At 60.8% G+C, this 57,671-nt stretch carries 50 protein-coding genes and 1 pseudogene (2 of these 51 only partly in view); 37 read left to right on the forward strand and 14 right to left on the reverse strand.

Annotated features, from left to right (window positions below; all coding sequences use genetic code 11):
* Positions 1–626: the 3' portion of a DUF4136 domain-containing protein gene (locus tag AC07VH_RS20560; protein ID WP_494787826.1), read on the forward strand. It extends 4 nt beyond the left edge of the window; only the last 626 of its 630 coding nucleotides appear in the window; the start codon falls outside the window, past its left edge; the stop codon is at positions 624–626.
* A 180-nt stretch (positions 627–806) separates the two neighbouring features.
* Here AC07VH_RS20560 and AC07VH_RS20565 read toward each other — a convergent pair whose 3' ends face one another.
* The 4 genes from AC07VH_RS20565 to AC07VH_RS20580 all read right to left on the reverse strand — a co-directional run bounded on the left by AC07VH_RS20565 (position 807) and on the right by AC07VH_RS20580 (position 5,795).
* Positions 807–1,796 carry a quinone oxidoreductase family protein gene (locus tag AC07VH_RS20565; protein ID WP_475417943.1) on the reverse strand — a complete coding sequence of 330 codons (990 nt, stop codon included), beginning with the start codon at positions 1,794–1,796 and terminating at the stop codon, positions 807–809.
* A 23-nt stretch (positions 1,797–1,819) separates the two neighbouring features.
* Complete coding sequence (locus AC07VH_RS20570; protein WP_475417944.1) at positions 1,820–2,209, reverse strand: methylglyoxal synthase; 390 nt, start codon at positions 2,207–2,209, stop codon at positions 1,820–1,822.
* A gap of 29 nt (positions 2,210–2,238) precedes the next feature.
* Positions 2,239–3,159 (reverse strand): DMT family transporter, encoded by a 921-nt coding sequence (locus tag AC07VH_RS20575; protein ID WP_494787827.1) that lies wholly within the window; start codon positions 3,157–3,159, stop codon positions 2,239–2,241.
* Between the two features lie 164 nt (positions 3,160–3,323).
* On the reverse strand, positions 3,324–5,795 hold the full coding sequence (locus AC07VH_RS20580; RefSeq protein WP_494787828.1) for an alkaline phosphatase D family protein: 2,472 nt from the start codon (positions 5,793–5,795) through the stop codon (positions 3,324–3,326).
* 155 nt (positions 5,796–5,950) lie between these two features.
* On the opposite strand from AC07VH_RS20580, the gene AC07VH_RS20585 reads away from it, so the two are divergent.
* From AC07VH_RS20585 to AC07VH_RS20640, 12 genes are all read left to right on the forward strand, one after another.
* Positions 5,951–6,676 carry a YebC/PmpR family DNA-binding transcriptional regulator gene (locus AC07VH_RS20585; RefSeq protein ID WP_152281593.1) on the forward strand — a complete coding sequence of 242 codons (726 nt, stop codon included), beginning with the start codon at positions 5,951–5,953 and terminating at the stop codon, positions 6,674–6,676.
* Positions 6,677–6,736: 60 nt separating this feature from the next.
* On the forward strand, positions 6,737–8,005 hold the full coding sequence (gene purD / locus AC07VH_RS20590; RefSeq protein ID WP_494787829.1) for a phosphoribosylamine--glycine ligase: 1,269 nt from the start codon (positions 6,737–6,739) through the stop codon (positions 8,003–8,005).
* Between the two features lie 125 nt (positions 8,006–8,130).
* Positions 8,131–8,916: a hypothetical protein gene (locus AC07VH_RS20595; RefSeq protein WP_494787830.1), complete on the forward strand. Its 786-nt coding sequence runs from the start codon at positions 8,131–8,133 to the stop codon at positions 8,914–8,916.
* Positions 8,917–8,986: 70 nt separating this feature from the next.
* On the forward strand, positions 8,987–10,537 hold the full coding sequence (locus AC07VH_RS20600) for a class I SAM-dependent methyltransferase (protein ID WP_494787831.1): 1,551 nt from the start codon (positions 8,987–8,989) through the stop codon (positions 10,535–10,537).
* Between the two features lie 130 nt (positions 10,538–10,667).
* Positions 10,668–11,582, forward strand: a complete 915-nt coding sequence (gene hemF, locus AC07VH_RS20605) for an oxygen-dependent coproporphyrinogen oxidase (RefSeq protein WP_494787832.1) — start codon at positions 10,668–10,670, stop codon at positions 11,580–11,582.
* Positions 11,579–12,274 (forward strand): nicotinate (nicotinamide) nucleotide adenylyltransferase, encoded by a 696-nt coding sequence (nadD, locus tag AC07VH_RS20610; RefSeq protein ID WP_494787833.1) that lies wholly within the window; start codon positions 11,579–11,581, stop codon positions 12,272–12,274. The genes hemF and nadD overlap by 4 nt, the downstream gene beginning before the upstream one ends.
* Positions 12,275–12,964, forward strand: a complete 690-nt coding sequence (gene rsfS, locus AC07VH_RS20615; protein WP_494787834.1) for a ribosome silencing factor — start codon at positions 12,275–12,277, stop codon at positions 12,962–12,964.
* A 6-nt stretch (positions 12,965–12,970) separates the two neighbouring features.
* Positions 12,971–13,441: a 23S rRNA (pseudouridine(1915)-N(3))-methyltransferase RlmH gene (gene rlmH, locus AC07VH_RS20620; RefSeq protein WP_034747108.1), complete on the forward strand. Its 471-nt coding sequence runs from the start codon at positions 12,971–12,973 to the stop codon at positions 13,439–13,441.
* Positions 13,442–13,449: 8 nt separating this feature from the next.
* Positions 13,450–14,070, forward strand: coding sequence for a Maf family protein (locus AC07VH_RS20625; protein WP_494787835.1), 621 nt, complete (start codon positions 13,450–13,452; stop codon positions 14,068–14,070).
* A 43-nt stretch (positions 14,071–14,113) separates the two neighbouring features.
* The gene (rng, locus tag AC07VH_RS20630) at positions 14,114–15,577 is read left to right on the forward strand and encodes a ribonuclease G (protein WP_034747098.1); all 1,464 of its coding nucleotides are present in this window, start codon (positions 14,114–14,116) and stop codon (positions 15,575–15,577) included.
* Between the two features lie 2 nt (positions 15,578–15,579).
* Positions 15,580–16,356, forward strand: coding sequence for an AraC family transcriptional regulator (locus AC07VH_RS20635; RefSeq protein ID WP_494787836.1), 777 nt, complete (start codon positions 15,580–15,582; stop codon positions 16,354–16,356).
* A 74-nt stretch (positions 16,357–16,430) separates the two neighbouring features.
* Entirely contained in the window at positions 16,431–17,054 is a 624-nt protein-coding gene (locus AC07VH_RS20640; RefSeq protein WP_494787837.1) for a LysE family translocator, read from the forward strand.
* Here AC07VH_RS20640 and AC07VH_RS20645 read toward each other — a convergent pair.
* The 3 genes from AC07VH_RS20645 to AC07VH_RS20655 all read right to left on the reverse strand — a co-directional run bounded on the left by AC07VH_RS20645 (position 17,030) and on the right by AC07VH_RS20655 (position 19,248).
* Positions 17,030–17,569 carry a hypothetical protein gene (locus AC07VH_RS20645; protein WP_475416635.1) on the reverse strand — a complete coding sequence of 180 codons (540 nt, stop codon included), beginning with the start codon at positions 17,567–17,569 and terminating at the stop codon, positions 17,030–17,032. The two genes, AC07VH_RS20640 and AC07VH_RS20645, sit on opposite strands and share 25 nt — an antisense overlap.
* A gap of 64 nt (positions 17,570–17,633) precedes the next feature.
* Positions 17,634–18,113, reverse strand: a complete 480-nt coding sequence (locus tag AC07VH_RS20650; protein WP_494787838.1) for a hypothetical protein — start codon at positions 18,111–18,113, stop codon at positions 17,634–17,636.
* A 109-nt stretch (positions 18,114–18,222) separates the two neighbouring features.
* Positions 18,223–19,248, reverse strand: a complete 1,026-nt coding sequence (locus tag AC07VH_RS20655) for a LacI family DNA-binding transcriptional regulator (protein ID WP_494787839.1) — start codon at positions 19,246–19,248, stop codon at positions 18,223–18,225.
* Positions 19,249–19,454: 206 nt separating this feature from the next.
* Between AC07VH_RS20655 and AC07VH_RS20660 the strand changes: the two are divergent.
* The 4 genes and pseudogenes from AC07VH_RS20660 to AC07VH_RS20675 all read left to right on the forward strand — a co-directional run.
* Positions 19,455–20,693 (forward strand): annotated as a pseudogene (locus AC07VH_RS20660) (malic enzyme-like NAD(P)-binding protein); the annotation flags it as partial.
* A gap of 253 nt (positions 20,694–20,946) precedes the next feature.
* Positions 20,947–22,158 carry an O-antigen ligase family protein gene (locus AC07VH_RS20665; RefSeq protein WP_494787840.1) on the forward strand — a complete coding sequence of 404 codons (1,212 nt, stop codon included), beginning with the start codon at positions 20,947–20,949 and terminating at the stop codon, positions 22,156–22,158.
* Positions 22,159–22,209: 51 nt separating this feature from the next.
* On the forward strand, positions 22,210–23,943 hold the full coding sequence (gene msbA / locus AC07VH_RS20670) for a lipid A export permease/ATP-binding protein MsbA (RefSeq protein ID WP_475417440.1): 1,734 nt from the start codon (positions 22,210–22,212) through the stop codon (positions 23,941–23,943).
* A gap of 35 nt (positions 23,944–23,978) precedes the next feature.
* The gene (locus tag AC07VH_RS20675; RefSeq protein ID WP_494787841.1) at positions 23,979–25,079 is read left to right on the forward strand and encodes a glycosyltransferase family 9 protein; all 1,101 of its coding nucleotides are present in this window, start codon (positions 23,979–23,981) and stop codon (positions 25,077–25,079) included.
* A gap of 15 nt (positions 25,080–25,094) precedes the next feature.
* Here AC07VH_RS20675 and AC07VH_RS20680 read toward each other — a convergent pair whose 3' ends face one another.
* The 4 genes from AC07VH_RS20680 to AC07VH_RS20695 all read right to left on the reverse strand — a co-directional run bounded on the left by AC07VH_RS20680 (position 25,095) and on the right by AC07VH_RS20695 (position 29,478).
* Entirely contained in the window at positions 25,095–25,706 is a 612-nt protein-coding gene (locus AC07VH_RS20680; protein WP_475417438.1) for a response regulator transcription factor, read from the reverse strand.
* Positions 25,693–27,288, reverse strand: coding sequence for an ATP-binding protein (locus AC07VH_RS20685; RefSeq protein ID WP_494787842.1), 1,596 nt, complete (start codon positions 27,286–27,288; stop codon positions 25,693–25,695). The genes AC07VH_RS20680 and AC07VH_RS20685 overlap by 14 nt, the downstream gene beginning before the upstream one ends.
* A 118-nt stretch (positions 27,289–27,406) precedes the next feature.
* Positions 27,407–28,795: a sensor histidine kinase gene (locus AC07VH_RS20690; protein WP_475417436.1), complete on the reverse strand. Its 1,389-nt coding sequence runs from the start codon at positions 28,793–28,795 to the stop codon at positions 27,407–27,409.
* The gene (locus tag AC07VH_RS20695) at positions 28,792–29,478 is read right to left on the reverse strand and encodes a response regulator (RefSeq protein ID WP_326456241.1); all 687 of its coding nucleotides are present in this window, start codon (positions 29,476–29,478) and stop codon (positions 28,792–28,794) included. The genes AC07VH_RS20690 and AC07VH_RS20695 overlap by 4 nt, the downstream gene beginning before the upstream one ends.
* Before the next feature lie 157 nt (positions 29,479–29,635).
* Between AC07VH_RS20695 and AC07VH_RS20700 the strand changes: the two genes are divergently transcribed.
* From AC07VH_RS20700 to AC07VH_RS20715, 4 genes are all read left to right on the forward strand, one after another.
* Entirely contained in the window at positions 29,636–30,457 is an 822-nt protein-coding gene (locus AC07VH_RS20700) for a MipA/OmpV family protein (protein WP_475417434.1), read from the forward strand.
* Positions 30,458–30,560: 103 nt separating this feature from the next.
* Positions 30,561–31,100, forward strand: a complete 540-nt coding sequence (locus AC07VH_RS20705; protein WP_489629918.1) for a universal stress protein — start codon at positions 30,561–30,563, stop codon at positions 31,098–31,100.
* Positions 31,101–31,146: 46 nt separating this feature from the next.
* Positions 31,147–32,142 (forward strand): VirK/YbjX family protein, encoded by a 996-nt coding sequence (locus AC07VH_RS20710; RefSeq protein ID WP_494787843.1) that lies wholly within the window; start codon positions 31,147–31,149, stop codon positions 32,140–32,142.
* Between the two features lie 118 nt (positions 32,143–32,260).
* A complete protein-coding gene (locus AC07VH_RS20715; RefSeq protein ID WP_131685369.1) occupies positions 32,261–32,491 on the forward strand; it encodes a DUF6139 family protein in 231 nt (76 codons plus the stop codon).
* 64 nt (positions 32,492–32,555) lie between these two features.
* On the opposite strand, the gene dnaE is transcribed toward AC07VH_RS20715, so the two are convergent.
* Positions 32,556–36,104 carry a DNA polymerase III subunit alpha gene (dnaE, locus tag AC07VH_RS20720; protein WP_475417431.1) on the reverse strand — a complete coding sequence of 1,183 codons (3,549 nt, stop codon included), beginning with the start codon at positions 36,102–36,104 and terminating at the stop codon, positions 32,556–32,558.
* Positions 36,105–36,229: 125 nt separating this feature from the next.
* Here dnaE and AC07VH_RS20725 point away from each other — a divergent pair, with 125 nt between their 5' ends.
* The 14 genes from AC07VH_RS20725 (at position 36,230) to AC07VH_RS20790 (ending at position 52,444) form a co-directional block, all read left to right on the forward strand.
* Positions 36,230–37,126, forward strand: coding sequence for a sulfurtransferase (locus AC07VH_RS20725; RefSeq protein ID WP_494787844.1), 897 nt, complete (start codon positions 36,230–36,232; stop codon positions 37,124–37,126).
* Positions 37,127–37,567: 441 nt separating this feature from the next.
* Entirely contained in the window at positions 37,568–39,043 is a 1,476-nt protein-coding gene (locus AC07VH_RS20730; RefSeq protein ID WP_489629916.1) for a flippase, read from the forward strand.
* Entirely contained in the window at positions 39,024–40,235 is a 1,212-nt protein-coding gene (locus AC07VH_RS20735) for an O-antigen ligase family protein (protein WP_494787845.1), read from the forward strand. The genes AC07VH_RS20730 and AC07VH_RS20735 overlap by 20 nt, the downstream gene beginning before the upstream one ends.
* A gap of 18 nt (positions 40,236–40,253) precedes the next feature.
* A complete protein-coding gene (locus AC07VH_RS20740; RefSeq protein ID WP_494787846.1) occupies positions 40,254–41,444 on the forward strand; it encodes a glycosyltransferase family 2 protein in 1,191 nt (396 codons plus the stop codon).
* Positions 41,437–42,258 (forward strand): 2OG-Fe(II) oxygenase, encoded by an 822-nt coding sequence (locus AC07VH_RS20745; RefSeq protein ID WP_475417960.1) that lies wholly within the window; start codon positions 41,437–41,439, stop codon positions 42,256–42,258. The genes AC07VH_RS20740 and AC07VH_RS20745 overlap by 8 nt, the downstream gene beginning before the upstream one ends.
* Positions 42,259–43,281: a glycosyltransferase gene (locus tag AC07VH_RS20750; RefSeq protein ID WP_494787847.1), complete on the forward strand. Its 1,023-nt coding sequence runs from the start codon at positions 42,259–42,261 to the stop codon at positions 43,279–43,281. It begins immediately after the preceding gene.
* The gene (locus AC07VH_RS20755) at positions 43,278–44,513 is read left to right on the forward strand and encodes a glycosyltransferase family 4 protein (protein ID WP_494787848.1); all 1,236 of its coding nucleotides are present in this window, start codon (positions 43,278–43,280) and stop codon (positions 44,511–44,513) included. The genes AC07VH_RS20750 and AC07VH_RS20755 overlap by 4 nt, the downstream gene beginning before the upstream one ends.
* A 25-nt stretch (positions 44,514–44,538) precedes the next feature.
* Complete coding sequence (locus tag AC07VH_RS20760) at positions 44,539–45,393, forward strand: dTDP-4-dehydrorhamnose reductase family protein (RefSeq protein ID WP_489629910.1); 855 nt, start codon at positions 44,539–44,541, stop codon at positions 45,391–45,393.
* A gap of 13 nt (positions 45,394–45,406) precedes the next feature.
* The gene (locus AC07VH_RS20765) at positions 45,407–46,417 is read left to right on the forward strand and encodes a polysaccharide biosynthesis protein (RefSeq protein WP_436493937.1); all 1,011 of its coding nucleotides are present in this window, start codon (positions 45,407–45,409) and stop codon (positions 46,415–46,417) included.
* Positions 46,410–47,534: a non-hydrolyzing UDP-N-acetylglucosamine 2-epimerase gene (gene wecB, locus AC07VH_RS20770; protein WP_494787849.1), complete on the forward strand. Its 1,125-nt coding sequence runs from the start codon at positions 46,410–46,412 to the stop codon at positions 47,532–47,534. The genes AC07VH_RS20765 and wecB overlap by 8 nt, the downstream gene beginning before the upstream one ends.
* A 52-nt stretch (positions 47,535–47,586) precedes the next feature.
* The gene (locus tag AC07VH_RS20775; protein WP_489629908.1) at positions 47,587–48,522 is read left to right on the forward strand and encodes a UDP-glucose 4-epimerase family protein; all 936 of its coding nucleotides are present in this window, start codon (positions 47,587–47,589) and stop codon (positions 48,520–48,522) included.
* Positions 48,523–48,533: 11 nt separating this feature from the next.
* Entirely contained in the window at positions 48,534–49,094 is a 561-nt protein-coding gene (locus AC07VH_RS20780) for a sugar transferase (RefSeq protein WP_489629907.1), read from the forward strand.
* A gap of 93 nt (positions 49,095–49,187) precedes the next feature.
* On the forward strand, positions 49,188–51,143 hold the full coding sequence (locus AC07VH_RS20785) for a polysaccharide biosynthesis protein (RefSeq protein ID WP_489629906.1): 1,956 nt from the start codon (positions 49,188–49,190) through the stop codon (positions 51,141–51,143).
* Between the two features lie 65 nt (positions 51,144–51,208).
* Entirely contained in the window at positions 51,209–52,444 is a 1,236-nt protein-coding gene (locus AC07VH_RS20790) for a GumC domain-containing protein (protein WP_494787850.1), read from the forward strand.
* 375 nt (positions 52,445–52,819) lie between these two features.
* On the opposite strand, the gene AC07VH_RS20795 is transcribed toward AC07VH_RS20790, so the two are convergent.
* The gene (locus AC07VH_RS20795) at positions 52,820–54,361 is read right to left on the reverse strand and encodes a DEAD/DEAH box helicase (protein WP_494787851.1); all 1,542 of its coding nucleotides are present in this window, start codon (positions 54,359–54,361) and stop codon (positions 52,820–52,822) included.
* A gap of 373 nt (positions 54,362–54,734) precedes the next feature.
* Between AC07VH_RS20795 and AC07VH_RS20800 the strand changes: the two genes are divergently transcribed.
* Positions 54,735–54,953: an oxidoreductase-like domain-containing protein gene (locus AC07VH_RS20800; RefSeq protein WP_475416878.1), complete on the forward strand. Its 219-nt coding sequence runs from the start codon at positions 54,735–54,737 to the stop codon at positions 54,951–54,953.
* On the opposite strand, the gene AC07VH_RS20805 is transcribed toward AC07VH_RS20800, so the two are convergent.
* On the reverse strand, positions 54,950–56,623 hold the full coding sequence (locus tag AC07VH_RS20805; protein ID WP_494787852.1) for a methyl-accepting chemotaxis protein: 1,674 nt from the start codon (positions 56,621–56,623) through the stop codon (positions 54,950–54,952). The genes AC07VH_RS20800 and AC07VH_RS20805 overlap by 4 nt on opposite strands.
* Before the next feature lie 544 nt (positions 56,624–57,167).
* Here AC07VH_RS20805 and AC07VH_RS20810 point away from each other — a divergent pair.
* Positions 57,168–57,671, forward strand: partial view of a Crp/Fnr family transcriptional regulator gene (locus AC07VH_RS20810; RefSeq protein WP_035828139.1) — the 5' portion only. It continues 216 nt past the right edge of the window; 504 of the gene's 720 nt are visible here — the first part of the coding sequence; its start codon is at positions 57,168–57,170; its stop codon lies beyond the right edge, outside the window.

The raw sequence follows: 57,671 nt of genomic DNA on the forward strand, positions 1-57,671 counted from the left end.
AACGTTATCTCACCATCATGATGGCCGCATTGACCGTGTTGCTGACCGGATGCGCCACCACCATACGCAGCGATGTCACCGTCTTCCATGAGTGGCCCGCGCAATTGCAGGACAAATCGTATGCGTTTGAAGCGCCAGCGGCGGAAGACGACACGCTGGAATACCGCAGCTACCAGAACCTGGTGCGCGCGGAACTGGCCAAGCACGGCTTCGGCGAAGCTTCCGGCCCCGCGGCGGCCAATTTGCGCGTGGCAATGAATTTTTCCACCGTCGACTATCCTGAACGCGTGCTGCAGGCCACCGACCCGTTCTGGTATGGTCCCGGCTACTGGCCTGGCCGCTACGGCTACCGCTACGGCGCATGGCCAGGCTATGGCCGCTTCGGCTACAACCCCTATTGGTATGGCCCGCTGGAAATGGAAGAGAGCGTACGCCATAAGTACGAACGCGAATTGCGCGTGACGATCAATGACCGCAGCGGCAAGAAACTGTACGACGTGACCGTGCAATCGACCAGCAACAAGCGCGCCACGTCGCAAGTGATGCCCGCCATGGTGGCGAGCGCCTTTGCCGACTTCCCTGGACAGAGTGGAGTTCCCCGCAAGGTGGAAGTCAAAGTGGAATAAGTCACTGACGCTCAAAAAAACCGGCTGGTGCAGCGATGCGCCAGCCGGTTTTTTCATGTCTGTTTTATGCCTATGAGTAATATGCCTCGGCGGCAAAGGTGAGCGCGCCGATCAGGGCCACGGCCAATAACAGCACGAGCAGCAGGCGGCCGAACTTCGGCGCGCCGTCATGTGGGCCGCTCATGGCACGATGATGGTCGAACCAGTCGTCTTGCGCCCTTCCAGGTCCGTGTGCGCCTGGGCGATATTGGCCAGGCTGTAGCGCTGGTTGATCTCGATCTGCACTTCGCCGCTGCTGACGACGCCGAACAGCGAGGCCGCCATCTCTTCCAGGTTGGCACGGTTCGAGGCATAGCTGAACAGGGCCGGGCGCGTGATGAAGAGCGAGCCGCGCGAGGCCAGTTCGCTCAGCGTAAAGGCCGGCACGGGACCGGAAGCGTTGCCGAAGCTGACCATCATGCCCAACGGCGCCAGGCAGTCGAGCGAGCCCGTAAACGTGTCCTTGCCGATGGAATCGTAGACCACGGAGACGCCCTTGCCGCCCGTGATCTCGCGCACGCGCTCGACGAAGTTTTCCGTGTTGTAGTTGATGACGTGGGCCGCGCCGTGCGCCTTGGCCAGCGCCGCCTTTTCATCGGAACCGGCCGTGCCGATCAGGTTCACGCCCAGCACCTTGGCCCACTGGCAGGCGATCAGGCCCACACCGCCAGCGGCCGCGTGGAACAGGATGGTATCGCCCGCCTTCAGCGCCACCGTGCGGTGGAACAGGTATTGCACCGTCAAGCCTTGCAGCATCATGGCGGCGGCCGTATCGAAACCGATGCGCTCGGGCAGCACCAGCAGCAGGGCCGCCGGCAGGTTGCGCTGCTGCGCATAGGCGCCATTGATACGCGCCGCGTAGGCCACGCGGTCGCCGACCTTCACTTCCGTGACGCCCTCGCCCACCGCCTCGACGATGCCCGCGCCTTCCACGCCGAGGCCATTGGGCAGCGGCTGCGGATACAAGCCCGTGCGGAAATACACGTCGATGAAATTGAGGCCGATCGCCTCATGCTTGACGCGCGCCTCGCCGGGCCCCGGCGGCGGCAGTTCCACGTCCACGTATTCCATCACTTCCGGGCCGCCCACGCGCTGTACGCGGATGGCCTTGGTGGTAATCGTTGCGCTCATGCTCATCTCCTTGTCTGGGTGAATCAGGCGGCAGCAACGGCCCGCGCCTGCAGCTGCGACAGCACCAGGTGCGCCGACGACAGATTCGTCGCGCACGCCACGTTGTGCACGTCGCAGGCGCGCACCAGGGCATTGATGTCCGGCTCGTGCGGCTGCGGCGTCATCGGGTCGCGCAGGAAGATCACGCAATCGATCAAGCCTTCCACCAGCAGCGAGCCGATCTGCAAGTCGCCGCCGAACGGGCCGGAATGCTTGCGTTCGACGGCCAGGCCCAGCTCATTGATCAGGCGGCCGCCCGTGGTGCCCGTGGCCGACAGTTCGCAGCCCTGCAAAAAGTCCAGGTATTCGCCCGCCAGGGTAATCATGTCATCTTTTTTCTTGTCGTGGGCAATCAGGGCGATGCGTGTTTTCATGGTAAGGGCGTTTTCAGTGGGTGGAGGAATTATTTCTTTTTCGACAGCAAGTAAATACCGGCCAATACCAGGCTGGTGCCAGCCAGTTGCCAGTTGGTGATCGGTTCATTGAGGATCATGGCGCCCAGGAACAGGGTCGAGACGGGGCCGATCATGCCCGCCTGCGAAGCGACGGGCGCGCCGATGCGTTCGACGGCGATCATCGTCATAAAGACGGGCATCACCGTGCAAAAGATGCCATTAAGCAATGACAAGCCATACACGGGCATGGGCTGGATCAGCAATTCGACGGGGCGCAGGATGAAAAACTGGGCGATGCAGGCAAAGCTGGCCACGCACATCGCATAGCTGACCAGGCGCATGGAGCCGATGCGTTTCACCAGCTCGCCCGAACCCAGCAGATACACGGCATACGAACAGGCCGAGCCCAGCACGAGGGTGGAACCGAGGGCCACATTGCTGGCGCCGCCCTGCAAATCGTGCACGAATACCAGCACGATGCCGCAGTACGAGGTCAGCAAGGCCAGCCACTGCAGGCGGCTGATGCGCTGCTTGAAGTACACGGTGGTAATCAAGAGCACGAAGGTCGGCGTGAGAAACAGGATCAGCCGTTCCAGCCCCACGGAAATATATTGCAGGCCCAGGAAGTCCAGATAGCTGGACAGGTAATAGCCGACGAGACCCAGACCGACCAGGCGCCAGCGGTCGCTGGTCGACAGCGGCGGCTCCGTGCGCATCTTCCACCAGGCGATGACGGCGAACACGGGCAGCGAAAAGATCATCCTGAAGGCGATCAGGGTGACGGCATCGATCTGGTAGCGGTACAGCAGCTTGGCGACGATGGCCTTGGTGGAAAACAGCACCGCACCGCCCACGGCGATGGCCAGGCCACCGAGGTAGACGGAACGGGGAATAGATGGAGGATTTGCTTGCGGGGAACTGGAGCTCATGCCCAGATTGTAATGGCAAAAGCCAAAGACGGCGTGGATGGGGCGTAGGTCGGGTTAGCCCAAAGGGCGTAACCCGACACCACCGCAACGTAACCCGCCCCCCATCCCCGCCAACCATGTTGTCGGATTACGCGCGGCATGGCCGCGCTAATCCGACCTACCCTTTACGCCACCACCACCGCCGCCGCGCCCGCCGTGACCGTGGCCGTCGTCACGCGCGCAATCACGTTCGAAGGCGCCGCCGTGCCGATCAGTTTATTCACCTGCTTGAACTGCGCCACCAGCTTGCCAGGCGTCAAGGTGACCACCGTGTAGCCCTGCGCATCCGTGTTCAGGTGCTTGATCCACGGGTTGTTGCCCAGGCCGGACAATTGCTGCGCCAGGCCCAGCAAGGTCGCGCTGAAGTCAGTGCTCGCTTTCAAGCCAGCCTGCACGGCAGCGACCGTCGCGTCCAGTTGCGCCTCCGGCACGCCCTTGGCGGCCAGCGCGCCGCGCAACTGCACGCGCAATTGTTCCAGCAGGCTGTCAACGGTGGGCGCGGCCTTGCCCATGGTGTAGTCGAGCAGGTTGACGTCGAGGTTGACCGTGCCCAGGCCCGTCACGGGAATGGCCAGCGGGTAGCTGACGAGGGTGCCGATGTCGCCCATGGCGCCGGCGGCCGACTTCAGGTAGCTGAAGAAGGAATCCGAGCTGACGCCGGCCGACACGAGGTCCACCATGACGGGCGTGCCGCCGCCGGCCGCGTCGAAGTCGTCGCTGACCGTGCCGGCGAAGAACGAGTGGATATCACCCGTGATGGCCACCACGTTGCCGATGGCATTGTTTTTCAGGTGCGCCATCAGGTTCTTGCGCTCGCTGTTGTAGCCGTCCCACTGGTCGCAATTGAGCAGGAAGCGCGTGAAGAACGGCGCCAGCGCCGCTTGCTGGCCCGACGCGGCGACGAAACTTGAGGCGGCGCCCTTGGCCTGCACGTCGGGCTTGATCCAGCCGAAGGCGATCACCTGTGCGGCGGCGGCCGGCGAGCCGCTGTTGTAGGCGGCTACCGTGATACCGGCCTGGGCCGCGCTCAAACCGGCGCCCACGGCAGCGGCGCCCTGCGCGCTGGCGTTGGCGGCCGCGCCGGCGATCGCCATGGCCGCTGCCTGCGCCACGGCCTGCGATGCACCGGCCGTCGAAGCGGCCACGATGGCGCAGGCCAGCGGCACGCTGCCGCCCACCAGCGGCAGGGTGCTGGCGATGGCCTGGCCCACTTTCGACATGGCGCTCAGCGCCAGCAGGGTGGCAATCGCATCCGTGCCATTCAAGCCCATGCGCAGCAGGGACACTTCATTGCCCCACAGCTTCCAGGTGGACGTGGCCGCCTTCATCTTGCTTTTCCACCAGTCGCGCTGGGTCGTGCCCAGCATGGCAACAAAGGCCAGCGGGTCGGCGCCGGCCTTGGTGGCGGCCGCCATTTTCTGCCCTTCCACGCTGTCGAACAGCGCTTGCGGCACCAGGTAGCGGCTGCCGATGCTGCCCAGCGGCTTGCCCGTGGCGGGATTGATGGTCGACTCGGCGACCGCATGGTCGGCGCGGTACAGGCGCTCGTCCGTCATCACCAGCTGCATCAGTTTGCCGAACTGGAAATCGCGGTAGATCTGGATGTTCTGGAACGTTGTCGCGGCGGCATCGAACGTGACGTCGGCCGGCATGTATTCGAACCATGCCTGGTTGGCGCTGCGGCGGCGGGCCGGCTGGTGCAGATCGCTGCCATCCGTCGCCACGATGCCTTCGTAGGTGGAGGCATCCTGCCAGGCGTCGTCCGTGAATTCGTGGTCGTCCCAGATGGCGATGAAGGCGAAGCGCTCGTGCACGGCTTGCAGGCGCGTATCGGTGCGGTATTTCTTGTACAGGTAGCGGTAATCGGCCACGGTCGTCGCGTATTTCGCGCCGGAGGTGCCGCTTTTATACGTGCCATCTGGCAATTTCAACTGGTCGTGGCGGCTTTCCACGGCGCCGCTCTGGAACGCTTCACCCACCGTTTCATAGATGTAGTCGCCCAGGTGGACGATGAAATCGAGCGATTCGTTGGCGGCGATGTGCGACAGCGCGCCCCAGTGGTTGATGCTCCAGTCCTGGCACGTCAGGTAGGCGAACTGCAGCTGCGACACGTCGCTGGTCGCAGCCGGCGCCGTCTTGAAGCGGCCCACGTTCGAGCGCACGTCGCCGGCGATGAACTGGTAAAAATACACCTGGCCCGGCTGCAGGCCCGTCACCTTGTGGCGCAGCGTGTTGTCGAAATCGGCTTTCAGGGGCAGCTTGGCATCCACGATGGGCGTGCCGGCCAAGGCCGTATTACCGCCCAGGCCGGCCGTATTGTCGGCGGCGCTGACGATCAGGCGCACGGCGACGTCCGATTTACCGGCCACGGCGGGCGCGACGGCGTCGAAACTGGCGGGCACGACGCGCGTCCACAGCATGGCGCTGTCGGCGCGCGGGTCGCCCGAAGCCACGCTTTGCGGGAATTTCCAGTCGCTGCCCGAGGCCAGCGGCACGCCAGGATCGCTGTGATCGCTGCTGCCGCAGGCCGTGAGCCCGGCGGTGGCCACGGAAACCGTAATGAAGCCGCCCAATTTCAGAAATTGCCGTCTATCCATTTGACTTGCCATGATGTCGCGCCCTCGATATGGTGAAAGCGCGTCACTTTAGCAACAGATTGTGTCATCCTGATGACGGGGCCATGCCGCTTCGCAGGGGGCCGATATGCTAAAATGTCGGCCACAATTGAACACCCGTCTAAGGAAGATTCGACATGGCAGGACATAGCAAATGGGCCAATATCAAGCATAAAAAGGCTGCCACCGATGCCAAGCGCGGCAAAATCTGGACGCGCCTGATCAAGGAAATCACGGTCGCGGCCCGCATGGGCGGCGCCGATATCGCGGCCAATCCGCGCCTGCGCCTGGCCGTCGACAAGGCGGCTGACGCCAATATGCCGAAAGACAACGTCCAGCGCGCGATCAACCGCGGCAGCGGCGGCGTCGACGGCGCCAACTACGAGGAAGTGCGCTACGAAGGCTACGGCGTGGGCGGCGCGGCCGTCATCGTCGAATGCATGACCGACAACCGCGTGCGCACGGTGGCCGAAGTGCGCAACGCCTTCAACAAGAATGGCGGCAACATGGGCAACGAAGGCTCCGTCGCCTTCATGTTCCAGCACTGCGGCCAGCTGCTGTTCGCGCCGGGCACCGACGAAGACAAGCTGATGGAAGCGGCCCTGGAAGCGGGCGCCGAAGACGTCATCGCCGACGAGGAAGGCGGCTTCGAAGTGCTGACCCCCGTACACGATTTCGCCGCCGTCAAGGAAGCGCTGGAAGCGGCCGGCTTCAAGGCCGAAGTGGCCGAAGTCATCATGAAGCCGGCGACGGAAACCGTGTATGCGGGCGACGACGCCATCAAGATGCAAAAGCTGATCGATGCGCTGGAACTGCTGGACGACGTCCAGGAAGTGTTCACCAACGCCCTCATTGAGAATTAATCACTCTGCACACAAGGGCGGCACCGCCGCCCTGCAACCCACACTGAACGAACGGTCCCTATGAAAATTCTGGTAGTCGGCTCTGGCGGCCGCGAACACGCCCTGGCCTGGAAACTGGCCCAGTCCGAACGCATACAGATGGTGTATGTCGCTCCGGGCAACGGCGGCACCGCGCGCGATGCGCGCCTGGTCAATCTCGACATCAGCGACCCGCAATTGCTGGCCGACTTCGTTCAGCAGGAACACATCGGCCTGACCGTCGTCGGCCCGGAAGTGCCGCTGGCGGCCGGTATCGTCAACCTGTTCCGCTCGCGCGGCCTGAAGATCTTCGGCCCGACCAAGGAAGCGGCGCAGCTGGAATCGTCGAAGGACTTCGCCAAGGCCTTCATGCAGCGCCACGGCATCCCGACGGCCGCCTACCAGACCTTCTCCGACATCGCTCCCGCGCACGCCTACATCGACGCCATGGGCGCGCCGATCGTCATCAAGGCCGACGGCCTGGCCGCCGGCAAGGGCGTGGTCGTTGCCATGAGCCTGGAAGAAGCGCACCAGGCGGTCGACATGATGCTGTCCGATAACCAGTTCGGCGACGCCGGCGCGCGCATCGTCATCGAGGAATTCCTCGCCGGCGAAGAAGCGAGCTTCATCGTCATGTGCGACGGCAAGAACATCCTGCCGCTGGCCACCAGCCAGGACCACAAGCGCCTGAAGGACCACGACCAGGGCCCGAACACGGGCGGCATGGGCGCGTATTCGCCGGCCCCCATCGTCACGCCGGCCATGCATGCGCGCGTCATGCGCGAAATCATCGTGCCGACCATCCAGGGCATGGCCAAGGACGGCATCACGTTCACGGGCTTCCTGTACGCAGGCCTGATGATCGACGACAAGGGCACGCCGAAGACGCTGGAATTCAACTGCCGCATGGGCGACCCGGAAACGCAGCCCATCATGGCGCGCCTGAAGACCGACCTGGTCACCGTCATGGAACACGCTGTCAACGGCACGCTCGACGCCGTGGAACTGGAATGGGACCGCCGCACGGCCGTCGGCGTCGTCATGGCCGCCGCCGGCTACCCGGACGATCCCGTCAAGGGCACGCCGATCGGCGACATCCCGGCCGAAACGGCGGACTCCGTCACCTTCCATGCGGGCACCCGCATCGACGGCGAACGCCTGGTCACCAACGGCGGGCGCGTGCTGTGCGTGGTGGGCCTGGGCGACAGCATCAAGATGGCGCAGAAGCAGGCGTATGAGACCGTGGAAAAAATCCATTTCGACGGCGCGCAGTACCGCCGCGACATCGGCTGGCGCGGTTTGAAGCACTAAGCACGCCCCTGGCGGCGAACGGCGGGGCCGGCGCGGAGATTATCCGTCCCGGCCCCGTGTGCATAGGCGCGCCGGGAAACCGGCATCTGCGCTAAGATTTTGCCTTCCTGACAAAATTACAGCCCATGACCACACGCTCCCATCCCTCCCTCGCCGAACTGCGCCGGCTCGGCATGATCACGCCCCAGGAACTCGGCGAGGCGATGGACGAACTGGACATCCTCGCCCAGCCCGACGAGGACGATGTCGACATGCCACGACTGGCCGCCGGCGCAGGTCTCGCCGACACCCTGGCATGGCTGCTGCGCACCGACCTGCTGCCGCAGGACGACTTCCTGCGGCGCGTGCGCGACCTGCCGCGCCAGCATGACGGCGCGGCCCTGCTCGAGCGTCAGCAACTGGCCGCCGACACGCTAACGCTGGTCAACCGCCAGGCCATCGACACCCTGTACGACGAAGACCTGCTCGACCAGTGGCAACGCGATGCCGCGCACGCCAGCTTGCCGGCGGACCGCCTGCTCGCCTCGCCGGTCGCCGCCCTGCGCGACATGCTCCGGCAAGGCACCCTGACGGCGCAACAATTCGAGGCGCTGCGCCTGCGCACACGCCAGCGCGGCTCGGAACTGGCCTGTCTCATCGTCGACGCCGCCGCGCGGCAGGCCCGCCCCGCCTATGCCCGCCCGGGCACGTGGGTGATGGCCGCGCTGCTACTGCTGGTGCTGGCCTTTGCGGTCCGCACCATCGTCTCGAGGCAGCCGTCCGCCCCCGCCGTCCCCGTCGCCGGGCAAGGCACCGAGCGGCCCGATCTGCAGCAGCGCGCCGCGCAGGCCGTGGAGAGTGCGCGCGTGCCCGGCGGGCCGGACCTGTCCATCACTGTGGTGCAGGAGAACGCTGCGCCGCCGGCACGCTAATGCACGGCGCACTTCCCGCGCCGGCGGCCATGATGGCATACTGCCGTTTTGCCACCAATGCGGGGAAGCCATGGCCTGGAATGAAGGATACGTGTCGGATATCGAGTACACCAACGGTTTTTACAGCGACCTGAGTCCGCATCACCTCAATTTCAGCTGCATCCTCAACGGCATCGAACCAGTGCCCCTGGATCAACCCTACACCTACTTTGAACTGGGCTTCGGGCGCGGCCAGACGCTCAACGTACTGGCCGCAGCCAACCCCAACGGCCAGTTCTACGGCAACGATTTCAATCCGGCCCATGTCGCCGGCGCACGCGCCCTGGCGGCAAAGGCACAGTTGGGCAATCTGACCCTGCTGGAAAACAGCTTTGAAGAATTGGCCCAGGGCCGCGTGCCCGATCTGCCGCAGTTCGACTTCATTACCTTGCACGGCATCTACACTTGGGTCAACCGGGAGAACCGCCAGCATATCGTCGACTTCATTGCACGCTATCTGAAACCGGGCGGTATCGTTTCACTCAGCTATAACGCCATGCCTGGATGGAGTTCCGCCCTGCCCCTGCAACGCCTGCTGCTGGAGTTTGCCGCCAGCTTCCCCGGCCGCAGCGACTTGCAGATGCAGGCTGGCATCGCCTATGTGCAGCAGTTGCAGAACCTGCAGGCCGGCTACATCACGGCCAATCCCGCACTCGCGCCGCGCCTCAATGCGCTCATCAACAGCGATCCCCATTACAGCGTGCATGAATACCTGAACCAGAACTGGGAACCGCTGTACCACGCCGACGTGATGCGCGATGTGGCGCGCGCCAAGCTCGATTTTGCCGGCTCGTCCGACCTGCCTTTTGCCTTTCCCGAGCTGTATCTGAACGCCGGCCAGCAAGCCACCATCGACTTGCTGCCCGACGCGGCCATGCGCGAAACGATGAAGGATTATTTTCTCGACACCAGCTTCCGCAAGGATGTGCTGGTACGCGGCGCGCGGCGCATGGGGACGGTGCGCCAGGCCGAATGTTACGCCGACGTACACCTGGCCATGCTGGTGCCGCGCGCAAAAATGACTTTTACCTTCCAGACCAAGGCCGGCGTCGTGACAGGCAACGAGCAGGTCTACGGCGCCGTCTGCGACGCGCTGGCGAACGGCCCGCATAGCCTGGCCGAATTGGCCGCACTGCCTTCCTTGCCCGGACAGAGCGTGCAAAGCCTGGCGGAGGTGGCGGCCATGCTGGTCACCGGCAGCCAGGTCGTGATGTATTTTCCAAATGAGGCGCAGGGCGACAATGGCGACGCGGCCGCGCACCGCCTGAACCGGGCCACCGGCGCGCAGCTGCGCTACGGCGACGACTACCGCATCCTGTGCTCGCCATTGACAGGCAGCGGTATCGACACGGAATTCATCGACCGGCTGCTGTTTTCGCTGCTGAGCCAGGAGCGCGAGCAGCCGGACCTGGTCACCCTGCAGGCGCAGGCGGCCACCGCCATGGCGCAGTGCGGGCGCCGCCTGCTCAAGGATGGCGCTGCATGCGCAGACGAGGCCGCGCATCAGCAGCTGCTCAACGCCGCCATCGAGGAATTCATGCGGGACGCACTGCCTGTGCTGCAGCAATTGCGCGTGCTGTAGAAGGTGCTGGCCGCGGACGGTGCGCGCGGCCAGCCGCAAAACCACAGCGCCAGCGCCGCCCTATCACAAAAACGCGTAACAGGGTACAATCCGTCCTTACTTTTTTATTTCGGCCTCGTCGGCCCACGCGATGTCGTCAACTCCCTCTCCTTCGGCCGTCAAGGCTTATTTGCTCGATTTGCAAAGCCGTATCGTGCACGCGCTCGAAGCGCAGGACGGCAAGCCCTTCCTGACCGATGCCTGGCAGCGCCCCGAGGGCGGCGGCGGCATTTCGCGGCTGATCGAGGAAGGCAATGTGTTCGAGCGGGGCGGCGTGAATTTTTCGCACGTCACCGGCGCAGCACTGCCGCCATCGGCCGCGGCCGCGCGCCCTGAACTGGGCGGCAAGGCATGGGAAGCAATGGGCGTGTCGCTGGTGCTGCATCCGCGCAATCCCTACGCGCCCACGGTGCACATGAACGTGCGCTTTTTCAGCACCGTGAATACCGATGGCGAAGCCGTATGGTGGTTCGGCGGCGGCATGGACTTGACGCCGTATTACGGCGACGCGGGCGACGTGAAGCACTTCCATCAGGTGTGCCATGATGCGCTGGCGCCGTTTGGCGCGGAACTGCATCCGAAGTTCAAGCAGTGGTGCGACGATTACTTCTACCTGAAGCACCGGCGCGAAGCGCGCGGCGCCGGCGGGATCTTCTTCGACGACTTCAATGCCCTGGGTTTTGACGACAGCTTTGCCATGCTGCGCAGCGCGGGCGACGCTTTCATCGACGCCTACGTGCCGATCCTGGCGCGGCGCAAAGACACGCCCTACGGCGAACGCGAACGCGATTTCCAGTGCTACCGGCGCGGACGCTATGTCGAGTTCAATCTGGTCTTCGACCGCGGTACCCTGTTCGGCCTGCAGTCGGGCGGACGCACAGAGGCGATCCTGATGTCGATGCCGCCCGTGGTCAAGTGGCGCTACGACTGGCACCCGGAAGCGGGCAGTCCCGAAGCGGCGTTGTATACTGACTTCCTCGTGCATCGCGACTGGCTGCAGGCGTGACGGAAGTTGGCACGGCGGGTAGTACTGCGACCAGTACGGCATGCGTGACGCTGCTGGGCGGCAGCTACGATCCGGTGCACATGGGCCACGTCGCGCTGGGCACGCATTTTTCCAGCCTGCTGCACGCCGATGAACTGCGCGTGATTCCGGCCGGCGCGCCCTGGCAAAAGGGTAAGCTGGGCGCCAGCGGCGCGCAGCGCGCCGAGATGGCCAGCCTGGCCTTCGCCGGCCTGCCCCTGCCCGTGGTGATCGACCGCCAGGAAATCGAGCGCAGCGAACATGGCCAGGCCAGCTACACCATCGATACCTTGCGCCAGGTACGCGCCGAGCTGGGACCGCGCGCTTCCATCGTTTTCCTGATGGGCGCCGACCAGCTGCAGCGGCTCGCGACATGGCGCGAATGGCAGCATTTATTTGAATACGCGCATATCTGCGTCGCGGCCCGCCCCGGCTTCGCGCTGAATGACACAGCAGTACCGCAAGTGGTCGCCGATGCATTTTCGCGCCGCCTGGGGTCTCTGGAAAGCATCCGCAACACGCCGCACGGTCTGACTTATCTGGCACAGGACTTCGCGGTGGATATCTCCGCCACCGAAATACGTGCGGCATTACAACGGGGGAATCGGGCAAACCCGCTTGTTTCCCCGCTAGTGCTAGACTATATTGAACAACATAATTTATACAAAAGCTAAATGGACATCAAAAAACTGCAAACCCTCGTCGTTGACGCCCTTGAAGACGTCAAAGGCCAAGACATCGCCGTCTTCGAAACGAGCCACCTGACCAGCCTGTTCGACCGCATCGCGATCGTCTCCGGCACCTCGAACCGTCAAACCAAGGCGCTGGCCGCCTCGGTGCGCGACAAGGTCAAGGACGCCGGCGGCCAAATCATCGGCATGGAAGGCGAGGACACGGGTGAATGGGTGCTGGTCGATCTGGGCGACATGATCGTCCACATCATGCAAGCGCCTATCCGCGCCTACTACCGCCTGGAAGAAATCTGGGGCGACACTCCGGTCAAGCTGGGCGCCGCCAAGCGCGCGCCGAAAAAAGCGGCCGGCGACGAGCCGAAAAAGGTCAGCGGCCATCTGGCGGCAAGCAAGGCCAATGTGGAAGCTGCGCCCGTGATTGAAAAGAAAGCGCCAGCGAAGAAAGCCACGGCTGCCACCGCCGCCAAGAAACCGCCGGCGAAAAAAGCCGCCGTTTCCAAAGCCGTCGGCAAGACCGTGAAAGTCGCGCCTACCAAGACCGAAGCGGCCGCTGTGAAAGCGCTGAAAGCGCTGCCGGAGAAAAAAGTACGCGCCCCGCGCGCGGCCAAGCCGGCAGCCGATGCAGCACCGGCAAAAACCGTGATCAAGCGTATCAAAAAAGTCGAAGCGTAAGCGTCGATGCAGCTCATCATCGCTGCGGTCGGCCATAAAATGCCGGCCTGGATAGAGACGGGCTTCGCGGAATACGCGAAGCGCATGCCGCCGGAATTACGCATCGTGCTGAAAGAAATCAAGCCGGTGGAGCGTTCCGGCAGCAAGACCGCCGCCACGGCGATGGCGCTGGAACGCGAGCGCATCGAAGCCGTCCTGCCCAAGGGCGTGCGCATCATCGCCCTCGACGAACGCGGCAAGGACCTGACCAGCGTCGGCCTGTCGCAGCAATTGATGGCGTGGCAGCAGGATGGCCGCGACACGGCTTTCCTGATCGGCGGCGCCGACGGCCTCGATCCGCAACTCAAGGCGCGTGCCGAAGGCATGCTGCGCATCTCCAGCATGACCCTGCCGCACGGCGTGGTGCGCGTGATCCTCGCCGAGCAGCTCTATCGCGCCTGGTCGATCACGCAAAACCACCCCTACCACCGCGTCTGAACTCCCCCATGAAAACGGCTGATCACAAGATCTACCTCGCATCCAAAAGCCCGCGCCGGCGCGAACTGCTGCGCCAGATCGGCGTCGATTTCGAATTGCTGCTGCTGCGCAGCGACGGCCCGCGCGGCGCCGACGTCACCGAGGAAGTGCTTCCCGGCGAATCGGCGCTCGACTATGTCGCCCGCGTGTCGAATGAAAAAGCCGCCTTCGCCTGGGACCTGGTGCGCCGCCGCCACCTGACCCCGCGCCCCGTGCTGGCGGCCGACACCACCGTCACCATCGACGGCGTCATCCTCGGCAAGCCGGCCGACCGCCTTGAGGCCGTGGCCATGCTGCAGCAGCTGTCGGGCCGCACGCACGAGGTGCTGACCTCGATCGCCGTGCACTACAAGGATTTCGCCGAGCAGCGCACGCAAGTGTCGCAAGTGCGCTTCGGCGTGCTCTCGCCCGCCTCCATCGCCGCGTATTGCGCCACGCCGGAACCGTACGACAAGGCCGGCGGCTACGGCATCCAGGGCAGCGCCGCCCTGTTCGTCGAGCATATCGAAGGCAGCCATTCCGGCATCATGGGCCTGCCCCTGTACGAAACCGCACAGTTGCTACGGCTGGCAGGTTTGCCCCTGCCCTGATCCCGGGTATGATGTCATTCGTTGCCTCCACTCCCGCGCCCCCATGAACGAAGACATCCTGATCAATATCACGCCGCAAGAAACGCGCGTCGCCCTCATCCTGCAGGGCGCCGTGCAGGAATTGCACATCGAGCGCACGCTCACGCGCGGCCTGGCCGGCAATGTGTATTCCGGCAAAGTGGTGCGGGTGTTGCCGGGCATGCAGTCGGCCTTCATCGACATCGGCCTGGAGCGCGCCGCCTTCCTGCACGTGGCCGACATCTGGGAAGCGCGCGGCCACGACGGCCAGAACGCCACGCCGGCACCGATAGAAAAAATCCTCTTCGACGGCCAGGTACTGACGGTGCAGGTGATCAAGGACCCCATCGGCACCAAGGGCGCGCGGCTGTCGACGCAGATTTCCATCGCCGGGCGCATGCTGGTGTACCTGCCGCAAGACAAGCACATCGGCATCTCGCAGAAAATCGAAAAGGAAGCGGAGCGCGAACAGCTGCGCGTGCGCCTGCAAAGCCTGCTGCCGCCCGATGAAAAAGGCGGCTACATCGTGCGCACCATGGCCGAGGACGCGTCCGACGCTGACCTGAAGGCGGACGTCGACTACCTGAGAAAAACCTGGAGCACGATCACGCACGGCGCGCGCACGCGTCCCGCCACCAGCCTGCTGCACCAGGACTTGAGCCTGGCGCAGCGCGTGCTGCGCGACTTCGTCGGCGATGAAACGGCCACCATCCAGGTCGATTCGCGCGAAAACTATGTCAAGCTGCGCGAATTCGCGGAAATCTACACGCCCAGCGAACTGACGCGCTTGCAGCACTACACGGGCGAGCGCCCCCTGTTCGACCTGTACGGCGTGGAAGAAGAGATTTTGCGCGCGCTGGGCCGCCGCGTGGATTTGAAATCCGGCGGCTACCTGATCGTCGACCAGACGGAAGCGATGACCACCATCGACGTCAACACGGGCGGCTTTGTGGGCGGGCGCAACTTCGCCGACACGATCTTCAAGACCAATCTGGAAGCGGCGCACGCCATCGCGCGCCAGTTGCGCCTGCGCAACCTGGGCGGCATCATCATCCTCGACTTCATCGACATGGACAACGCCGAGCACCGCAACGCCGTGCTGGCCGAACTGAAACGCACCTTGTCGCGCGACCGCACCAAGGTTTCGGTGAGCAACTTCTCGCCGCTGGGCCTGGTGGAAATGACGCGCAAGCGCACGCGCGAATCGCTGGCGCACATCCTGTGCGAACCGTGCCCCGCCTGCGCCGGCAAGGGCCAGGTGAAAACCTCGCGCACGATCTGCTATGAAATCCTGCGCGAACTGCTGCGCGAAGCGAAACAGTTCAACCCGCGCGAATTCCGCATCCTCGCCTCGCAGGAAGTCGTCGATTTATTTTTAGAGGAAGAATCGCAGCACCTGGCCATGCTGGGCGACTTCATCGGCAAGAAAATCTCGCTGCAGGTGGAGAACGCCTACCACCAGGAGCAGTACGACGTCATCCTGATGTAGCCATGCCGGGCACCACTGCCTTCCGGCGCGACCCGGCCTTGCCCCACGTGGAGAGCCGGCGCGCCTGCCACAGCCGGGCCTGCTACAAGCCGCACAGCCATCCCACGTTTTCCATCGGCGCCGTCGATTCTGGCGGCAGCATCTTTACGGGCAGCAAAGACGGCAAGGTGGCCCTCGGCAATGGCAGCCTGGTGCTGGTGCCGGCCGGCTGCGTGCACGCCTGCAATCCCCTGCCTGACGCCGTCTGGAGCTACCAGATGCTGCATCTCGATGCGCAATGGCTGCAAGCCCACGCGCCGGCGCTCGATGGCGACACGGCGACGGTGTTGCACTGCCCGCTGCTGTACGCACAGTTTTGCGCCATGCATGCACTGCTGTTTTCAACGGCGAGCGCAGGTGAAAAAAATGCGGCGCTGCTGGCGTTCCTGGGCGCTTGCGCCAGCACCGAAGCAGACCTGCTGCCCTCGGAACGCAGGCCGGTGCCGCGGCAGCTGGCGCCCGTGCTCGCAACGCTGCAGGCGCAACCCTCGGCCAGCCTGCGGCAACTGGCGGAAGCGGCAGGCCTGAGCCCTTTTCAATTGATCCGCGCCTTTCGCGCCGCCACCGGCATGACGCCGCATGCCTACCAGCTGAACGCGCACGTCAACCGCGCGCGCAGCCGCTTGCAGGCGGGAACGTCGTTGGCGCAACTGGCGCATGAGCTGGGCTTTGCCGACCAGAGCCATCTGCAGCGCGTCTTCAAGGCGCATGCGGGCATCACGCCGGGTCGCTACCGCTAGCTGCAATTTTATTCAATACACATCGCCAGCACATCCGCATACTCGTCTTCCCATTGTTGACGGAGTCGCGCCTGATGCAGGATTTTCTATTGATCGCCGCCGCCCATTTCCTGGCCTTGCTGTCGCCCGGCCCAGACTTCTTCCTCGTGTCGCGCAGCGCGCTGGCTCACGGATGGCGCGGCGCCACTGCTGCTTGCGTGGGCATTACGCTGGCCAATGCCGTATTTATCGCGGCGGCGTTTGGAGGCCTATCGGTGCTGCGGACCGGCAGTATGGTGTTCATGGCGGTGCAGTTGGCAGGATGCGCCTATCTGCTTTACCTGGGCTGGCTGTTCTTGCGCCATGCGGGCAAGAGCAGCCTGGCAGCCACGCCGGCGGCAGCCAGGGAAAACTGGCGCGGCGGCGTTTTGATGGGATTCATGTCCGCCATCCTGAATCCGAAGAATGCGCTGTTCTACGTCAGCCTGGCCACCGTGCTGGCCGCCAGGCAGACGAGCCCCGCTGCGATGGTCGCGTATGGCGCGTGGATGATCTTTGCCGTGCTGGCATGGGATATGGCCGTGGCGCTGGCCATCGGCAGCACCGCCCTGCGGCAGCGCTTTGCGCGCGCGCTGCCGTTGCTGGAACGGCTATCGGGCGTGATGCTGATCGTGCTGGCGGTGGTGCTGCTGGTTCAGGCCGGCAGCGGGTCCAGGTAAAACACGGCATACACTTTCAGCGGCGACGTTTCCGTCGCTTTTTCCGAGCGCACGACGGCGCAGTCGTCGGCGGCCAGGCTGCGCCAGTTCTGGATGCCGGCCTTGGCGAACATGGCGTGCGCGGGGGCATTCGCGGCCAGGTCCAGCACCAGGCAGGCGTTGCGCGGGCCGGCGCCGTAGTTGACGGCGCGGATCTCGATGCCGAAGGTCGTCATCCACGGTTCCCACAAGCCTTTTTCCTTGCCGGCAGCCATGCGCTCGAGCATCTCGCCAAAGCTCAAGCCTTTCTTGACGGTATCGCGCAGTGCTTGCAACGACGGCGCCAGGCGAGGATCGGGCTGCTTGTTGCCGGCGCGAATCTCGGCGATCGCTTTCAATTCCTTGATGATGGCCGCATCGCGCTCCGTGTAGTCGCGCATGCGCGCGTAAAACTCGGCGTCCAGGAAGGGATTGACGGTCAGCTTGGCGACGCCCTCTTCGCGGCGTTTCGGGGAAGGCGTGTTGGTTTTGGTCATGGCGATAGAGGGCAAAATACGTTGAGGGGCGCCAGTTTAACATCATGGCGCGTCGGCGGCGGCGTTAGCGCCGCTTTAATGTTGCGCCTGGCGGGTGCGGGGCGGCCGCTGCGATGCGCGCGCCAGGCCGCATGAAGTCGCGCCGCGGCCCGAACAGAAAGACGGCGCCCGCATACAGTCCCGCCAAGGGGAAGCGCACCTCCCTGAGCAACTGGTGGAAAATGGCGATCGATTGCGCGCGGGTGACGGGAATCTCGGCGCGCCACTGGCACAGCACGTCATGCACGAGGCTGGCGTGATAGGTGGCGGGCAGGCCCAGGTGCTGCGCGCCATCGGGCGTCCCCACGTAAAACAGGCCGAGCACGCTGATACAGGGCGAACAGCCATCCCAGGCATAGCCGGCGCGGATGCGGATCGCCGATTCGCGGATAGTGACCCACTCGTTTTCAAACTCTATGCAGTCAAGCAAGGGTGAGCAATAGCCATAGTCGCTGCCCAGCGCATAGCGCCAGGCGTTGCCGGGCATGCCGAAATTCTTCGGCATCAGCGGCCTCCCTGCTGTGCTTGCTTTGCTCTCGTCTGCATGGTACGGCCTTGACAATTATCAATATCAAGATTTAAACATACTCGGACGAAAGAAGGGCAAGAAGGTGTCAGGCGCGCGGCGCGGCCGTCGATTCGCGCACCACCAGTTCGGGTTTCAGGCGCACGTCGAGCACCGGGGAATCGGGCGCGGCGATGGTTTGCAGGATCAGCCGGGCCGCTTCCGTGCCGATGCCGTGGTGGCGGATGCGGATGGTGGTCAGGGGCGGACGGATCATGTCCATATACGGCATGTCGTTGTGGCCCACCACGGAAATATCCGCGGGGCAGTTCAAGCCCAGTTCGCGGATGGCGTCGTAGCAGCCGAGGGCAACCAGGTCGCTGCCCGTCACCACGGCCGTCGTTTGCGGCGACTGACGCAGCAGTTCCAGCAGGGCCGCCTTGCCGCATTCGCGCGAATAGCCGCTGCTTTCAAAGACGAACGCCTGCGAGGGATCGAGTTCGCTGGCCTGGATGGCGGCCAGGAAACCGAGGCGGCGCACGTGGCCCGTGGACAGGTTTTCCGGACCGGCGATGTGCGCGATATGGCGGTGGCCCAGCGCCAGCAGGTGTTCCACGGCCAGGCGCATGCCGACCACGTCGTCGCTGACGACGCAGGAAGCGACGCCCGTCTCGTCGCTGCGATTGACGGTAACCACCGGCACGTTCTGGTCGATGCACATCTTGATGACGGGATCGTCGCGCCGTGCGGTAGCCAAAATCAGGCCATCGACCTGCTGCCCCAGCAGGCGGTTGATGACGAACAGCTGCTCTTCCTCGTCGGCGCCCACGTTGGCGACGATGGCCAGGTAGCCATGCTTGCGCAAGCCTTCTTCGATGCCCAGCAAAATCGGCGGGAAAACAGCATTGGTGATGTCGGGCAAGACCACGCCGATGATGCGCGACTTGCGCGTGACCAGGGTGGAAGCGGCGCGGTTGGGGCGGTAGCCGAGGCGGCCCGCTTCGGCCAGCACGCGCGCGGCCACCTCGGCGCTGACCATTTGCCGCGTTGCCGGGTTCATCACGCGCGACACGGTGGAAAAGTGCACGCCGCTGGCCCGCGCGACGTCGCTTAAGGTGGGGTTCTTGTTTGTCATGGGCTTCCCGGATCGCAATACCGTGATTTTATCGCAAAAATTCCCCTTTTCGTCAAAAACCGAGCAAACGCTTGCATTGAAATAAAGCCGTTGTCCAAAGCGGTTTTGAGACTCTTAAGTACATTCCAGCCTTGACAGCGTGCAAACGCTTGCATACCATGGCTCGGACTTACCACTCGGGCCTGGTTGCCCTTCCCAGAATTCCTATGTCTACTTCCCACAGCAAGCACGCCGAACAGAACGGCGAAACCTTCAACCTGAAAGAAGCCGCCCTCGCCTATCACGCACAGCCCCGTGCAGGCAAGATTTCCGTCACGCCAACCAAACCGCTGGGCGATGCCCGCGCCCTGACCCTGGCGTATTCGCCGGGCGTGGCCTTCGCCTGCGAAGCCATCGTGGAAGATCCGCGCACGGCCGGCACCTACACGTCGCGCAGCAACCTGGTGGCCGTGATCACCAACGGCACCGCCGTGCTGGGCCTGGGCGATATCGGCCCGCTGGCCAGCAAACCGGTGATGGAAGGCAAGGCTTGCCTGTTCAAGCAGTTCGCCGACGTCGATGTGTTCGACATCGAACTGGCCGAGAACGATCCCGACCTGTTCATCGACACCGTGGTGCGCATGGAGCCGACCTTCGGCGGCATCAACCTGGAAGACATCAAGGCGCCCGACTGCTTCTACATCGAACAGCAATTGCGCAAGCGCATGAACATTCCCGTCTTCCACGACGATCAGCACGGCACGGCCATCATCGTCGCGGCCGGCATCCTGAACGGCCTGGAACTGGTGGGCAAGGATATCGGCAACGTCAAGGTGGCCGTCTCGGGCGCCGGCGCGGCATCGATCGCCTGCCTGGACCTGCTCGTCTCGCTGGGCCTGAACAAGTCGCTGCTGAAGGTCTGCGACAGCCAGGGCGTGATCTACCCGGGCCGCGATGCCAGCATGGAAGAGAACAAGGCGCGCTACGCGAACGATACGAGCGACCGCGACCTGGCCGACGCCATGGTCGGCGCCGACATCTTCATCGGCGTCTCGAAGGGCGGCGTGGTGAGCGCGCAGATGGTCGAATCGATGGCCGCCAAGCCTTTGATCTTCGCCCTGGCCAATCCGCATCCGGAAATCGCCCCGGAAAAAGTGCATGCCGTGCGCGACGACGCCATCGTCGCCACGGGCCGCTCGGACTACCCGAACCAGATCAACAACGTGCTGTGCTTCCCGTACATCTTCCGCGGCGCGCTCGACGTGGGCGCCACCACCATCAACGAAGAAATGAAGCTGGCCTGCGTGCGCGCCATCGCCGCACTGGCCAAAGAACCGCTGCCAGGCCACGAAAGCAGCGCGCTGACGCCGCTGCAACTGATTCCGTCGCCATTCGACGAGCGCCTGCGCAGCTGGGTCGCGCCTGCCGTGTCGCAAGCGGCGATTGCCACCGGCGTGGCCACGCGCGTGCCGGCCATCGCCTGATACGCATGACAGGCCTTGCGGCCTTGGCAAATTAACGGCAAGTTACCATTGCTTACAAAAAAACCATGGCTGAAAACCATGGTTTTTTTCATTCTTCCCCTTGAGACCGCTCATATAGTTATCGAAGAGTAAATTCTCCGTCAGCGTTTTTGCAAGCACCTTCGATTACAATGACGCCTACTTTATGTTGCTACAGTTGCCATCATGGCGACGACGTGCGTTACCAAGGATATTCATGCTCGGCCTGACCTCTGTTTGTGTTTTTCTCTTTTCGGCATTGGCGCTGGCTGTCAACAGTGGTTACTCCCTTGGCGCACTGGTTCTGCTATTGGCCAGCGGCTCCTTATTGTGGAGACGTGCCAGCCTGGCTCTACAGCGTCAGGACTATCTGCTGATCGGTGTCCTACTGGCGTATTTCCTGATCTTTACCGCCAATATGCTGTACCACGGCGATCCTCCGCGCGAATTCGACATGCCCCTACGCGCCCTGCTGGCGATCCCGGTGCTGCTGTTGCTGCTGGCTTACCCACCACGGCCGATGTTCTGGTGGGCCGGCTTGTCCGTCGGCGCTATTGCCGGCGCAGCGTATGCCTTGATGCAATTTGTTCCTGACAGCCTGATTCGTCCGCAAGCGGCCACCAGCAACCCTATTCATTATGGCAATGTCAGCATGCTACTGGGCATACTGGCGCTCTGCGGACTCGACTGGGCGCGCACGCAGGCGCACCGTTATGCCTGGAGTGGCCTGTTGCTGACGGGATGCCTTGCCGGCATCGTCGGTTCAGTCATCAGTGGTAGCCGCGGAGGCTGGCTGGCTTTGCCCGTCTGCCTCATCATCATGGCGATACATCACGCCAAAAACCACGGCCGCCGCCATTTGGCCGTCACCCTGTCGCTACTGTTTGTCCTCGTGAGCCTGGCCTATGCCATTCCGCATTCGCCGGTACAGCAGCGTGTGGCCACGGTCATCTCCGAATTGCAAAAATACAAGAATGACGGAGATGTCAGCACTTCAGTTGGCCAGCGGCTGGTGATGTGGGATACCGCGACAGAGCTCGTAAAAGAGCATCCATGGCTGGGCATGGGCCGTTCCGGCTATCTGCAACAGAAAAAAATAATGCTGGCGGAAGGGAAAATTAGCAAACTCGTCAGTGACTATACGAATGCTCATAGCGATTACCTGGATGTACTGGTCAAGCGCGGCATCACTGGCGTGCTGGCACTGCTGGCTCTGCTCCTGCTGCCCTTGGCCCTGTTTGCACGCACATCGCACCGCGGTCCTGCCGGCGCCAGGCCGTTTGCTCTGGCAGGCATGCTACTGTGCACTTGCTATATGATTTTTGGCCTGACAACGAGTTCGCTCACCCTGAATATCGGCATCATCATGCTGGTCTTCCCGATGGTGATACTGTGGGCCCTGTTGCGCCAGCAAGAGCGTATCGCTTGAGCTCGTCTTCCGCCTGACCGTTTTTGCTGTCCCCTGCAAGGAACCATACCGATGCTCACGCCCGACCTGAAGCGCCTCACCGCGCTGCATGCGCCCTACAAGAAACACCTGGCCCTGGCCCTGCTGGCGATGGTCGTCACGGCGGGCACGGAACCGCTGCTGCCATATGCGCTCAAGTTACTGCTCGACAATGGCTTCGGCGGCAAGGTCGCATTTTCCTACTGGCTGGTGCCGCTGATCGTCATCGGCATCTTTGCCATCCGCGGCGCCTCGACGTTTGCCAGCAGTTACCTGATGAGCTATGTCTCCACGCGCATCCTCAACGAATTGCGGCGCCGGATGTTTGCCAGCATGCTCAACCTGCCCATCGACTTCTACAACACACACACGGTGGGCAAGGTCATCAACTCCATCATGTTCGAAGTGCAGCAGATCATCGAGATGGTGACCAAGGTGTTTACTTCGATCGTGCGCTCCTCGCTGACCGTGCTGGGCTTGCTGGCCTGGCTGCTGTACCTGAACTGGGCACTGACCCTGGTCACCCTGGTGCTGCTGCCCGTGCTGACCATCGTCGTGCGCACCACGGGCAAGCGCCTGAAAAAACTCAACCGCGACTCGCTGGCCGTCAACGCCGAACTGACCCAGGTCATCGAGGAAACCACGCGCGCCCAGCAGGTGATCAAGATCTTCGGCGGACAGCAGTACGAGAAGGCGCGGTTCGAAGAGCGCGCCGAGCAATTGCGCCGCTACAGCATGCGCATGACCACCACCTTTTCCGCCACCGTGCCCATCACGCAGGTGATCACCGCCGCCGCTGTGGCCCTGGTCATCGTGATGGCCCTGTTCCAGTCGGAGCAGGGGCAAATCACGGTGGGCGGCTTCGTTTCCTTCATCACGGCCATGCTGATGCTGCTGACGCCCCTGAAACAACTGGCTGAAGTCAACGGCCCCCTGCAGCGCGGGATGGCCGCCGCCGAAGAGGTCTTTTTACTGATCGACAAGACGCCGGAACGTACGGGCGGCAAGCCGCTGGCGGGCCGCAGCAAAGGCCGCATCGAATTCAAGGATGTCAGCTTTGCCTACCCCGGGCACCAGGAACTGGCCCTGCAGCACATCGATCTGCGCATCGCGCCAGGCCAAACGGTCGCCTTTGTCGGCATGTCCGGCGGCGGCAAGTCCACCCTGGTCAGCCTGCTGCCCGGCTTTTATTCGGTCAGCAGCGGTGAAATCTTGCTCGATGGGCAGAATATTGACGACATCGCCCTGACCAGCCTGCGCAGCCAGATCGCCATGGTCAGCCAGCAGGTGGTGTTGTTCGACGATACCCTGGCCGCCAACATCGCGTATGGCGATGCGGCCCCGGACCGGCAGCGCGTCGAGGCGGCCGCGGCGGCCGCCTTCCTGTCGGACGTCATCGACGGCTTGCCCGACGGCCTGGAAACGCGCCTGGGCGACAACGGCTCGCGCCTGTCCGGCGGCCAGCGCCAGCGCGTGGCCATCGCCCGCGCGATCTACAAGGATGCGCCCATCCTGATCCTCGATGAAGCCACCTCGGCACTGGACACGGAGGCGGAGCGGGCCGTGCAAGCGGCGCTGGAGCACCTGATGCAAGGCAGAACGACATTAGTTATTGCTCATCGACTATCAACAATTGAACGTGCGGACCGTATCGTGGTATTGTCGCATGGGAAAATAATGGAAACCGGCAGTCACCAGCAATTATTGGATGCCGACGGCGCGTATGCCAACCTACATCGCCTGCAATTTTCCCAACAAGTGGTATGACGCCATCGAATGAATACCTGAAATCGCACTGATACATGACGCCTTTGATTCCCGCCGAACTTCTGCAAAAGTCGGAAAAAATTCTGTTCATCGCCCATCTGGCGCTGGGAGACTTTACCTACCTGCAAAACGGTTTCCGCGCCTTTGCCGCGGCCTACCCCCATCTCCAGATCCACCTGTGGGTCGACGAAGTACGACGCACGTCCGACGCCAAACAATGGGAAAGCTTGCGCACCTATTCGCTGTACGACTGGGTAGAACAGTCGGGCTTGTTTTTCAAGGTTTACCGCAAGACCTACAGCCCGGCGCTATACGAAGAGTCACTGCGCGAGGCGAAGGCGGAACACTATCCTGTCGTCGTGTCGCTGGCCCACGTACGGCCACAACAATATGCGGACCTTGCCCGAGCGATCAGCCCGCAGGGGCTGGTGATCGGCACGCGCAAGCCGTTCAGCCCGCTACGCCCCTGGCATTACCTGGCCTACCGCAAGATCGATGCCGTGCTGGCCTCGTATGCGGGACAGGATGCCGGCGAACACCATATCAGCAGCGTGTATGCGGACTGGTTCCATCAATTGACGGGACTCGATATTCCCGTGGCCGAACGCTACCCCTTCGTGCACATTCCCGAACACGCATTGCAGCAGGCGCAGGAGCAACTGGCTGCCTGGGGCTTTGCCCCGCGCCAGGGTCCGCTCGTGCTATTGAATCCATTTGCCAAGTCGCACAAGCGCGGCTGGCCGCTGGAACGCATTGCCGAGCTGATCGCGCGCATGCAGGCGATGCCGAAATGGCAGCATGCCTGCTTCCTGATCAATGCCATGCCGCAGGAACTGGCCAGGGTGGATGCCGTCGTGCGGGCGCACAACTTGCCGCGCACGCAAGCCTTCAGTGCCGTCGACAACTTTTTCCAGTTGCCGGCCATGCTGGCGCAATGCGACCTGATTATTTCAGTGGAAACATCGATCATGCATCTGGCGAACGCCGTGCATGTGCCTGTGGTGGCATTGATGCGCAAGAAAAATCCCGAATGGGCACCCTTCGACAGCGCCAACAGCACCGTCATCACGGTGGCGCGGCGCAGCGACTGGGTCAAGGCGATTTCAAGCGATCAGGTACTGAAGGCCATCGCCTAGAGGGCTCTGCTGCGGCTAGCCGGTGCCCAGCATGCTGATGCGCACCAGGTCGGCCACATTATCGACACCCAGCTTGTCCATCAGGCGCGCCTTGTGCACTTCCACGGTGCGCACGGAAATACCCAGCGCCGGGGCGATGTCGCGGTTGTGCTGGCCCGTCACCACCAGATGCATCACTTCGCGCTCGCGCGGCGTCAGGGCGCGCAGCAAGGCCAGCCCTTCCACCTGGCGCTGCAACTGGCCGCGCGCATGCGCCTCGCGCGAAAACGCTTCATCGATGGCGGCCAGCAGCTTGTCGTGGTCAAATGGTTTTTCCAGGAAATCGCTGGCCTGCGCCTTGAATGCCTGGCGTGCCAGCGCCACGTCGCCGTGCCCCGTGATGATGATGATGGGCAGCATGCAGTTGAGCTCCAGCAGGCGGCGCTGCAGGCTCAGGCCATCCATGCCCGACATGCGGATATCGATCAGCAGACAACCGGCCCACTCGGGCCGCCAGCTGTGCAGGAAATCCTCGCCGCAGGAAAACAGCGCCGTGCGGTAGCCGCGTATGCCCAACAGCAAACCCAGCGCATCGCGCACGGCGGGATCGTCGTCCACGATAAACACCGTCAAATTACTTGTCACCATACTCTCCCTTGGCGGCTGCACCGGCGTGCGCCAGGGGCAGGATAAAACGAAAAATACCATGCTTGCCCACTTCGGCCCATAGCTGGCCGCCATGCGCTTCGACGATGCTGCGGCTGAGCACGAGCCCCAGCCCCAGGCCGCTGGCCTTGGTCGAGACGAACGGTTCGAACAGGCGTGCGGCCAGGCTATTGGAAATACCGGGCCCGCTGTCTTCCACGGACAGGCGCAGCCGGCCGCCCTCGAGCGGCTCGGCCGACACCGTGATGCGGCGCTGGCCGTGCGGCTGGCCCATCACCGCATCCTGTGCATTGGCCAGCAAGTTACGCAGCACCAGCTCGATTTGCAGGCGGTCCGCGTTGACGGCCAGCGGCGACGGCGGCGCCAGCACCAGCTCGATGCCATGCTCATGGAACAGCGGCGTGAACTGGCGCGCCAAGCCCGCGATCAAGGCGCTCGCCTGCACCGCCTCGAGCTGCATCGCGCCGGTACGAAAAAAATCGCGCAGGCGGCGCACCACGTCCGCGGCGCGTCCCGATTCAACGATCATGTGCCCGATGGCGCCCCGCAGCAAGGCGCCGTTCTCGCCCCGTTCCAGCAGGTATTCGCACGCCTTGCCATAGGTCGACAAGGCCGTCAGCGGCTGGTTCAGCTCATGCGCCAGGGCAGCCGCCATTTCGCCGGCGGCCGCCAGGCGCATCGTGTGCTTCAGTTCGTCGGCCACCTGGCGCATTTCATCGACGACGATACCGATAAAAAAGCCCACCAGCGCCAGCACGGCGTCGAGCAATTGCAATTCATAAAACTGGATATCGACCGCATGCGTCCATTTCACCAGGGTGATGATGCATAGCTGCAATACAAATACGGCCAGCACAGCGCCATGCAAGCCCTGGCGCGAGGCGGCCCAGATTACGGGGAGAAACAGGAAATAGAAATGCTTGTATTCCGAACGCACGATGGAACCGAAGAGGCTCCACAACACGAAACTGGCCAGCGCCAGGTAAGCCAAGGTTTCCCAGCGCCAGACGGCGGCCCGCAGGCGCTCACGCCCGCGCTCGCTGAACAACACCCAGATCAGCGGCATCGACACCAGCATGCCGACCGTGTCGCCGATGCCGAAACGCCAGACTGCCGTGCCCCATTCGCTGGCCGGGATGCGCCCCGTCAGCGACAGCAAGGAAATATAGCCGAGCGCATTGAGCACGGTGCCAAGCAGCACGATGAGGACCCAGGCGCTCAGGCGGCGCCGGTTGTCGAAGATGTCGCTGCTGCTGAAACTGCGGCGCAAGACGGCGCCGATGCCGCCATAGCCGAGCACCAGCCACGCCGAACAGAGCAAGGTCAGGGGCAGGCCTGCCGGCATGCCGCGCACCAGCACCTCGCCGGCCACCAGGGCGATGAACCATGGCAGCGCCGCCTTGCGTCCATGGATCAGCCAAAATACCAGGCCCAGCGCGGGATCGGGGTTCCAGGGGGTGATGTTCAGCCCGTACATCGGGTCGATATAGGTCGCCCAGTCAAACAGCAGGTACAGGCCGACAAAGGCGGGGTACGGCAGGTAGCGGGACAGGAATGGGCGCATAACGGTGTTTTTTAACTGTCTTGCATTATGCATCGCAAGCGTGCGCCACGCCATGCCATCTTGCGTTATAGGCACATGAAATAATCTTCATGCAATATCGCAAGACACGCCAGCGCGGTCAGGCCTCGGCCAACGGCAAGCGCACCTCCACCAGCAAGCCCAGGCCGCCATTACCGCTGTGCAACTGAATCGTGCCGCCGTGCTGACGCACGACGGAAGCGACGATGGACAAGCCCAGGCCGCTGCCTGGCTGCGCCTGCTGCGGCGCGCGGAAAAAGCGGTCGAACACGCGTTCATACAGCGCCGGCGCGATGCCCGGTCCCTGATCGGCCACGTGCAGCACGGCCTGGCCCCGCTCCGCATGCAGCGACACCGTCACGCTGCTGCCGCGCGGACTGTACTTGATGGCGTTCTCCACCAGGTTGTCGATCAGCGAGACCAGGCTCTCGCGCTGTCCGGGTACGCTGAGCGAGACGCCGGCTTGCAATTCAAGCTCGATATCGCCCGCCTGCGCCAGGCCGGACAGGGCCGCCAGACGGTCTTGCAGCAAGATATCGAGCGCCTGCCGCCGCGGCAACTCGCCCCCGCCCGCCTGCACTTCGCTGCGCGTCAGTTGCAGCAGCTGGCCCACCAGGCGCGCGGCCCGTTTGCCGCTGTTCAAGATACCGTCCAGTAGCTCTTGCTGACGCGCATCATGCGTCTGCCCCTGCAAGGCCTCGACATTCACGCGCATGGCCGCCAGCGGCGTGCGCAGCTCATGCGTGGCATCGGCGATGAAGCTGCGCTCGCGCGCGGCGCTGGCATCGACCCGCTGCAACAGGGCGTTGATATTGTCGACCAGCGCCGCCAGTTCGCCATGCGGCGGCTTGAACGCCAGCGGACGCAAATCCTGTGGCCCGCGCGCCGCCACCTCCTGCGCCACCTTGCGCCAAGGGCGCATGGCAAGGCGGATCGACAGCCAGGCCGGCACCAGCAGGAAAGGCAGGCTGATCAGCAGCGGCAGCAGGTAGTAACCGCGTGAATTGATCGTGATGAAAAATTGCCAGGCGCCTCCCGCTTCCAGCACCGTCACGCGCGTGCCGCCCTCGGTCAGGCTGCGGCTGCGCCAGGCCTGGCCCTTGATGTACACCACTTCCATCTGCTCCGGGCCGGCGCTGCGGATACCGCTGGGCGCATCGGGCGACTTGTAGACCAGTTTGCCCTCGCGCCAGACCAGGATGCGCGGCGCCAGCTCCGGCACCTGGCCCATTTCAAATTCCTCGCGCAAGGCTTCATCGATGGCGCGCAAGCTTTGTTGCTGGCGCTGCGGCTGCTCGGCCAGATTATCTGCCACGCTGACAATGGCGTGCAGCACGCCGCGGGTCACATTGCTCGCTTCGCCAGCTCCCTCGACCAGCACATACGCCACGGCCAGGCTCCACAGGACGGTCAGCATCAGCATTTGCGCCATCATCAGGCGGCGCACCAGGGTAGGCCGGCGCAGCATGGCCCAGAAACGCCCCATCATGCGCCGCTGCCCGGCGGGGTGGATGTCTCGCCCTGCTGGTCGATCACATAGCCGACGCCGCGCACGGTGCGGATATAGCCTTCGCCTATCTTGCGGCGCAGGTTGCCCATATGCACATCCAGGGTATTGCTGGCATTGGCCAGTCCGCCGGGCAGGATGTGTTCTTCCAGCACGCGGCGCGTGATGACCCGGTTGGCGCGCATCAGCAAGGTCTTCAGCAGGGCATATTCACTGGCGGTGAGCTCCACGGGCCGGCCATGCACGCTGACACGCCGCGTGGGCACCTGCAGCAGCAGGCCGCGCAATTCGATCGTATCGCCATCGAAGCCATAGCTGCGGCGTGCCAGGGCGCGCACGCGCGACAGCAGCTCGGCCAGCACGAAGGGCTTCACCAGGTAATCGTCGGCGCCCCCATCGAGACCCCGCAAGCGCTGTTCCAGCGTATCGCGGGCACTGAGGATCAGCACCGGCAGGCGCGCCGCGCGCAGCCGGGCCAGCAAATCGAGGCCATCGCCATCGGGCAAGCCCAGGTCCAGCAGCACCAGTTCGCAGCTGTCGTGCTCGATGCTGCGCGCCGCATCCTCCAGGCTGCGCACCCAGACCACTTGCATGCCCTGGTCGCGCAAGGCAATCCGCACGCCATTGCCCAGGTCCATATCGTCTTCAATCAGCAGTATCTTCATGGTGAGCATTAAACCACCGCAAGCTGAAGAATGGGTAAAGAAGCGCTCTTCATGCAATCTTAATAAAAGGCTCATTTTTCCTTCATGGCAAGGATCGATACTGTCGGCAGTCAATCGAGCCACTCCGGACTCGGTTCTCCACCTGACGGAAACCTCCATGCACGCACCCACAACCCTGCTGACCTCGCTGGCACTCGCCAGCGGCATGATCCTCAACCCGCTGGCCGCCGCGGCGGCCGAACCGCCGGCGGAAAATGTCTTCACCATCGGCGGCGGCGTCGCCGCCGTGTCCAGCTATTCCGGCGCCGACAAGCTGTCGGCCTCGCCGTTGATCATCCTCGATTACGCCATGACCAATGGCCTGTTCTTCAGCACGTCGCGCGGCATCGGCTATGGCGGCCAGGCCGGCCCCTTCAGCTACAGCGCCGCGCTGGGCTACCGCGGCAATCGCGAAGACCACAAGCGCACGGGCGCCAACGGCTGGGGCGGCAGCGATTACCTGAAGGGCATGGGCGAAGTCAAGGGCAACGCCAGCGCCCTGCTCAGCGCCGGCTATTCGCCCTTCCCAGGCCTGTCGCTGAGCGTCTCGAGCGACATTCCCCTGTCGAACCGCGAAAATGGCGCGAATGTGCATTTCGGCGCCACAGGCCAGATCTACGGCCGGGCCGATGCCAAGGGCATGCAGAAGGACAGCGTGAGCATCGGCGGCCAGCTGGGCTGGGGCGAGCGCAAGTATGTACAGACCATGTATGGGGTGACGGCCACCCAGGCCGCGAATACCTCGTTCAAGCAATACACGCCCAAGGGCGGTTTCTATGAAGCGCAAGCCACCGTCAACTGGGAACACCGCTTCGATGCGCGCTGGGGCATCAACACGCTGGTCGGCGTCGAGAGCCGTCTGGGCGACGCGGCCAAGAGTCCCATCGTGCAGCGCAAGACCTCGCCGATCGGCGCCGTGTATGTCACTTACCGCTATTAAAAACACGCGGCCATAAGGGAAACCCGTACGCTGTTTCGCCAATTTACAGGGGGTACGGGCATGGATAAGATGATGTGGTTTTTCCACCACGGCCATCTTTTCCATGCATGCACCGCGCCTTGCCCCGCAACGCCACCGCGCCCCGGACAGCGCCGCCGGCATCTGCGGCAAGCCGGGCCAGGATACCTTGCTGCTGCTCTTGCCCGTCAAGCGCGCCAGCGACATCATCTACGGTGCGCGCTACGCCAGACGCCTGCAGGAATGGGGCATCAACGTCTGCGTCAGCCTGTTGCACGTGACACCGGCGCCGCGCCGCAGTGCCGATGGCGTGCCCCGGCACTGCGCCAGCGAATGCGATGCCCTTGACCCGGCCACGCAGCACATGATGCACGAGGCGGGACTCTACCTGAGCCGTTCTCATATCGATTTCAGCACCCACATTTTCGCCGGCGAGCCGCTGTTCACGATCCTCGATACGGCTGAGCTGCTGGGTTGCCACGAAGTGGTCTTGCCAGCGCAGCGGCACGGCGCCTGGCCGCGGCGTTTTTCGGGCGGCCTGGCCGGCAAGCTGGCGCGTGGCAGCCGCGGCACCACCATCCTGCTGGCAAACCACGAGGGCGTCAGCAGCCCGGTACCCGTCTGAGCCGAAACGGCTTCGACGCTCCCTCTTTATCATGGACATGCGCACGATGATGCCAACTATTACCCTGTCTGACGGCTTGATGGCGATGCCGAACGGCATGCGCCGTTGGCGCGAACTGTTCAAGCTGCATCTGCGCGCCCGCGTGCAACAACGCCAAACCCGACTATGGCTACAACTGCTGAATTCGCATCCGGTGTTTCATGATCTGGTCCACGCCTATCCGCACATGATCCACAAGGTCTACCGGCCTTACCTGAGCCTGACCTTGAATTGCCACCAGCGCGTGGCATTGCTGGCCGAGCACTACCACTTCATCTTGCAGCAAGGCTGGGGCAAGCTGATGGCTCAAGCGGCCCATGGCCCCGTGCGCCTGGGCACGGTGGCGGGCAAGTCGGGCGCGCCCTATCACCTGCAGCTGTGTTCGCTGCACCCGATGGACCGCGAAGGCGAGATGGTGCTGCAACTGATGCATGACGACGACGTGCTCTATTCGATCGCCTTTTCCTTCTTCGGCAGCCAGCTGCGCGCCACCCTGGCCATGCGCATCGGCTGCCTGCAAGGCCCGAAGGGCCAGGAAAGCGCGCACCGCGTGCGCGAGGCAACGCGCGACTTGCACGGCATGCGTCCGAAGACCCTGATGGTACGCCTGGTGCGCCAGCTGGGGTATGAACACGGCTGCGGCAAGATGCTTCTTGTCGGCAATATCAACCGTGCCGTGCACCACTCCGCGAAGAAAGGCCGTTTGTTCGCCGACTACAATGCAATATGGCAAGAATTGGGTGCGCACATGCGCCAGGATGGCGATTTCGAGCTAAGGTGCGAAAACCTGCCCTTGCCGGCACTGGAAGAAATCCCTTCCAAGAAACGCTCGGAAGCCCGCAAGCGCCATGAACTGACACTGGCCATGATCGGCAGCCTGCGTAACGGCCTCGACGCGCATCGCAGCCCCCTGCAAGCCGCCACGGCAAACGCTGCGGCCGCCGGCGAGGTACGTCAATCGGCCATACTCGATGACGACGACTACGCTTCCGCCATCGCCTGAGCGCTCCTCCCTCTTGCGACACACGCTACAACGCGTGCATGGCACAATCCTGTTACGCTAGCGCTATCGGCATGCACTGCGGTGCGCCGGTTCCCCCAACGTTTACTAGGAGGCATTCATGCGCGTAGACATCTACCGCCGGGCCGAACACGACGGCATTTTTTCCTACCTCGCCGTGCCGGAAGGAAAGCTTATTCCGGAAGAAGTGACCAATACCGACTGGCAACTCGAAGTACGCGCCAGCGAAGTGGCCGACGATGCCGAGATCTTGCCCGACTACCATATCGAACAGCCGCACCAGCAGATCGCCGCCAAGGGCTATGCGATCACGGGCCTGAAAGACATGTAAACGTAAAAAAGCCAAACCAGCATGTCTGCGGTTTGGCTTTGTTGTCTGCGCCAGGCAGTGCCGGTCAGTATTCGACCGCCACCTCTTGCGCGCCTAGCATCTGCTCCAGCGCCATCTGCAATTCATCCGATGGCGCCACTTTCCACTCGTCGCCAAACTGCAGCACGCAACTGACGCCTTGCGGGCTGACCCGCGCGGCGATCGGCAAGCCCGTCTCGGCCCGGTGCGGCATGATCACGTCGCGGATGCGCTTGGCGTCCAGGGTGGCCGGCAAGGTCAGGCCCAGCTGGCGGCCATATTGCACGCGCGCGGCGATGATGTCGAAGGCGCTCTCGGCCGTGATACGCAAGCCGCCCGAGAAACGGTCTTCCGACACCTTGCCGACGACGGCCAGGAATTCGTCTTCCTTGAAGATTTTCCGGTTGGAATCGAACAATTCGCCATACACCGTCACTTCCACCGTGCCGCTCTTGTCATCCAGGGTGACGATGAGGATCTTGCCGCGCTGCGTCATCTGCGTGCGCAAGCCCGTGATGACGCCCGCCATCATGCGCGGCTCGCGCGATGGCGACAGTTCCGACAGTTTCGTGCGCGCAAAACGGCGCGCCTCGGGCGCATACGAATCGAACAGGTGGCCCGACAGGTAGAAGCCCAGCGCGATCTTTTCTTCCGTCAGGCGCTGTTTATCCGTCCACACGGGCACCTTGACGTACTCGGGTGGCGCCACCATGTCGCTGTCGTCGCCGCCGAACAGGCTCACCTGGTTGGCCGCCTTGGCGGCCTGGTCCGCGCATTCCATGGCGAAGGCCACGGATGCGAGCAGGATGGCGCGGTCGACCTTCAGACAATCGAACGCGCCGCTGCGGATCAGCGACTCGATGGTGCGGCGGTTGATCTGCTTTTTATCCACGCGCTTGCAGAAATCGAACAGGCTCGTGAAGGGCCCGCCCGCCTCGCGCGCGGCGATGATGGCTTCGATGGCGTTCTGGCCCGAGCCTTTCACGGCGCCCAGGCCATAGCGGATCTGCGTGACTTTCTTGCCGCTCACGGACGGCGGCGCGCCGCTCGGCGTGAAGCGGTAGTCCGATTCGTTGATATCCGGCGGCAACAAGGTCAGCTTGCAGATTTCCAGCGAATCTTCCACCAGGATCTTGATCTTGTCCGTGTCGTCCATGGCCAGCGACAAGTTGGCAGCCATGAAGGCGGCCGTGTGGTGCGCTTTCAGGTAGGCCGTGTGGTACGACAGCAAGGCGTAGGCGGCGGCGTGCGATTTGTTGAAACCGTAGCCGGCGAACTTTTCCATCAAGTCGAAGATCTCGTCGGCCTTTTCCGCCGTCAAGCCATCCTTCGCAGCACCGGCGCGGAAGATCTCGCGGTGCTCGGCCATCTCTTCGGCCTTCTTCTTACCCATGGCGCGGCGCAGCATGTCGGCGCCGCCCAGCGAGTAGCCGCCGACGATCTGCGCCATCTGCATCACCTGCTCCTGATACACCATGATGCCGTAGGTTTCGGACAGAATCGATTCCGTGCGCGGATCGGGATAATCGAAGCGCTCGCCGTGCTTGCGCTTGCAGAAGTCGGGAATCAGGTCCATCGGGCCCGGACGGTACAGCGCCACGAGCGCGATAATGTCTTCGAAACGGTCGGGACGCGCATCTTTCAGCATGCCCTGCATGCCGCGCGACTCCAGCTGGAACACGGCCACGGTCTTGGCCTTGGTCAGCAGGTCATACGATGGCTTGTCGTTCAGCGGCAAGGTGGCCAGGTCGAAGTTCGCCTGCGCGGGATCAAGCTGCTTGATGTAGCGCACGGCGCGGTCGAGGATGGTGAGGGTCGTCAGACCCAAGAAGTCGAACTTCACCAGGCCGACGGCTTCCACGTCATCCTTGTCGTACTGCGACACGACGCCCGAGTCGCCGCCCTGCGTGTACAGCGGGCAGAAATCCGTCAGCTTGCCCGGAGCGATCAACACGCCCCCCGCGTGCATGCCGATATTGCGCGTAATGCCTTCGACCTGCTGCGCCAGGTCCAGCAGCTGCTTGACCTCTTCCTCGTTTTCCAGGCGTTCCTTGAGCAGCGGCTCTTCCTCGATGGCGTCGGCGATCGACACGGGCTTGCCGGGCTTGAACGGAATCAGCTTCGAGATGCCGTCGCAGAAGTTGTAGCCGAAGTCCATCACGCGGCCCACGTCGCGGATCGCGCCCTTGGCCGCCATGGTACCGAAGGTGGCGATCTGCGAGACGGCCTCCTTGCCGTACAAATCCTTGACGTGCTGGATGACGCGATCGCGCCCTTCCTGGCAAAAGTCGATATCGAAGTCGGGCATCGAGACGCGTTCGGGATTCAGGAAGCGCTCGAACAGCAGGTTGTACTGCAACGGGTCCAGGTCGGTAATCAGCAGCGAATACGCGACCAGCGAACCGGCGCCCGAACCGCGCCCCGGGCCGACGGGCACGCCGTTTTCCTTGGCCCACTGGATAAACTCGGCCACGATCAGGAAGTAGCCGGGGAATTTCATGTTGCAAATCGTGTCCGTCTCGAATTTCAAGCGCGATGCGTAGCGCGGACGCTCCTTTTCGCGCCGTTCCGGGTCCGGATACAGCTGGATCAAACGCTTTTCCAGGCCCGCCTGCGATTCGGCCACGAGGAACTGGTCGATCGTCATGCCATCCGGCGTGGGGAAGTTCGGCAGTTGCGGCTTGCCCAGGGTCAAGGTCAGATTGCAGCGCTTGGCGATTTCCACGGAATTGGCCAGCGCGGCCGGCAAGTCGGCAAACAATTCCGCCATGTCGGCCTGCGACAGGAAGCGCTGGCTGTCATTGAAGCGTTTCACCCGCTTGGCGTTGGCCAGCATTTCGCCTTCGGCGATACAGGTGCGTGCTTCGTGGGCAATAAATTCCTCAGGGGAAATGAATTGCACGGGATGGGTGGCGACCACGGGCAAGCCCAGCTTGGCAGCCAGGGCCACCGCGTGGCGCACCTGCGCCTCCTGGTTGGCCTGGCCGCCGCGCTGGATTTCAATATAGAAATGGCCAGGGAAAATCTCGGCCCAGCGCTGCGCATTGCGCTCGGCCAGGGCCAGGTTGCCATTCTCGATGGCAGTACCGACGTCGCCGAAATGCGCGCCGGACAGCACGATCAAGCCATTCGCCGCGCTTTCGCCTGGGTACAGGTCGTAGGTATTCGTCGCCAGCGCCTGCAGCCACTCGATGCGCAGCTCGGCGCGCCCCTTGTATTGGTTGGTCAGCCAGGCCGTCGACAGCAGTTCGCACAGCTGCAGATAACCCATGCGGTTCTTCGCCAGCAACAGCAGCCGCGACGGTTTTTCGCGGTTGTCGTCATTCGTGATCCACACGTCGACGCCGACGATGGGCTTGATGCCCTTGCCGCGCGCTTCCTTGTAGAACTTGACCATGCCAAACAGGTTCGACAGGTCGGTGACGGCCAGCGCCACCTGCTTGTCCTTCGCCGCCGCCTTGACCACGTCGTCGATGCGCACCAGGCCATCGACGATCGAGTACTCCGAGTGCACGCGCAAATGGACAAATGCGGGCCCTTGTGCAGCTTGCGGTGTCACGGCCGGAGCGCCGGCCTCTTGCATTACCATTTCCATCCTGTGTACCGTTTCGTGCAAAATTCAATGGGGTCTATTCTACCGCGTCGCGCGTACGGACCGGGTATCCCGCCTGGCCTGTCGGGCTTATAATATCGGCTGTTCAGTCTAAGCCGATCGCCATCATGCAAGCCATCACCCCAGCAACACCCGCCGTTTCCGCTGCCGTCAGCCCGCCCGCCGCCACGTTCGTCAATATTGCCGCGTATAAATTCATCACGCTGGCCGATACGGAAGCCATGCGTCCCTTGTATCAGGAGCAATGCCTGGCGCTGGGCCTGAAGGGCACGATCCTGCTGACGCCGGAAGGCATCAATATGTTCCTGTCGGGCACGCGCGAGCATATCGACAGCTTCCTCGCCTGGGTGCGCAGCGACGAGCGCTTGGCGGACCTGGAATGGAAGGAAAGCTTATCGAACGAGCAATCGCACAAGCGCATGCTGGTCAAGCTGAAAAAGGAAATCATCACCATGCGCATGCCGCTGATCAAGCCGGAACTGGGCCGCGCCCCGTCCGTCGACGCGCATACGCTCAAGCGCTGGCTCGACGCCGGCGTCGACGACGCGGGCAAACCCGTGGTCATGATGGAAACGCGCAACGCCTTTGAAGTGGACGTGGGCACATTCAACAACACGCTTGATTACCGCATCGACAAGTTCACGGAATTCCCGGCCGTGGCGGCGGCCCACAAGGATGAACTGGAAGGCAAGACCGTCGTCACCTTCTGCACGGGCGGCATCCGCTGCGAAAAGGCCGCCATCCACATGAAGGAAATCGGCTACGACAGCGTGTACCAGCTCGACGGCGGCATCCTGAAGTATTTTGAGGAAGTGGGCGGCGAGCACTACACGGGCGACTGCTTCGTCTTCGACTACCGCACGGCCCTGAACCCGAAACTGGAACCGACAGAAACCGTGCAATGCTTCGTCTGCCGCGCCGTCGTCACGCCGCGCCAGCAACTGGCGCCGGAATATGTGTATGAGGTGTCTTGCCCGCATTGCTACGGCAAGCACGCAACTTAGGCTACATTCCCTGCGGCGCAGGGCCACACTTGCGCCGACCATTCCGCTAAACATAGCCGCGGGCAGGCCGCTGCCCGGCGCACGCACCGCCATGGCTGACGGCATGCGTACAGCAAGCGATAATAAATTCCCACAAGAAAGCTATTAAAAAAAACAAGATAATAAAGAATGACTTACAAATAATTACAAATATACAGGGCAAAATTGGCTCCGCCTTGGGATAAGAATTTGCCCAATTGCTATAATAAATATATCATCACCTGTTCTGATCGGCAGTCGACCTCTGGCTGATGGCCTCGCGTTTATATTATTTCCTCCGATCTAGTCGCTCAGCTCTACTCGCGGCCTCTATTTTTTGAGGCAAAATTATTGTTTCAATGAAAACAATCCACTTGCTCTGAAAATCTGCGCTACTCATATCAGATTAATTGTCATATTTGCATGATTATCAAAAACACCGTTTATAATTTATTAGGATTGGGCTTGCCGCTATTGGTTGCGGTTGCTTCAATGCCGGTGCTGATACACAGCTTGGGGGATGCGCGTTTTGGTGTATTGACACTAATCTGGGCGGTAGTCAGCTATTTCGGCTTGTTCGACCTGGGCTTGGGACGGGCGCTCACGCAACAGTTATCCGTATTAATCGCGGAAAAGCGCCATGCGGATATTGCACCGATGGTCTTTACCAGCCTGCTGATGATGACCGGGCTTGGCTTGCTTGCATCGGCCTTGCTATGGTTCGGTGCAGAGTTTGGCGCGCGCAGCATTTCGCATGCCGGAGACAACGGGGAAATTGTCGGTTCAATCCGGGTGATGGCACTCGCCATGCCGTTCATCGTACTGACCACAGGCCTGCGCGGTATTCTCGAAGCCAAATCGGCCTTTGGCGTGATCAATCTGATTCGCCTGCCCATGGGCATATTCACCTTCCTGGGTCCACTGGCCATCGTACTTTGGTACAAGAATGACCTGGTTGCAGTGACTGCCATGCTCACCGCTGGCAGGATCATCGCCTGCCTCGTACACGCTTATTTCGCTGCACGCAGCCTGCCTGGCATGCTCAGCAGCAAGCATTTCAATGCTGGATTCATGAAACCGCTGCTGGTATCCGGTGGCTGGATGACCGTTACCAATATTATCAGCCCACTGATGTCTTATTTGGACCGCTTTCTGATCAGCACGACGATTTCTGCGGCGGCGGTGGCTTATTATGTGACGCCCAATGAAATGATTACCAAGATCTGGATTATTCCCGGCGCCTTGACGGCGGTGCTGTTTCCGGCATTTTCCAGCCAGATCGGCGGTGGCCGCGGCCATGAACTGCTGGAACTGTATCGCCGCAGCGTGCTGTATTTACTGCTGGCGATCACGCCGATGACGCTGATCATCGCCTTTGCCAGCCAAGAGATTCTTACGCTATGGGTGGGCGCTGCGTTTTCAGAGCAAAGTACGAGTCTGTTGCGCATTTTCTCGTATGGTGTCCTGATCAGTAGCATCACGCAAATTCCATTTTCCTTGTTGCAAGGCGCCGGCAAGGCAGCCTTGACGGCCAAGGTGCACGTCGTCGAATTTCCCCTGTACTGCTTGTTGCTCTGGCTGGGATGCAGCTATTACGGCCTGGAAGGCGCGGCGCTGGTGTGGCTTCTGAGAATCTGTGCCGACGCCTGGCTCATGTTCTATTTCTCCTTTGATATCCTGGAAATAAAATTCAAGGAAGTATTGGGCGGCAAATTTATCGTATTAATGGCATTAATCACACTTTCCTTCCTGCTCTCGCTCAATCCACTGGCGACATTCAAGGCATGGGAATTTGCGGCGTGCTTCGGGATCATTGCTGCCTATACGTGGTTCAATTTCCTAAACGAAATTGAACGTGTGTTTTTCAAAAGAAAAGTCTATGCAATTTTCGGTAAATAACAGCAGCCGGGTGTGGATGGACAGGGTAACCAGGATGTTGGTGCCGCTGTACTATGGCGTGCTCTTTTTCATCTTTGTTGGCGAATTCAAGATCTACATTGGCGCCAGTTCCGTCAGCCTGCCGATCAGTTTTGCGCTGATCAGCCTGATCTTCATGGTCAGGCTGCTGCGGGAAGACCTGATCCTCACGCGCAATGCGCTTATACTGTGCGCTATCGCTGCGCTGGGCGTCCTGACGACCTTGCTGCGAGATCCGGGGCAACTCCAGCGGGCCATGGCTGCGGTAATACCGCTGATCGTCTCGGCCATGGCACTGGTCAGCCTGCGCGCATGGCCGGTTGACTTGGACAAGGCACGGCAGGCCATTCTGTATGGTGGCATTGTCCTGGCCCTATGGACCTACCTGGGATTCATTCAATCCTTTGGCGTCAATGGCGATTACTACGACAAGAAATTGATGGTCGAAACGCTGCTTGGACGTTCCAACTATTTGGCAGCCTTTCTCTTTTTCCTGGCGGCAGCGTTTTTTTATCAAAACAAGTACCTGTTCCTGTTCTTCGTCGGCGCTATTCTCGCGACCATGTCCAGGGGGGGCATCCTGATTATCAGCCTGTTCATTTTGTACATTTTCTGGACAGACAAAAAATACGCGCACATAAAATATTTCACGGTTTTTTTATCCATCCTGTTCGCCCTGTACCTGTTTTTTGAATATGGCTACAGCCTGTTTATGCTGTTACACGATAATGAATACAAGATCCCGGATTCGTTCAATAACCGCATCATTCTGTGGGAATTTTCAGCCGGCTTGATTGCCAAATCGCCGTGGCTGGGTGTTGGACCGAATGGCTTCCGCTCCGCGATTGAAGCAGCCGGCAACATGGAGGATGTATGGGGGGCACATAATTCCATATTACTGCTCTGGTTGAATTACGGCGTAATTGGCCTGTTGCTGTATTTGAAATACCTGCACAATATTTACCGCGAAATAAACAAGGCGGCACGCAATACACCGATCTTCCAATCGATCAAGGTTGCATTTCTATTCCTGCTGCTATTTTCGTTGTTTGAACCGCTGATTGGGTCCGTATCATTCGAATTGTTGTTGGTTATGTTGTACATTACGGCCAAGAATATTAACCGCCAGGACCATACTGGCGCCAGCCTGCCGCGGACTACCGCGCCAGTCTAACTTTTTGTGAGTTTGCTTATGCCAATTTTATCCGTAGTAATTGCGACCCACAATCGCAGCGCGTATGCCGTGCATGCCGCAAAAAGTGTCTTGAGCATCAACTCGCCCTTAATCGAACTTGTCATGCATGACACCAGCACTGACGGCAAGTTGCAAAATGAGATCGTGCCGCTGTTGGCCGATGCGCGCCTGCACTACCAGCATTGCGCCACGCGCCTGTCGATGACAGAGAACCACAATCAGGCGTTGGCCATGGCCAGCGGCGACTATGTCTGCCTGGTCGGTGACGACGATACCGTTGCCGCCGAGATCCTGGACGCCGTGCAATGGGCGATCGATCACAAGGTGGATGCCATCTCGCCCAAGGTGGTAGCCAACTATGCCTGGCCGGACTTCCTGTCGAAAACTTTCGGCCGGGGCCACTCCAGCCGCCTGTACATCAACGATTTCTCGTCACGCATCTCGCGCACCGATTGCGCCAAGGGCATGCAGGACTCCTTGCAACTGGCATGCCAAGGGGCTGATGGTTTGCCCAAGATTTACCACGGCATCGTCAAGCGCGCCGTCATGGAACAAGTCAAGGAAAAGACGGGTGCCTATTTCCACGGAGTCAGCCCGGACGTGTCGGGCGCGCTCGGCATTGCCGCCACCACACCATCTTTTGCTGAAATCGACTATCCACTGACCATTCCTGGCGCCGCCGGCAACAGCAACACCGGACGCAGCGCCATGAATGCCCACCGCGGCAACCTGGAAGACGATCCCCATATCAAGCCCTACAAGAATCTGGTGTGGCCACCGCTGATTCCACGCTTTTTCAGCGTCGAGACCGTCTGGGGCCAGGCCGCCTATGAAACCCTGAGCAAACTGGATGCCACGCTGCTGGATCGTTTCAACTTCATCCATTTGTACGCGATCTGCCTGGTCAGCCATCCGGATTACTACAAGGAAATTTTCAAGGCGGCGATAGCCTACAAGCAACAATATGGCAAGAGTGCCGCTATCACCGTGACGCGCGTGCTGCTGGGCGCTGCGCGCATCGCTGTAGCCAAAATCATCCGCCTGGCCAAGCGCGCCACCCGGCCAAGCGCAGCTGGCGGACGGTTTTTCATTGCGGACATTCCCAACATTCATGCGGCAAGCGACGCCCTGAAGGCTTTCTTGGGTAAAAAATCGGCATCATTTAAAGGTAAAAATGGAAATGTCTAAAAACGAAATCGTCGAGTTGATTGTAGCGCGCCTGCAAACGGAAAAAGCACGCGCCGCCGACATGTTTGCAGCCAGCGCTGCCAAGGTCGGCGTACGCCATTGCTATATCGAGAATATGCTTCCCGAGGCACTGGCCATGGAAATCTACCACGCCTTCCCCAAGCTGGAGCAGATGCGCCTGATGTCGAGTTTTCGCGAGAGAAAATTCACTTCCAAGCATTTTGATCAATTTAATCCGATTCTCAAGGACATTACCTTCGCGATGCAGGATGTCGCCGTAGTCAGCATTATCGAGGAAATCACCGGCATTACGCAGCAGATTCCCGATCCTACCCTGTATGCGGGCGGCTTGAGCATGATGGGCAAAGGGCATTTTCTTAACCCCCACATCGACAACTCGCACGAGGCGACACGCCAGTTTTATCGCACGCTGAACCTGCTGTTCTATGTCACGCCGGATTGGGAACTGGGTAACGGGGGCAACCTGGAATTGTGGGAACCGTCCGTGCGCAAGAACGAGACCATCCATAGCAAATTCAACCGTCTGGTGCTGATGGAAACAACACCAAGCTCGTGGCATTCGGTCAGCCCGGTCCAGGTCGATCGCCTGCGCTGCTGTGTTTCGAACTATTACTTTTCCCCCGCGTCTCCAACTGGCGAACAGTACTTCAACGTCACGTCATTCAGCGCCCGCCCCGAACAAACGGCACGCAGGGCACTGGCATGGGCGGACAACAAGCTGCGCCAAGGCGTGCGGGCGCTCGTGCCTGGCGGCGTGGGCCCGAAAGACGTCTACAAGGCGGGAGACAAATAAGTGGGTCGTCTATTGCTACATGCGCCGAACGTTCACGTGGGCGGCGGACTGGTGCTGCTCAAGGAATTGCTTGCGGCCCAGGATGGCGCAACGTTATGGGCCAATCTCGACCACAGGGCCAAGGAAATTCTGGACTTGCCGTCAGGAACGGAAAGTTACTTCGTCAAGGCCTCGCCAGTAGACCGCCTCAAGGCCGAACTGCGCCTGCAACGCGCGGCACGCGCCGATGACGTCATTCTGTGCTTCCATGGCATGCCGCCGCTGCTGCCGCTGGCCGGCCACGTCGTGGTATTCCAGCAAAATCGGAACTACTTTGGCCTCACGCCCCTTTCCGAATTTTCCGGCAAGACAAAAATACGGGTAGCGTTCGAACGTATCATTTGCCGCGCCTTCAAGGGCAATGTCAATGAGTATGTCGTCCAGACCCCTTCCATGCGCTCAGCGCTGATAACCTGGCACGGCGCCAAGCCCCCGGTGCGCGTCATCCCATTCATTGGGGCCATGGCAAGCGCGTCGCATGATCAGACCAGCGTGCGCGACGGCTTTGATTTTGTCTACGTGGCCGATGGCGAGGCGCACAAGAATCACCGCCGCCTGCTGGCCGCCTGGATTCTGCTGGCCGAGCAAAACATCTTTCCGTCTCTGGCGCTTACCCTGCCCCCGCATTGCACAGCGCTTCGCGCGGAGTTCGACAGCGCAACTGTCCAGCATGGCCTGCGCATTGAGCAACTAGGCGTGTTGCCACATGCCAACATACTGACTCTGTATCGCCATGCCAAGGCGCTGGTTTTCCCGTCCATGACGGAATCGTTTGGATTACCCCTGCTTGAAGCCAGCTGGGCCAACCTGCCCATCGTAGCATCGGAACTAGATTATGTGCGCGATGTGTGCGTACCAGCCGACACCTTTGATCCGACTTCGCCAGTGTCAATCGCCCGGGCCATCCGCCGCTTCCTCGGCGTGGCGGAGCCCGTTGGCCGTATCGGTTCGGCATCGGATTTTCTTGCGGAGCTACGCTCTTGAACTTGCTCGTGGTAAGCCAGTACTTCTGGCCTGAAAATTTCCGCATCAATGACCTGGTACGTTCGCTCGTCAAGCAGGATGTCCATGTCGACGTCTTGACGGGCCAGCCAAATTATCCTGATGGCAAGGTTTTCCCTGGCTATACCGCCACTGGCTTTGGTGCGCAGGATTGGCATGGCGCTACCGTGCATCGCGTGCCGCTGATGCCGCGTGGACGGGGTTCCGCCCTCGGACTGATCGGCAATTACCTGTCTTTCGTCCTGAGCGGTATCCTGCTGGCGCCATTCGCCCTGCGCCGCAAACGCGTCGACGTGATTTTTGTATATGCGATTTCGCCGATCCTGCAAGTCATTCCAGCTATTTTCCTGAAGTGGATCAAGGGTGCAAAATTGGTCATCTGGGTACAGGATCTATGGCCCGAGAGCCTGGAAGCGACCGGTTTTGTTCGCAACCGTAAAGTGCTCAAGCTGGTAGAGATACTGGTGCGCTGGATCTATCGCCACGCCGACCTGATCCTGGTGCAATCGGAAGCGTTCATCGCGCCCGTCGCGGTACTGGCCGAGCGCAGCAAAATATCCTATTATCCAAACTCAGCCGATAATGTCTTCTTTCAGGATACCCAGCACCAGCAGCCCAGCGCTGTGGCGGGCTTGCACGACGGCTTTTCCATCGTCTTCGCCGGCAACCTGGGAACCGCCCAGTCCGTCGAAACCATCATTGCCGCCGCGGCGCTATTGAGAAACCAGCCACATATCCGTCTGGTATTGGTAGGCAATGGCAGCCGCGCCGAGTGGCTGGGTGCAGAAATCGCCCGTTTAAAACTGCAGAATGTCATCATGGCGGGGCAGCATCCTCTCGGTGCCATGCCCGCCATCCTGCGGCAGGCTGGTGCCCTGCTGGTGTCACTGCGCGATGAACCTATCTTTCGCCAGACAGTACCCAGCAAGCTACAGGCTTACCTGGCCATGGGCCGTCCCATCATCGCGTGTCTGAACGGCGAAGGGGCACGCATCGTCACGCAGGCACAGGCCGGCATCGCCTGCGCGGCAGACAACGCCGCAGCGCTGGCAGCGGCCATACTGGAAATGTCCCGTCTCGGCGAAACGGAACGGGAACAGCTGGGCCAGAATGGCCTGGCGTACTTCAAACAGCATTATGACAGCGCCATGCTGACCCAAAACCTGATCACGCATTTTGACAATCTGTTGACGGGCAATAAGGACAACAACTAATAAATCGACGAGAAAAGGATAGTTTATGAAAATTTTAGTTTTGGGTGTGTCCGGCATGCTGGGCAATGCCGTCTTTCGGTATTGCTCCGAAGATAGCCAACACGATGTTGTTGGCTCGGCCCGCAGTGATGGCGTACGCCGCAACTTTTCCACCGAACTGGCACAACGTATCGTCGTCGGTACGGATGTCGACAATCAAGATTCCCTGGCGCTGCTGTTCGCCCGGGTCAAGCCGGATGTCGTCATTAACTGTGTCGGCCTGATCAAGCAACTGGCCGATGCCAACGATCCCCTGCAAGCCATTCCCATCAATTCCCTGTTGCCGCACCGCCTGGCTCGCCTGTGCGATATCGCCGGCGCGCGCCTGATACATGTCAGTACCGACTGCGTCTTCTCTGGCAGCAAGGGCAATTACCTGGAATCGGATGCGTCGGACGCCAAGGACCTGTACGGACGCTCGAAATTCCTGGGGGAAGTCGACTATCCGCACTGCATCACGCTGCGCACCTCGATCATCGGCCACGAGCTGAACAGCGCAAAGAGCCTGGTCGGCTGGTTCCTCGGGCAGCAAGGCACTGTCAAGGGCTATACGAAAGCGGTTTTCTCGGGCTTGCCAACGGTCGAACTGGCGCACGTGATACGCGATGTCGTCTTGCCGCAACCCGCATTGCACGGTCTGTACCATGTGGCCGCCAAGCCGATCAACAAATTTGATCTGCTCACCCTGGTTGCGCAAGCCTATGGAAAGCAGATCGACATTGTTGCCGATGAGCAATTAACAATCGACAGATCGCTGAATGCGGAACGCTTCCGCGCCGCCACTGGCTACGTGGCACCGGCATGGCCGGAACTCATCCAGAAAATGGCTAATTTTAAGTAATAAGGAGCAATAAATGTTTAAAGATAAAGTACTGATGATTACGGGTGGTACGGGCTCCTTCGGCAATGCCGTATTGAAGCGCTTCCTCTCCACCGACGTGGCGGAAATCCGGATTTTCAGCCGGGATGAAAAAAAACAGGAAGACATGCGCATTGCGCTGAACAATCCGAAACTGAAGTTTTATATCGGCGATATCCGTAATTACGACAGCATCAATGAAGCAATGAAAGGCGTGAACTATGTTTTCCACGCTGCTGCGCTGAAACAGGTGCCGTCATGCGAGTTTTATCCCATGGAAGCGGTACGCACGAATGTGCTGGGTACCGAAAACGTCCTGAACGCCGCAGTCGCCAACAATGTCCAGCGCCTGGTTGTGTTGAGCACGGACAAGGCCGTCTATCCAATCAATGCCATGGGCATTTCCAAGGCCATGATGGAAAAACTCATGGTCGCCAAATCACGCATGCGCACGGCAGGCGAAACGGTCATCTGCGCAACCCGCTATGGCAATGTCATGGCTTCGCGCGGTTCCGTGATTCCGCTGTTTATTCAACAACTGAAGGATGGCAAATCAATTACCATTACCGATCCCAACATGACACGTTTCCTGATGTCGCTGGATGATTCGGTCGACCTCGTTCTACATGCCTTCGAACACGGCAAGCAAGGCGATATCTTCATTCAAAAAGCGCCTGCATCGACGGTCGGCGATCTTGCCGCCGCCTTGAAAGAACTGTTCGTCAAGGACAATGAAGTACGCGTGATCGGTACCCGCCATGGTGAAAAACTGTACGAATCGCTGGTCTCGCGCGAGGAAATGGCCAAGGCAGAAGATATGGGCCGCTACTACCGCGTTCCTGCCGACAATCGCGACCTGAACTATGACAAGTACTTTGTCGAGGGCGAGACCAAGATTTCTGAAATCGATGACTACACCTCGCACAATACGGAGCGCCTGACGGTGGATCAAGTCAAGGATATCCTGTTGAAACTGGAATTCGTAAAAGAGCAACTCGATGCGTAAAATCATGACCATCGTCGGTACACGCCCGGAACTCATCAAGATGAGCCGGGTGATTGCCGAACTGGAAAAGCACAGCCAGCATATTCTGGTGCATACCGGCCAGAATTACGACTATGAATTGAACCAGGTCTTCTTCGACGATCTGGAAATTCGTAAGCCGGACTATTTCCTCGATGCCGCAGGCACCAACGCGATCGACACGATCGCCCAGGTGCTGGTCAAGGCAGATGCCGTATTCGAAAAGGAAAAACCGGATGCGCTGCTACTGTATGGCGACACCAATTCCTGTCTCGCCATCATTGCGGCCAAACGCCGCAAGATTCCAGTTTTCCATATGGAAGCGGGCAACCGCTGCTTTGACCAGCGTGTACCGGAAGAGCTGAACCGCAAGGTAGTCGACCATTTGGCCGACATCAATATGGTACTGACGGAACATGCGCGACGCTATCTGCTAGCCGAAGGCGTGCGGCCTGAAACCATCATCAAGACTGGTTCCCATATGCGCGAAGTACTCGATTTTTACATGCCGAAAATCGAACGCTCGGACGTCCTGGCGCGCCAACAGCTGACCAAGAACAAGTTTTTCCTGGTCAGTGCGCATCGCGAGGAAAATGTCGACTCGCCGGACGCGCTGCGCGACTTGCTGCGCACACTGGAAGCCCTGGCAGCAAAGTATGACTTCCCTGTGCTCGTTTCGACGCATCCGCGCACCATGAAGCGCCTGCAGGAGATCGGCATTGATCATCTCGACAAGCGCATTGTCTTTTCCAAGCCATTTGGCTTTGTCGACTACATCAAATTGCAAATGGCAGCGTTCTGCGTGCTGTCGGACAGTGGCACGATTACCGAAGAAACCTCGCTATTGAATTTATCGGCCATCACCATCCGCAATACGCACGAACGGCCAGAAGGAATGGATGCCGGTACGTTGATCATGTGCGGCTTGAAGACGGAACGCGTACTCGAAGCAGTCGATATTATTACGTCGCAATATAGCGAAAAGACCGCACCGGTACTGGCTGTGGCGGATTATGAAAATCCGTTTGTTTCAAAACAGGTTAGCCGGATAGTCAGCAGCTATATTGATTACATCAATACCACTGTCTGGTCAAAATAGTTCCACAAAGCACATTGTTGGCCTACGTAATAGGAAAAGCAGTTCAGAAAAGATGACGAAGATTCTAGTAACAGGAGCCAACGGTTTTGTCGGCAGTGGATTGTGCGCCGCCTTGGCAGAACGCGGTATAAACTATGTTGCGGCAGTGCGCAATAGCAATGGCCCCGGCCAGATTGCCGTGGGTTCGCTGTCGGCAAACACGGACTGGACACAGGCCCTCTCCGGCTGCGACACCGTGATCCATGCGGCGGCGCGCGTGCATGTCATGCAAGACACGTCCGACGATCCGCTGGCAGAGTTTCGTTTGGTAAATGTGGAGGCGACGCTCAATCTGGCCAGGCAAGCGGCGGATGCAGGTGTTCGGCGTTTCGTTTTTGTCAGCAGCATCAAGGTCAACGGCGAAGAAACCACCGATACCCCGTTCCGCGCATCGGATACGCCAGCGCCACGCGATCCTTACGGGCAGTCCAAGCTGGAAGCAGAGAATGTCCTGTTCGCACTGTCCCGGGAAACCGGTCTGGAGGTAACGGTGGTACGTCCGCCATTGGTGTATGGCCCTGGGGTACGCGCCAACTTCCACAGCCTGATGAAACTGGTGGCCAAAGGCGTACCGATGCCATTGGGATCCATTCACAACCGCCGCAGCATGGTGGCGCTGGATAACCTGGTGGACTTGCTCATTACCTGCACTACGCATCCGGCCGCAGCAGGGCGAGTATTCCTGGTATCCGACAACCGCGACGTAGGCATCACTGAACTGCTGCGCATGCTCGCGACTGCCATGGGGCGGCGCAACGTGCTGCTGCCCGTGCCCGCCGGGTGGATCGCCTTCGCAGCCCGGCTGATCGGCAAGTCTGCCGCGGCGGACAGACTGCTGGGTTCCTTGCAAGTGGATATCACATCCACGTGTCAAACGCTGTCCTGGCAACCTGTAATCAGCATGGAAAAGGCACTTGCCAAAACCGTCGCCCCATTTCGTCACACATGAATCGGTTCTGAATGAAAAAAATATTTGACTTCCTGCTGGCCTGCGTCGCGCTATGCATATTGCTATTGCCAATCACGATCGTCGCCATTCTGGTGAAACTTACTTCCACCGGTCCTGTGGTGTACTGGTCCGATCGGGTAGGCCGCAACAACCGCATCTTCCGCATGCCGAAATTCCGCACCATGCGCGTCGGCACGCCAGCCGTCGCCACGCATTTATTGCCAGATCCAAAAAGTGTCCTGACACCGATCGGTTCATTCCTGCGCAAATCAAGTCTGGATGAGTTACCCCAGCTATGGAGCATTCTTTGCGGCGACATGAGTTTTGTCGGTCCACGCCCCGCCCTGTTCAATCAGCAGGACCTGATTGCCTTGCGCACTCAATATGGAGTTGAAAAAATTTCGCCCGGATTGACAGGCTGGGCGCAGATAAATGGCCGTGATGAATTACCTATTCCAGATAAAGTAAAGCTTGACGTGGAATATCTGCAGAAACGGTCATTTATACTTGACCTGAAAATTATATTTTTGACCTTCATCAAAGTAATACGCAAGGATAATGTAACACATTGATTCAGGGAGTCTTGCCTCGGCCATGCCAGAGTAATATACCGTGACCTTATTGCGTGTAGCGTTCGCAAGATTACCCATAATAAGAAAACAAAAATGAAATCTTTCCTTGATCTTTCGCGTTTCCATAAACAAATCATCGCCGCGACGACGGATTTGTTCATGTTGCCCCTACTTTTTGCTGTCGCCATATTGCTGCGTTACGACGTCGTCGATATTGTGATCCTGAAACAATACTCTTGGCTCATCCTGCTGGTACCGGTAATTTCGCTGCCCGTGTTTGTGCGCCTGGGCCTGTATCGGGCGGTCATCCGTTTCATCGACCAGAAAATTGTCTATGTAGTAATACTGGGCGTGACCATTTCGGTAGCCATTCTGGTGGCCATCGCCGCGTTTGCCATTCACATGAGCGGCCTGTCACGCGGCGTGTTCGGTATCTATTGGGTCAGCGCCATCATGTACATGGTCGCAAGCCGCTTTGTCGCGCGCGGCTTCCTGCTGCACGCCAACGGGGAACGGGCGCCGGTACGGGTTGCCATCTATGGCGCCGGCAAGGCAGGCACACAACTGGCCAGCGCCCTGCGCGCCGGCCACGACTATCTGCCAGTGGCATTCATCGACGATAAAAAAGAGTTGAAAGGCGCCACCATTGCAGGTATTAAGGTCTACCCTTCAGCAGAACTGGGGGAACTGATTGCCAAGAGCAGTATCATGGAAGTGCTGCTGGCCATGCCATCGCTGTCCAAGAGCCAGCAGAAACACATCTTGGACAAGCTGGAAGTCCACAAGGTCAAGATCAAGGTAACGCCGCCAGTTGGCAGCCTGGTGTCGGGAGAGTTGCGGGTTCAGGATGTGCGCGACATTGAAATTGAAGACTTGCTGGGACGCGACCAGGTCGCCCCCAACCGCGAACTGCTGGCGAAATGCATCACCGGCAAGGCAGTGATGGTGACTGGTGCAGGTGGCTCCATCGGTTCCGAGCTATGCCGCCAGATCATCGGCCAACGCCCTAGCCGGCTCATCCTGCTCGACATGTCGGAATTCGCCCTGTATACGATCAAGCAGGAATTGAAGAGCACGATAAGCGCGCAAAACCTGCAAATCGAACTGCTGCCATTCCTCGGTTCCGTGCTCGATACAGAGAAGTGCACCAGGATCATGCACACCTTTGCCATCGATACGCTGTACCATGCGGCGGCCTACAAACACGTTCCTCTCGTCGAGCACAACCCGGTCGAGGGTGTCAGCAACAACGTCTTCGGCACGCTCAGTATCGCAAAGGCAGCCATGGCCGCTGGCGTGGGCTGTTTTGTGCTCATTTCCACCGACAAGGCGGTTCGGCCCACGAACGTCATGGGAGCAACCAAGCGCCTGGCTGAGCTGATTCTGCAAGGTTTTGCGCGCGAACAAGACCATACGCGGTTTTGCATGGTGCGCTTCGGCAATGTCCTGGGATCCTCTGGCTCGGTCGTGCCCTTGTTCCGCAAGCAGATCATGCTGGGCGGCCCGATTACCCTGACCCATCCGGAAATCACCCGCTACTTCATGACAATCCCCGAAGCGGCACAGCTGGTCTTGCAGACAGGCGCAATGGGCGAAGGTGGCGACGTCTTTGTCCTGGATATGGGCGAGCCGGTGAAGATCCTGGATCTGGCCAAGCGCATGGTCCACCTGAGCGGCCTGGCGGTGCGCAGTCCAGCCTCGCCCGAAGGTATCGAGATCGAACACGTGGGCTTGCGGCCCGGAGAAAAATTATATGAGGAGTTGCTGATCGGCGAAAAAGTCGAAGGCACGGAGCATCCTCTCATCATGCGCGCCGAGGAGTCGCTGATCCCATGGTCGGAACTGGAACCACTGCTATCCGAGCTGCAAAAAGCATGTGTGGAATTCAAATATGATGAAGTCCGCAGGCTGCTGTTGCGTACGGTGAACGAATATAGCCCCCAGTGCGGCATTGAAGACCTCATCTGGCTGGAACATGAAAAACATGCTTCGCATGCGCACAACAAGGCGATACGTGCTGGCTCCCCTGCCGGAGACTATCTGCAGTAAGATCCTGCCGGCGTACGGCAGGAAAACATGTTTCACACCAGCTACAACGATTCATACTCACATTTATGGAAGAACAGGCCAAATTCAATATGCAACAAATCAAAGATAATGAAGATGTCGCTTCCTTGACGGAACTGCTTGGAACGGCATGGCAGGCACGCTGGCGCATCATTTTGGCAACATCATTGATCGTCATCGTCAGCGTCTCGTATGCCCTTTATATGGCCCAGTACAAGAGCGAAGGTTTTTTCCAGTTTGGCGGCGCAATTCCCCTGCCAGCCGAGAAAAAACTGGATGCCAAGGAAAAAGATCCCGCCAGCGGTATCGCCCTGGCAGACTACAAGCGTTACGCGGCAGCCTTTGGCACTGCCGAGCGCTATGCTGACTTCATCAAATACAACCAACTGAATGACGCGCCGGGCGCGGACCAGTTGCGCAAAATTTTTATCGTGCGCGATGGCATCGACAAGGTTGTCGAGCCGGTTTACCCGTTTTCCAAGCTTGACGCCAAGGAACTTGAACAGCCGCGCGATGGCAGCAATACCAATGTGATTGGCCTGCGCCTCAGTTTTGAGGCCGATAGCCCGCAAAAGGCCCAGCGCACGGTAGGCTTACTGGGCCGCTTCGTCATGGACAGCATCATATACCTGAGCTATGAGGATTCACTGCGTGTCAAGACAGCCGAGATGAATGCCAAGATTACCAAACTCGACAATCACATCATCGATAGCAATCAATCGCTGGAAGAGTATCAACGCAAGGGAGAAAGCCTGAAACAGATCGTCTCCCGCTATCCCGAGTCGGCACAAAATGCGCGTCAGCTGGTTACCGTTACGGAAGACAACGCCCGCTACTTGTCGCCCATTACGCAGTTGACGACCAGCGAAGTGCGGATCGTCGACCTCAAGGAAATCATCACCAAGGCCAAACGCGACCGCCAGCAGGCCGTACTGCTGCGCGACTACTACGACAAGGCGAGGGCGTTCATGAACCAGACACGCTCCGGTGAAGTCATCCTGCGCGGCCTGGAAGCGGTCAAGGAAGCAGCGTTCAAGAACAAGGATCTGAACGACGACACGATCAAGGAAGTCTACAACACCATCTCGATAGAAAACCAGAGCGCGCTAAGCCTGTATCTGGAAAAGAGCCGCTTCATTGCCGGCCCAAGCTTGCCTGAGCGGCGTTCGTCGCGCCTGTCGTCCGTCATCCTGACGAGCGGCCTGCTTGGATTGCTGTTTTCCGTCATTCTGGTATTCGGTAGCAAATGGTGGCGCGAGAACCGCCAGAAACTGAATTCCTGACCACATCGTTGCCTGACCGCTTCATCCCTTCCGGGAACGACGCCCGATGCACTGCATCGGGCGTTTTGCATACAAGGCCGCTCACTTGCGTTGCCACCTGTCGAAAAACGCTGCTCGGCGCTGTACTGCGTACGCATTTGCACCTGCTTGTACCGCCTCTCGCCTTTTTCCACCTGCTCGACCACGCTCAGTTTACAAGCCAGGCTGCAATCACGCTGACTGCGTCGAAACCCTTGTTCCATCTGACACTCCTGCGTTGCATCTCAAAAGTGTCAACTTATTCCAGGACGGGTCAATCGCAAAAAAAAGCCTGAAACTGAGTTTCAGGCTTTTTTTACATCAAGCAACGAGAAAATAAATATTGGTCTCTGCCTTTTACGGCTTCAACAACCCACCCAGCAACGCCGCCACCTTCTGCTTCGGCTTGGCCGCCACTGGCGCGATGCTGGCGGCTGCCGGTGCCGCCTTGGCCGGCTCATACGGCTTCAGGAACCAGGGATCGGCCTTTTCGCGGCGGGCGCCGGGACCGAAGGCGGGACGCGCACCACGCTCGGCGGAGCGGCTGTCGCGGCTGTCGCTGGCATGGCGGCTCTCGGGGGTGCGCGCGGGACGCGCCTCGCCGGCTTCGCTGCGGCGCGCCGGGCGGCGCTCGCTGTCGCCGCTGCGGGCGGGAGCCGGGTTGAAGCCCGTCAATTCACCACGCTTGATGCTTTGCTTGATGAGTTTCTCGATATCGGCCAGCAAGCGCTCGTCTTTATCCGAATAGATCGAAATGGCGTCGCCCGAGGCGCCGGCGCGGCCCGTGCGGCCGATGCGGTGCACATAGTCTTCCGCGTTGTACGGCAAGTCGAAGTTGATGACGCAAGGCAAGTCGGAAATGTCCAGGCCGCGCGCCGCCACGTCGGTGGCCACCAGCACGTCGATCTCGCCCTTCTTGAACGCCTCCAGCGCCGCCATGCGTTCCTGCTGGCTCTTGTCGCCGTGAATCGCCGTGGCGCTCATGCCTTCCTGCTCCAGCACGCGGGCCAGGCGCGAAGCGCCGATCTTGGTGTTCGAAAACACGATGACCTGTTTCAGGTCGCGCTGGCGCAGCAGATGGGCGACCAGGGCATGCTTCTGGTCTTCCGTCACCTTGTAGACCACTTGCGTGACCTTGTCGGCCGTCTGGTTGCTGCGCGCCACTTCGATCGTCAGCGGATCGTTGAGGAAGGTGGCGGCCAGCTTCTTGATTTCCGGCGAGAACGTGGCCGAGAACATCAGGTTCTGGCGCTGTTTCGGCAGCAAGTTGATGATGCGTTGCAAGTCGGGCAGGAAACCCATGTCCAGCATGCGGTCGGCTTCATCCATGACCAGCATCTGCACCTGGCTCAGGCTGATGTTCTTTTGCTCGATATGGTCGAGCAGGCGGCCCGGCGTGGCGATGACGATTTCCACGCCGCCGCGCAGGATGACGGTTTGCGGCTTCATGTCCATGCCGCCGAAGACGACGGTCGAACGCAGCGGCGTGTGTTTGGCGTAGGCCTTGACGTTTTCGGCCACCTGCACCGCCAGTTCGCGGGTCGGCGTGAGGATCAGCGCGCGCACGGGGTGGCGTGCCGGCGACATGCTGCTGCTGGCATGCGCCATCAGCAACTGGATGATCGGCAAGGAAAAACCGGCCGTCTTGCCGGTGCCCGTTTGCGCGGCCCCCATCACATCGCGGCCTTGCAGCACCACGGGGATCGCTTGTTCCTGGATCGGTGTCGGATGGGTGTAGCCCTGGTCGGTCAAGGCGCGCTGGATTTCAGGCGCGAGGCCGAAGTCGGCAAAGGTCAGGCTGGGAGCGGCGGATGCGGCAGGTGCAGGTGCAGCGGCGGCGGGCGCCGCGTCAGGGGCAATCGCCGGGCTGGGCGTAGGAGTCGATTCGGTTTCAGACATAAATTTTCTGGTGTGCCTCCGCACTGCGGAAGCCATGCTTTCTCAATAAACAACATTTCGGGGCACAGGCAGCTCCGTCTTGCAAGCCATGGATCATTGTTCTTGCGGCACCTCCGTGCTCCGGGACATGCTGTATGGCGTATGCGGGAGCGTCGAAGAGATGTGCTGCGATGGCGGCGGAGATCGCGCCGGCGGAACATCGCGCGCAGAAGATACAATATCAGTGCTGTAAACGATACCCTAATTCACCGCAACTGTACACGGAAACCGTGATTTTTGAGCAAAAAGCGTTCCAGCAACGACGCGCCGGGATGCCGTATCATGCCAGCTCCGATGCCAGCTCCGATGCCAGCTCCGCCGCCCTGCCCTCACCATGCCCACCCCGCCTTTACCCCACGATCCGCAACCGCAGCCGCCCAGCAAACCGGGCAATGACGAGTGCTGCCACAGCGGCTGCACTTTTTGCGTACTGGAAATGTACCAGGAAGACCTCGCCGCCTACGAAGCAGCCCTGAGGGCCTGGCAGCAGCGCCAGCAAGCTGCTGCCGCGCCCGCCACCCAGGGCGTCAGGAAGCCGCGCAAGCGCCCTTAGAAACTTTCCCACTCATCCACTGGCGCCGCGCGGCGCGCCGTGCTGGCCAGTTGACGCGGCGCAGGTGCCGGCGCCTTGACAGCCTTGACAGGCGCGCGTGGCCGGCTTGCGGCGGCGCTGGCCACGTCGAGCTTGAAGACGCTGACCACGTCGCTCAGGCTGGCAGCCTGCTCCTGCATCGATTCGGCCGCTGCCGCCGCCTCTTCCACCAGGGCCGCATTTTGCTGCGTCACCTGGTCCATCTGGGCGATGGCCTGGTTAACCTGCTCGATACCGGCGCTCTGCTCGCTGCTGGCGGCCGTGATCTCGCTCATGATGTCCGTTACGCGGGTGATGCTGGCAACGATGTCATCCATCGTGCGGCCCGCCTGGTCCACCAGTTTCGATCCCGCCTCGACTTTCTCGACCGAATCGCCGATCAGGACCTTGATATCCTTGGCCGCCGCGGCCGAGCGTTGCGCCAGGCTGCGCACTTCCGTGGCGACGACGGCAAAGCCGCGTCCCTGCTCGCCCGCGCGCGCCGCCTCGACGGCCGCATTCAGGGCCAGGATATTGGTCTGGAAAGCAATGCCGTCGATGACGGCGATGATGTCGACGATCTTGCGCGACGACGCGTTGATCGACGCCATCGTGCCCACCACTTCGCTGACGACCTTGCCGCCCTCGATGGCGATGCTCGACGAGGTCAGCGCCATGGTGTTGGCCTGGCGCGCATTGTCCGCATTCTGCTTCACGGTCGAGGTCAGCTCCTCCATCGACGAGGCCGTTTCTTCCAGCGAACTGGCCTGCTCTTCCGTGCGCGACGACAAATCCTGGTTGCCGGCGGCAATCTGGCTCGACGCCGTGGCGATGGTATCGGTGCCGCCGCGCACCTGGCCCACCAGGTTCTGCAGGCTGGCATTCATGTCTTTCAGGGCTTGCATCAATTGCCCCGTTTCGTCTTGCGATCGCACAACAATATGCGCCGTCAGGTCGCCGGCCGCCACCTGGCGCGCCACGCCGACGGCTTCGATCAGCGGACGCGCCACGCTGCGCGCCACCCACAGCGCCAGCAGCATGCCGATGACGATGATGCCCACCACCAAGCCGATCAGGCTGGCGCGCGAGGCCGCATAGGTTGCGTCGGCGCTGGCGCTCGAGCGCACGCCGCCGTCCGTGTTAATCGACACCAGTTTATCGAGAGCCGCCATCATGTCCGTCATGACCTTGGCCGACGGTCCCACGGCCAGCGCGCGCGCCTCTTCCTTCTTCATCTCGCGCGACAGGCTCAGCATGGTTGCGTGCAGGCGCATGAATTCATCGTTGAGCGCCAGGAAGCGCTCGAACACGTCCTTCTCGCCCGGTTCGGAAATCAGGCTGCGGTACTTGTCGGCATCGGCCTTCAACCTGGCCTGCGTTTCCGTCATGCGCGTTTCGTTCTGCGCCATGTCGGCATCCTGCGCGGCCAGCATGTGCGCCAGTTCCCAGCGGCGGAAATCGCTGACATCGCTGCGCATGGACATGGCCGCCAGCACGCTGGGCATCCAGTTGTCGGACAGGTCCGTCGACGCGCTATTGATGCGCGCCATGGAAAAGATCGCCGACACGCCCAGCGCTGCCGTCAGCAGCAGCACGGCGCCAAACGACAAGATCAGCTTGGTGGCAATTTTCAGATCAAAAAACCATTTCATGCGTTGCGTTCCTTCATTAAACGGGTAAACGGGACTAGGTAGGCGCGCGCCAACTACATGCACGGCGCGGGCAGTGAGGGCAGGTGGAAGCGGAAGCGCTCAGTGATGACGAGCAAGGGCTCCTATCGAACCATGAGTCAAATTTCCACAAGGCAACATTTTATCACCGTCGTACTGCAGCGCAGAGTGGTTTGACCGCGGCAGGCGGCCAAAGTTCGCGGGTAGCGGGCAGCGTGGCGTATTTCTGCCCCAACACCGTTGTGTGCAAAGGAAAAAATGCAGAAACCAGCGTAGGAGTCGGATGACACGAGGCAATGTTCCTAGCCTACATAAGCACGTCGGCTCATCCGATGCCCGCCGGCGCCCCCTGCTTCTATAGTGGATACAAGATTCAGCACAACGCTAGCAAGCCAGAAAAGCAGCGCCATCCAACAAAATCAGAAGACGAGGCCCTACCATGTACAAAGCTTATAGCAACCTGACCCCAGCCACGAATAGCCACGCCGCTGTCCAGCACAACTGGCAAGCCGCACCGGCCACGCCCATGATCAGCATCACGGGCGCGCAACAGAACGAATTGCTGCGCGCATTGTCGCGCGCCGATCTGGAGCGCCTGTTTTGCCAACTGGAACTGGTCGCTTTGCCTGCCGGCAAGCACCTGTTCGATTGCGGCGGCAAGATTGAATACACGTACTTCCCCACCAACGCCATCGTTTCCCTGCTGTATGTGATGGAAGACGGCGCCACCACCGAGATCGCCGTCATCGGCCGCGAAGGCGTGGCCGGCGTGGTGCTGTACGAAGCCGAGCGCGCCACCTGCACCGCCATCGTGCAGACGGCCGGCTATGGCTACCGCCTGAAAACCGCCTTCCTGCGCGAAGTGTTCAACGAAGGCGGTGCGCTGGCGCAATTGCTGATGCGCTACACCAGCGCCATGTTTGCGCAAATGGCACAGAACGTCGTTGGCGGCCGTCATTGCAGCATCGAACAAAAACTGTGCCGCTGGCTGCTGGACCGCCTCGACCGTTCCCTGTCGAACGAACTGAAG

The sequence above is a fragment of the Janthinobacterium sp. GW821-FHT03C10 genome (assembly GCF_059420865.1).

Bases quoted from the DNA above. Each gene is read 5' to 3' on its own strand.
- AC07VH_RS20565 (WP_475417943.1), bottom strand. From the start codon at position 1,796: ATGAGCGCAACGATTACCACCAAGGCCATCCGCGTACAGCGCGTGGGC.
- AC07VH_RS20570 (WP_475417944.1), bottom strand. From the start codon at position 2,209: ATGAAAACACGCATCGCCCTGATTGCCCACGACAAGAAAAAAGATGAC.
- AC07VH_RS20575 (WP_494787827.1), bottom strand. From the start codon at position 3,159: ATGAGCTCCAGTTCCCCGCAAGCAAATCCTCCATCTATTCCCCGTTCC.
- AC07VH_RS20580 (WP_494787828.1), bottom strand. From the start codon at position 5,795: ATGGATAGACGGCAATTTCTGAAATTGGGCGGCTTCATTACGGTTTCC.
- AC07VH_RS20585 (WP_152281593.1), top strand. From the start codon at position 5,951: ATGGCAGGACATAGCAAATGGGCCAATATCAAGCATAAAAAGGCTGCC.
- purD (WP_494787829.1), top strand. From the start codon at position 6,737: ATGAAAATTCTGGTAGTCGGCTCTGGCGGCCGCGAACACGCCCTGGCC.
- AC07VH_RS20595 (WP_494787830.1), top strand. From the start codon at position 8,131: ATGACCACACGCTCCCATCCCTCCCTCGCCGAACTGCGCCGGCTCGGC.
- AC07VH_RS20600 (WP_494787831.1), top strand. From the start codon at position 8,987: ATGGCCTGGAATGAAGGATACGTGTCGGATATCGAGTACACCAACGGT.
- hemF (WP_494787832.1), top strand. From the start codon at position 10,668: ATGTCGTCAACTCCCTCTCCTTCGGCCGTCAAGGCTTATTTGCTCGAT.
- rsfS (WP_494787834.1), top strand. From the start codon at position 12,275: ATGGACATCAAAAAACTGCAAACCCTCGTCGTTGACGCCCTTGAAGAC.
- rlmH (WP_034747108.1), top strand. From the start codon at position 12,971: ATGCAGCTCATCATCGCTGCGGTCGGCCATAAAATGCCGGCCTGGATA.
- AC07VH_RS20625 (WP_494787835.1), top strand. From the start codon at position 13,450: ATGAAAACGGCTGATCACAAGATCTACCTCGCATCCAAAAGCCCGCGC.
- rng (WP_034747098.1), top strand. From the start codon at position 14,114: ATGAACGAAGACATCCTGATCAATATCACGCCGCAAGAAACGCGCGTC.
- AC07VH_RS20635 (WP_494787836.1), top strand. From the start codon at position 15,580: ATGCCGGGCACCACTGCCTTCCGGCGCGACCCGGCCTTGCCCCACGTG.
- AC07VH_RS20640 (WP_494787837.1), top strand. From the start codon at position 16,431: ATGCAGGATTTTCTATTGATCGCCGCCGCCCATTTCCTGGCCTTGCTG.
- AC07VH_RS20645 (WP_475416635.1), bottom strand. From the start codon at position 17,569: ATGACCAAAACCAACACGCCTTCCCCGAAACGCCGCGAAGAGGGCGTC.
- AC07VH_RS20650 (WP_494787838.1), bottom strand. From the start codon at position 18,113: ATGCCGAAGAATTTCGGCATGCCCGGCAACGCCTGGCGCTATGCGCTG.
- AC07VH_RS20655 (WP_494787839.1), bottom strand. From the start codon at position 19,248: ATGACAAACAAGAACCCCACCTTAAGCGACGTCGCGCGGGCCAGCGGC.
- AC07VH_RS20665 (WP_494787840.1), top strand. From the start codon at position 20,947: ATGCTCGGCCTGACCTCTGTTTGTGTTTTTCTCTTTTCGGCATTGGCG.
- msbA (WP_475417440.1), top strand. From the start codon at position 22,210: ATGCTCACGCCCGACCTGAAGCGCCTCACCGCGCTGCATGCGCCCTAC.
- AC07VH_RS20675 (WP_494787841.1), top strand. From the start codon at position 23,979: ATGACGCCTTTGATTCCCGCCGAACTTCTGCAAAAGTCGGAAAAAATT.
- AC07VH_RS20680 (WP_475417438.1), bottom strand. From the start codon at position 25,706: ATGGTGACAAGTAATTTGACGGTGTTTATCGTGGACGACGATCCCGCC.
- AC07VH_RS20685 (WP_494787842.1), bottom strand. From the start codon at position 27,288: ATGCGCCCATTCCTGTCCCGCTACCTGCCGTACCCCGCCTTTGTCGGC.
- AC07VH_RS20690 (WP_475417436.1), bottom strand. From the start codon at position 28,795: ATGATGGGGCGTTTCTGGGCCATGCTGCGCCGGCCTACCCTGGTGCGC.
- AC07VH_RS20695 (WP_326456241.1), bottom strand. From the start codon at position 29,478: ATGAAGATACTGCTGATTGAAGACGATATGGACCTGGGCAATGGCGTG.
- AC07VH_RS20700 (WP_475417434.1), top strand. From the start codon at position 29,636: ATGCACGCACCCACAACCCTGCTGACCTCGCTGGCACTCGCCAGCGGC.
- AC07VH_RS20705 (WP_489629918.1), top strand. From the start codon at position 30,561: ATGCATGCACCGCGCCTTGCCCCGCAACGCCACCGCGCCCCGGACAGC.
- AC07VH_RS20710 (WP_494787843.1), top strand. From the start codon at position 31,147: ATGATGCCAACTATTACCCTGTCTGACGGCTTGATGGCGATGCCGAAC.
- AC07VH_RS20715 (WP_131685369.1), top strand. From the start codon at position 32,261: ATGCGCGTAGACATCTACCGCCGGGCCGAACACGACGGCATTTTTTCC.
- dnaE (WP_475417431.1), bottom strand. From the start codon at position 36,104: ATGGAAATGGTAATGCAAGAGGCCGGCGCTCCGGCCGTGACACCGCAA.
- AC07VH_RS20725 (WP_494787844.1), top strand. From the start codon at position 36,230: ATGCAAGCCATCACCCCAGCAACACCCGCCGTTTCCGCTGCCGTCAGC.
- AC07VH_RS20730 (WP_489629916.1), top strand. From the start codon at position 37,568: ATGATTATCAAAAACACCGTTTATAATTTATTAGGATTGGGCTTGCCG.
- AC07VH_RS20735 (WP_494787845.1), top strand. From the start codon at position 39,024: ATGCAATTTTCGGTAAATAACAGCAGCCGGGTGTGGATGGACAGGGTA.
- AC07VH_RS20740 (WP_494787846.1), top strand. From the start codon at position 40,254: ATGCCAATTTTATCCGTAGTAATTGCGACCCACAATCGCAGCGCGTAT.
- AC07VH_RS20745 (WP_475417960.1), top strand. From the start codon at position 41,437: ATGTCTAAAAACGAAATCGTCGAGTTGATTGTAGCGCGCCTGCAAACG.
- AC07VH_RS20760 (WP_489629910.1), top strand. From the start codon at position 44,539: ATGAAAATTTTAGTTTTGGGTGTGTCCGGCATGCTGGGCAATGCCGTC.
- AC07VH_RS20765 (WP_436493937.1), top strand. From the start codon at position 45,407: ATGTTTAAAGATAAAGTACTGATGATTACGGGTGGTACGGGCTCCTTC.
- wecB (WP_494787849.1), top strand. From the start codon at position 46,410: ATGCGTAAAATCATGACCATCGTCGGTACACGCCCGGAACTCATCAAG.
- AC07VH_RS20775 (WP_489629908.1), top strand. From the start codon at position 47,587: ATGACGAAGATTCTAGTAACAGGAGCCAACGGTTTTGTCGGCAGTGGA.
- AC07VH_RS20780 (WP_489629907.1), top strand. From the start codon at position 48,534: ATGAAAAAAATATTTGACTTCCTGCTGGCCTGCGTCGCGCTATGCATA.
- AC07VH_RS20785 (WP_489629906.1), top strand. From the start codon at position 49,188: ATGAAATCTTTCCTTGATCTTTCGCGTTTCCATAAACAAATCATCGCC.
- AC07VH_RS20790 (WP_494787850.1), top strand. From the start codon at position 51,209: ATGGAAGAACAGGCCAAATTCAATATGCAACAAATCAAAGATAATGAA.
- AC07VH_RS20795 (WP_494787851.1), bottom strand. From the start codon at position 54,361: ATGTCTGAAACCGAATCGACTCCTACGCCCAGCCCGGCGATTGCCCCT.
- AC07VH_RS20800 (WP_475416878.1), top strand. From the start codon at position 54,735: ATGCCCACCCCGCCTTTACCCCACGATCCGCAACCGCAGCCGCCCAGC.
- AC07VH_RS20805 (WP_494787852.1), bottom strand. From the start codon at position 56,623: ATGAAATGGTTTTTTGATCTGAAAATTGCCACCAAGCTGATCTTGTCG.